Raw genomic sequence first — 57,161 nt, forward strand, 5'->3', positions numbered from 1 at the left:
GAAGTGGCCAGGTTCATCAGGCCGCCTCCGCCCAGACCCTGGAGCGCGCGCATGGCGATCAGCATCTCGATGCTGGTGGCGGCGCCCGCCAGTGCCGAGGCGACCACGAAGATGGTCACCGCGACGAGGAACGTCCGCCGCCGTCCGTACAGATCACCGAGCTTGCCGTGGATCGGGGCGGACGCCACCGTGGTGATCAGATAGGCCGTCACCACCCACGACAGCGACCCGGTGGCGTGGAACTCGCGGGCGATGGCGGGCAGCGCCGTCGCCACGATGGTCTGGTCGAGCACCGCGAGCAGCAGTGCCATCGCGAGCCCGCTCAACGCCACCTTGGTACGGCGGGGCAGTCGCCCGGGGCCTTCCTCCGTGCTGACAGCCGTGGCTGTCTCGCTCCTGGTCACGCGGAACCGGCCTTCCCTGGAAAGGACGCTGAGCGCCTCCATGCTAGGGAAATCGGCAGATGTGCTCATCGGCCCCCGGACGGAATCCCGTTCATTCTCCGGTCGGTTTCCGCACCGCCTCGGGAATGAGTGCGGGAGGCCGCCGGAATGCTCCCGTGCGAATTCAGGAATCGCCCGCCGGACGCACCCGCACCGTTCCGTCCCGGGTGGTGACCGAGACCGTACGGGGGGAGTCGGGGCGCGAGGCGAGCGCGATGTCCGCGGCGCCGCCGCGCTGTGCGACGTCCAGGGCGTAGCCCTCGGGCGGCTCGGGCAGTGCCAGGTCGACCGAGCCGTCCCGGGAGGAGATCCGCACCTCGGACGGCGCGGCGGCGAAGCTCAGCGACACGTCCCCGTTCCGGGTGGAGACCTGGGCCGGCCCGGCCAGGCCGGCGCCCGTCACCGCGCCCTCGCGGGTGTGCAGCACCACCGGGCCCGCGCTGTCGAAGACCTCCACGGCGCCCTCGCCGCCCGCCACCTCCACGCCGCCGGCCACTCCGCTCACCCGCACCGCGCCGCCGGCCGACACCTGTACGGCGGCCGTCTGCGGCACCGTCAGCGTCACCGAGGAGCCGCAGCCGCGCCCCGGCAGCCCGGCGCAGCGCACCGACAGCCGCAGCGTGTCGCCGTCCGCCTCCTCGATCACCCGAGGCTCCAGCAGCGACCAGCTCAGCTCCCACCGGGCCCGTACGGCGTCCGCCGCCGGATCGGCGCGCACCGTGACCGCGTTCACCGCGCTGATCTCGATCCGCTCGAACTCCCCGGTGTGGACGGTCTCCTGCTGCCCGCTGGTGCGGGTCAGGTGCGAGGCGATGAACACGCTCAGGAACAGCACCACGCACGCCGCCGCGAGCCCGCCGGTGATCAGCAGCCTGCGGTCCGGCGCCGGGCGCGCCGGCTGCTCCTCCCGCACGGTGCCGCCCGGCCCGGCCCGTCCCGCTTCCCGGCCCGCGCCCGCTTCCGGTCCGGCGCCGGTCTCCGTGCCCCTGTCCGTGCGCGTCATGACTTCAGATAGTGGACCACGGCCAGAATGCGCCGGTGCGAACCCTCCGCCATGTCCAGGCCCAATTTGCGGAAAATCGAATTGACGTGCTTCTCCACCGCGCTGCTGGAGACATACACCTGCCGCGCGATGGATTCATTGGTGTGCCCCTCGGCCATCAGCGAGAGCACCCGCGATTCGCGCTCGGTGAGCGTGCTGAGCGGATCGGTGCGCTTGCTGCGCGCGAACAACTGCCGGATGACCACCGGGTCCAGCGCCGTACCGCCCTGCGAGACCCGCTCCAGGGCGTCCATGAACTCCTCGACCCGGGCGACCCGGTCCTTCAGCAGATAGCCGATGCCTCCCGCGTCATGGGTGAGCAACTCGGTGGCGTACCGCTCCTCCACGTACTGCGACAGCACCAGTACCCCCATCGAGGGCCAGCGCTGACGCATCAGCAGCGCGGCCTTGAGCCCCTCGTCGGTGTGGGTCGGCGGCATCCGCACATCCACCACCGCCACGTCCGGGGTGTGCTTCTCCACCTCCGTGATCAGCTCGACCGCGTCGCCGGCCCGGCCCACCACCTCGTGCCCCTCGTCCTCCAGCAGCCGCGCCACCCCCTCGCGCAGCAGTACGGAATCCTCGGCGATCACGACGCGCACGGCAGCTCCACGGTCATCACGGTGGGCCCGCCCACCGGACTGGTCACGGACATCTCACCCTCGACGGCGGAGACCCTGCGCATCAGCCCCGAAAGACCCGCCCCCGAGGTGTCCGCGCCGCCCACTCCGTCGTCCTCGATCACTATGAGAGCACGCTCGCCCTCCGCGCGGATGGTCACCCGGATGAGATCGGCCGCCGCGTGCTTGGCCGCGTTGGTGACCGCCTCCGACACCGCGAAGTACGCCACTGGCTCGATGCCGGGCGGCAGCCGCCACGGAAGCCGGTAATCGATGCGCACCGGCACCGCCGACCGTTCGGCCAGCGCCGACAGCGCCGCGTCCAGTCCGCGGTCATCCAGAATGGCCGGATACACCCGCCAGGCCACGTCGCGCAGTTCGGTCAGCGCCTGGAGCGCGTTCTCGTGCGCCCGGTCCAGGGAGGGCAGCAGATCCACGCTCGGCCGCTTGCCGTCCGCCACCCGGCTCGCGGTGCGCCGCGCGCCGGCCAGCAGCAGGGCCAGCGCCACCAGTTGCTGCTGCACCCCGTCGTGCAGATCCCGCTCGATGCGCCGCCGCTCGGCGTCCACCGCCTCCACCACCGAGGCCCGCGAGCGGATCAGCGCCCGTACCCGGGCCGCCAGTCGGGCCGGTTCACCCGGCCCCAGCAGCCGGAGCGCGGTCCTGGCGTCCCACTCCGCCAGCGCGTGCGCGATCCACGGCGCCAGCGCCAGCGCGGCGGCCCCGGCCAGCACCCGGACCGCCTCGCCCAGGAACTGCGGATCGGCGCGGTACAGCGGCGCGGTCACCAGCGCCACCCCGAAGGACCAGCACAGCAGCACCGCGACGCCCACCGGCAGACCGACCGTCACCCGGGACACCAGCCAGGAGTGGGCGCGGCGCTCGGTGTCGGCCAGCACCTCGTGGTACGCCTCGGCGCCGGCGTCACCGGCGGGCCGCCCGGCGCGCGGCGGGGGTACGGCGGCGGACGGGTCCGGAACCTCGGCGATGCCGCACGAGCGCAGCCTGGCCCGTTCGGCCCGCCCGGCGCGCAGCAGGACGTCCTGGCGCAGCCGGAACCCGGCCCGGCGCCACCGCCGGTGCCCGGTCACCGGCAGCGCGATCAGGGTCACCAGTGCCACCACGCCCGCCACCACGTCCAGCAGGGCGTGCACCGTACGGGCCAGCGCCATGGCCGCGGCCGGCCGCCACCGCCCGCTCATCCCGCGCTCCTGACCGCGCCCGCCGACAGCGGCGCGACGGTGAGGGGGAGAGCGGCGACCGGCGGCCGGCCCGGGGCACGACGCCGCCGGGCGAGCAGCCACCACACCCCGCCGATCGCGCCCGCCCCCGCGCCCAGCACCCACACCGGGGCCGGCCCGGAGGCCGCACTGTGCCCGCCGTATCCCAGGGACACGTACAGGCCGGTCCAGGTCACCTCGGCCAGCACGGCGAACGCCGCGTAGCGGGCCGCCGGATAGCCGCTCAGCCCGGCCGCCGCCGCGCCGGTCGCCCGGCCGCAGGGCACGAAACGCAGCGGCACCAGAAAGGCACCGCCGTGCCGTAACCGGGCCGAGGCCGCGCCGATCAGCCCGGCCAGCCGTTCCCGGCGCGCCCCGGCGATCAGCGGCCGGGCGCGCTCCCGTGTCCGGCCGCGCAGCCGCCGTGCCGTGCCGTACAGCCCGAGATCGCCGGTGAGCGTGCCCGCCAGCACGGCGGTGGCCACCAGCAGCAGCGACAGGTCGCCGCGTGCCGCCAGTGCCCCGGCGACCACCACGAGGGTGCCGTTGGGCGCCAGCGGCGCGGCGGTGGCCAGAAACAGCACCGCGTACGCCCACGGTTCGGCGTGGCCGGCCGCCGTCGCCAGGGTGTCCGCGTCCACCGTCGGGTGCTCCTCTCCGGCCGTCCCGCCGGCGGCGGGTCCTTGCCGGGTGCCAGTCTGCCAGCGGGCGTCGGGCCCGGCCATGGGGCCGGGCGGCCGGTGCCGTGCGGTGCCGCGCACCCCCGTACTGCGGAGTACCACAGTGCCGCTCAGTGCGGGGTCAGGCCCTTGCGGTGGGCGAGGATCCCGGCCTGGAGCCGGTCGCGCAGCCCCAGTTTGGACAGCACATTCGAGACATGGGATTTCACGGTGGCGATGGTCAGGCTCATCTCCTGGGCGATCTCGTTGTTGGACATGCCCAGCGCGATCCCCTTGAGCACCTCCACCTCGCGTTCGCTCAGCTCGGAGAAGGCGCCGCCGTGCGGCCCGTTGGCGGGCGGCAGGATCTTGAAGCGGTCCAGCATGAGGGAGACCATCACCGGGCACAGATACGCGTTGCCGCGCGCCACCGCCCGTACCGCCTCGATGAGTTCGTGCCGGGTGGTGGACTTCAGCAGATAGCCGCGGGCGCCGAGCTTCAGGGCACGGAAGAGGGACTCCTCGGTGTCCCGGCTGGTGATGACGATGATCTTCGCGCGTAAACCCTGGGCCTGGGCGAGGATTTCCAGGGAGCGCTCCTGGCCGACCGTCAGATCTGTGAGGATCACGTCGGGATCCGTTCTCTCCGCGGTCATCACCGCGTCCCGGGGCGAATCCGTGACGGTCAGCAACTCCATTCCCTCCTCGTGGGTGAGGACGGCACTGAAGCTGTCCCGCGCCAGCCCCTCGTCGTCGACGAGGGCGATCCGAATGGTGCTGTGGTGCTCGTTACGCATGTGTTCTCCGTCGGGGAGTGGCACGAAAGGCGTGAAGCACGGCGCGCGATCCCGCATCCGGGCGCGCGCCCGAACTCCGCCCGCCTTGCCGGGAAAACGGCAGGTGCGAAGTCAACTCCTGGTCAGGGCCCCGTGATCGCATGACGCGATAACCGTGCGCGGAGAGCTGTGAGGCCAGTTCGGTTGGGACGGTGTGTGGTCGGGACACCGCGCGTGGCAGTGATACCGGCGGAACTCGTGAGCGCTCGCTCATGACAGCACGCCTGTGCGAACGCGGGCATCGCCGCTAAGGATGCATCCCCGCCCGCCCCATGCACTCTTGAGGATGATGCCGCCCCCGCCGGCGGTGGTCGCCCCTCCGCCGCGAGACGGAGCCCGCCTCCGCCACCCGGCGAGCCACCAGGCGTTTTCCACGGGCGCCTCGCCCGCCACCCGCTACGGGGCACTGCCACCGGTTGGCCCATTGGCGCCGGAGGTGCGGCCTTGAAGCGCCACGCGTCGTCCATAAGGATGACACCACCGCACACAGACCCGCCCGTGAAGGCAGCTGTTCTCGCGTCCTCCCCGACCAGGGGGACGCCTGCGGCATCTTCGCTCCCGCGGGGAACGGGTCACGTGCCACGCGACCTTGGGGAAAAGGTGACGATGGGAACGGAGCGCCATGTGTCCGTGGTGATCGCGGACGACGAACCGGTGGTACGGGAGGGACTGCGGCTCATCCTGGAGACGCAGCGCGACCTGTGCGTCGTCGGCAGCGCGGGCGACGGCCGGCAGACGGTGCGGCAGTGCGCCGAACGCAGCCCGGACGTCCTGCTGCTGGACGTCCGCATGCCGCAGGGCGACGGCCTGTGGGTGCTCGCCGAGCTGGCCCGCCGCGGGCTGCTGGGGCACGGCGGCTGCCGGGTCCTGATGCTCACCACCTTCAGCCTCGACGAGTACGTGGACGAGGCCCTGGCGGGCGGGGCGAGCGGCTTCCTGCTCAAGAGCAGCTCGTACGAGGAGGTGCTCGCCGGGGTCAGGGCCGCAGCCCAGGGAGAGGGCTTCCTGAGCCCCAGCGTGACCCGCCGCATCATCGACGGCTACGTCAGGGGCCGCTCCGACCGCACGGTGGACGCCTCCGACGCCGCCCGGCTCGCCGGACTGACCGCCCGGGAACGCGATGTGCTCCGGTTGCTGGGGGAGGGGCTGAGCAATCTGGAGATCGCCCAGCAGCTCTCGGTGTCGGAACACACCGTCAAGTCCCATGTCTCCCGGCTGCTCAGCAAGACCGACTGCCGCGATCGCGGCCAGGCCGCCGCCCTGGTGCGGCGGGCCGGACCGTGCTGACCTGCGCCGGCGTTCAGGGCCGGTGCCCGCCGGCGCCGGCCGCAGCCCGTACCGCCGCCACCAGTTCCTCCCACGGCAGGCTCTTGAGCAGTACCCCGCGCGCCCCGTGCGCGACCGCGTCCGCCAGGTACCGGCCGCTGTCGAAGGTGGTGAGCATGAGTACCTGGATGCCGCCGGCCCCCACCAGCCCCCGGCCGGCCAGCGTGGACAGCACCCACAGCCCGTCACCCCCCGGCATCCGCACATCGAGCAGCGCCACATCCGGCCGCAGCTCGGCGCAGACACGCAGCGCCGTCTCCCCGTCGGCCGCGGTGCCCACGACCTCAAGACCCGGCTGGGCGTGCAGGATCAGCTCCAGGCTCTCGCACATGGTGCGCTCGTCGTCGGCGATCACGACGGTGATCGGCCGCTGCTCCGCTCTCACCACGCCCGCGCCGCCCGCTCGGGAAGTGGCACGGACGCGGTGACCAGGAAACCGCCGTCCCCGGTGTCGCCGGAGGCGAACGCGCCGCCCAGCGCCGCCACCCGCTCCCGCATCCCCTGCAACCCGGTGCCGGCCCCCTGGACCGGCACCACCGGGTACGGGGAGGTCTCCGAGCGCACCGCCAGCCGCAGGGCGCTCGCCTCGACCGCCACCTCGATGGCCACCGCGCCGCCCGGCGCGTGCCTGCGCGCGTTGGCGAGGGTCTCCTGGATGATCCGATAGCACGTCAGCTGCACGGGTTTGGGCAGGCCGGCGGGATCGCCGCGGGTCTCCAGCCGGACCGGGTTGCCGGCCTGCCGGGCGGATTCCATCAGAGCGGGCAGCTCGGCGAGCGAGGGGGCGGGGGCCAGCGGCGCCTTCTCCGGCGTCCCGTTGCGCAGCACGCCGAGCAGCTCGCGCATCTCCACCGTCGCCTGCCGCCCGGCGGCGGCCAGCGCGTCCACCTGCCGGCTCGCCCACGGGGGCAGGTCGCCGGATCGGGCGCGCATCGTCTCGGCGTGCACCACCAGCAGGGTCAGCGAGTGCGCCACCACGTCGTGCATGTCACGGGCGATCCGCACCCGCTCGGCCGCCGCCGCGCGCTCGGCCAGCAGGGTGTGCTCGCGCTGGGCGTCGGCGACCCGCTGCCGTACCGCCTCCAGGGTCAGCCGGTGGCTCTGCACCACGATGCCCAGCGCCCAGGCCACCGGCACCGGGGCCACGGTCGCGAACACGTCCGAGCCGCCGCGCCAGTCGGTGGTGGCGGTGGCGTGGTTGATCATCACCCCCAGGCACACCGCGACGGTGCCGCCGCACAGCCCGGCCAGCGCGCGCGGCAGTGTGCAGTACGCGCCGACCGCGTACAGCGAGAACGCCAGCGGCAGCACCGCCAGATTGCCGAGCTGGACCTCCTGGGCCGCGCACCAGATCTCCATGGCGGCCAGCGTGAGCAGCATCCCCGCGAACCCGGTCAGCGGCCACCGGCGCCTGATGAGCAGCCCGCAGAAGGCGACCGCGGAGTGGATCAGCAGGGCTGTCCACGCGGCCCGGGAGTTGTCGGTGGTGCCCTGATCCAGCAGCGCCGGTGAGACGGCGGCGAGGGCGACCAGCGGATCGATGACGTGCGGCCTGTGCAGCGGGAACGGGGTCATCGCCCAGACAGTAGGGGCCGCGCCCTGAGGTGGCATCGCTCGAACGAATGAGTCTCCCGCCGTAAAAGGGGAGGCGTGCCCCGTCTCGCGGATGATCTCCCGGTCCAACCCCCGACTTTGCATGATCATGCGTATTTGTGCATACTCTTCCCATGTCCAAGGTCCTCACCTCCCTCCCCGCCGGCGAGCGCGTCGGCATCGCCTTCTCCGGTGGTCTCGACACCTCGGTCGCGGTCGCGTGGATGCGCGACAAGGGTGCCGTCCCGTGCACCTACACCGCCGACATCGGCCAGTACGACGAGCCCGACATCGCCTCGGTGCCCGGCCGCGCCAAGACCTACGGCGCCGAGATCGCCCGCCTGGTCGACTGCCGCGCCGCGCTGGTGGAGGAAGGGCTCGCCGCGCTGGCCTGCGGGGCGTTCCACATCCGCTCGGGCGGTCGCGCGTACTTCAACACCACGCCGCTGGGCCGCGCCGTCACCGGCACCCTGCTGGTGCGCGCGATGCTGGAGGACGACGTCCAGATCTGGGGCGACGGCTCCACGTTCAAGGGCAACGACATCGAGCGGTTCTACCGGTACGGCCTGCTGGCCAACCCGCAGCTGCGGATCTACAAGCCGTGGCTGGACGCCGACTTCGTGACCGAGCTCGGCGGTCGCAAGGAGATGTCCGAGTGGCTGCTCGCGCACGACCTGCCCTACCGCGACAGCACCGAGAAGGCGTACTCCACCGACGCCAACATCTGGGGCGCTACTCACGAGGCCAAGACCCTGGAGCACCTGGACACCGGGGTGGAGACCGTGGAGCCGATCATGGGCGTCCGGTTCTGGGACCCCTCGGTCGAGATCCCCACCGAGGACGTGACGATCGGCTTCGAGCAGGGCCGGCCGGTGACGATCAACGGCAAGGAGTTCGCCTCCCCCGTCGAACTGGTGATGGAGGCCAACGCCATCGGCGGCCGGCACGGCCTGGGCATGTCCGACCAGATCGAGAACCGGATCATCGAGGCCAAGAGCCGCGGCATCTACGAGGCGCCGGGCATGGCCCTGCTGCACGCCGCGTACGAGCGGCTGGTCAACGCGATCCACAACGAGGACACCCTCGCCCAGTACCACGCCGAGGGCCGCCGCCTGGGCCGGCTGATGTACGAGGGCCGCTGGCTGGACCCGCAGGCGCTCATGGTGCGCGAGTCCCTCCAGCGCTGGGTCGGCGCGGCCGTCACCGGTGAGGTGACGCTGCGGCTGCGGCGCGGCGAGGACTACTCGATCCTGGACACCACCGGCCCCGCCTTCAGCTACCACCCGGACAAGCTGTCCATGGAGCGCACCGAGGACTCGGCGTTCGGTCCCGTGGACCGCATCGGCCAGCTCACCATGCGCAACCTGGACATCGCGGATTCGCGCGCCAAGCTGGAGCAGTACGCCGGGATCGGCCTGATCGGCCCGGCGGGTCCGGCCACCGGCGCCGCCCAGGCCGCCGCCACCGGGCTGATCGGCGCCATGCCGGAGGGCGGGGCCGAGGCCATCGCCTCCCGCGGTGAGGTGTCGGGCGACGACGAGCTGCTGGACCGCGCCGCCATGGAGCTGGGCAACGACTGACCGGTGACGGGAAGGAGGGAGGGCCGGACGCCGCCGCGGCGTCCGGCCCTCCCTCCCGTCGTTCCGTTCCCGGCTCCCCGGCCCCCGGCTCAGCCCAGCGGGCTGTCGAAGGCCGGCTCGGTGTTCAGCAGCGCGCTCAGGTCGGCGCCGGGGCCGTACTCCACCGGCGCCAGCCCGCGCCCGAAGAGCACCGCGCCGGCCGCGACGCCCCCGAGCGTCAGCCGCCCGTGATCGGCGCGCACCCAGGTGCCCTCGCGCAGCCCCAGCACCGGCACATCGTTGTCCTCGTGGAACTCCGCGATCCGCTTCGCCCGGGTCTCGCCCATGTGGGTGCTGCCCGGCACCGGGTCCAGGTAGTGCGGATTGATCTGGAACGGCACCAGACCCAGCGCGTCGAAGGACGGCGGCTGGACGATCGGCATGTCATTGGTGGTGCGCAGGGTGGGGCACGCCATGTTGGTGCCGGCGCTCGATCCCATGTACAGCGCCCCCGCCGCCACCTTCGCCCGGATCGCCGGGATCAGGCCGTGCCGGTGCAGCGCGGTCAGCAGCCGGAAGCTGTTGCCGCCCCCGATGAACACCGCGTCCGCCTCCTCCAGCAGCGCGGCGGGCCGCTCGGCGGTGTGCGCGCCCCGCACCTCCACCCCCAGCGGGGCCAGCGCCCCGGCGATCGCCGCCGTGTACGCGTCGTGGTCGGCCTGCGCGTAGGGCACGAACAGCATCCGGCGGGCACTGCCGAGGGCGTCGGCGATCTCCTCACGGGCGTGTTCCAGGGGGCCGTGCCCGGGGGCGGTGGAGTTGGAGAGCAGCAGCAGGCGCACGGGGGTGCTTCCTTCCGTGGTGGTGAGGTGGGTCGGGTGGGGTCAGGTCGGTCCGGTGCCGAGCGAATGCCCGGCCGCCCGGTTCAGTGCGGGTCGGCGGGGGCCCGGCGCGGACGCAGCGGGGTGAGCAGCCGGCCCAGGTCGGTGGCGGCCTTCGTCAGCGGGGCGACCACGGCGGTGGGACGCTCCCCGAAGAAGCCGCTGGGCCCGGCGACCGACAGCGTGCCCACCGCCCGCCGCCCGACGAGCACGGGCACCGCGACCGCGGCGGTCTCGTTGTCGTACTCGCCCTCCGAGCAGGCGTAGCCGCTCTGCCGGGCCTCGGCGAAGCGTTCCTCCAGGAGGACCGGATCGGTGAGCGTCCGCTCGCCGAACCGGGCCATCGGGCGACCGTACAGCAGCGCCGCCCGGTCCCTGGCGGGCAGCATCGCGAAGTACGCCCGCGAGGTGGCCCCGGCGTGCGCCGGGTACAGCTCGCCGGTCAGATCGTGGGCCCGCAGCGGCCCGGAGGCGCCGTCCACGGCCGCGACGCAGCGCATGTGCACGCCGTCCGGCACCGCGAACAGCACCCCGTACCCGACGGTGTCGGACAGGGAGCGCAGCACCGGCCGTACCAGGCTCGCCATGCCCCCGTCGCGCTCCCACACCTTGGCCAGATGCCACACGGCGGGCCCCAGCCGGTAGCGGCGGGTGCGCGGGTCGGAGACCACGAAGCCGCGGTGGGCCAGGGCGGCGAGCAGCCGCTGGGCCACCGACTTGTCCAGACAGAACTCGGCCGCGACATCGCTCACCCCCCACTCGGGATGGTCCCGGTCGAAGGAGAGCAGCAGGCTCAGGACCCGGTCGGCGGTCTGCAGCGGGGGTTTGTCGGTTTTCTGGTCCCGGTCGGCCGGAGGGGAGACGCTCTCCGACACGGGATCTCCCAAGGGATGGGTCGCCGTCATGCCAGGAGTGTAAACCGTCCCGCATATAGAGAAACTATTGCGTTAGGGTGAACAGCGCGCGGATTCTGTACGCGCACCGGCCGCCCGTACGGCCGACCGGTACGGCGGCCCCGCCGGTATCCCGGCCCGTCCGCCCGGCCCGCCCGCCCACGCCATCCCCCGGGGCGACGACGGAGCCGGCGACATCTCCCACAGCACCGCGACGGCGCGGCCGGCGCGGCCCGGAAGACCCCTTCTGTCCTACGGGCGCGCCCCCAGTGAAAGGACCTCCCGTGCTCAAGCACGTCCTCGACATCATCGAACTGCTGGACCGCCCGCAGACCGGCGGGGAGCTGCTGGCCGAGCATCTGCGCACCGTGCACGCCACCGCTGCGGCCCAGACCGGTGACACCGCCGGCGCTCCCGCCGGCGTCCGCGTCGAGGTGACCACTCTCACCGGCGACAAGGGCAGCACCGACTTCGTCGCGGTCACCGTCCCCGGCCGCAACGGCCGCCTCGCCGGGGGCGACGCCCCGACCCTCGGCGTACTCGGCCGGCTCGGCGGGGTGGGCGCCCGCCCCGAGCGCGTCGGCATGGTCTCCGACGCCGACGGCGCCGTGGCCGCCCTGGCCGCCGCCGCCAAGCTGCTGGACATGCACGCCAGGGGCGACGTCCTCGACGGCGACGTGCTGCTGTCCACCCACGTCAGCGGCTGGGCCCCCACCCAGCCGCACGACCCGGTGCCGTTCATGGATTCCCCCGTGGACACCCTGACCTGCAACCACCAGGAGGTCTCGCCCGCGATGGAGGCGATCATCTCCATCGACACCACCAAGGGCAACCGCCTGCTCAGCCACCGGGGCATCGCCCTGTCGCCCACCATCCACCAGGGCTGGATCCTGCGGGTGAGCGAGGACCTGCTGTCCGTGCTGGAGAGCGTCACCGGCGAGCCCGCCCGGGTGCTGCCCGTCACCACGCAGGACATCACGCCCTACGGCAACGACGTGCACCACATCAACTCCATCCTCCAGCCCGCCGTCGCCACCACCGCTCCCGTGGTGGGCCTGGCCGTGACCGCCGCGACCCCCGTCGCCGGCTGCGCCACCGGCGCCAGCCACGAGAGCGACATCGCCGCCGCCGCCCGGTTCGCCATCGAGACGGCCAAGGAGTTCGGCCGCGGCGCCGCCCGCTTCCACGACCCGGCCGAGTTCGCCCGGCTCGTCGAGCTGTACGGCCCCATGACCCACCTGCAGTCGCTCCCGTCCTGACGTCCCGACCTCCCCGGTCCGACGCACGCACCACCAGGAGTCCCCCGTGGAACCGAGACTTTCCACTCCGCCGCCCGCTACGGCGGAACCCGGGCAGCGGCACCCGCGCGCCTTCGAACCCATCACGCTCGTCATCACGATCGCGATGTCCGTACTCGGCGCGCTGATCGGCATCGTGCTGATCACCTCGCTCGGCGTCTCGCCGAACACCTCGGTGATCGGCGCCCTGGTCGCCATGCTGGTCGGCCGCATCCCGCTGGGCATCCTGGTCCGGATGCGCTCCCCGCACCGGCAGAACCTCGTCCAGTCCGCCATCTCCGGGGCGACCTTCGCCGCCGCGAATTCGCTGCTCACCCCCATCGCGGTGCCCTTCGCACTGGGCCGCACCGACCTGGTGTGGCCGATGCTCGGCGGCGCCGCCATCGGTCTGGCCGTGGACAGCTGGGTCCTGTACCGGGTCTTCGACTCCAAGCTGCTGGCCGCCTCCAACGCCTGGCCGGCCGGCATCGCCTCCGCCGAGACCATCAAGGCGGGCGACACGGGCGGACGCAAGGCCGCGGTGCTCGGTGTCAGCGCCGTCGCCGGACTCCTGGGCGCGCTCGCCAAGCTCCCCACCGCCGCCGCGGGCGTCGGCTTCCTCGGCAACGTCTGGGCGCTGGCCATGTTCGGCATCGGACTGCTCATCGCCCAGTACGCGCCCGGGATCTTCGACGTCAACCTCTCGCAGGAGTTCATCCCGCACGGACTGATGGTCGGCGCGGGCGTCGTCGCCCTGATCCAGGCCGTCCTGCTGATGCGCAACCGCAAGAGCCGCCGCGCCGCCGCGGAGCCCGCGAAGGCCCCCGCCCACCCGGGCGACACCCCGCGGGACGCCGCGCAGCACCCGGCACCCGCCGGCCCGGAGGCCCGCACCAAGGACGCCGCCCAGCTGCGGCGCGGCCTGATCCAGGGCATGGTGCTCTTCCTCGGCGGCGCCGTCGTGGTGGCGGTCACCGGCGGGATAGCCGGCGGCATGTCACTGCCCGGCCTCATCGGCTGGGTGCTGCTGGCCGCCACCGCCGCCCTGGTCCACCAGCTCATCGTGGGGCTGGCCGCCATGCACTCGGGCTGGTTCCCGGCCTTCGCGGTCACCCTCATCGTGCTGATCGTCGGCCTCGTGCTCAAGATCGAGACCGTCCCGCTCGCGCTGCTCGTCGGCTACACCGCCTCCACCGGACCGGCCTTCGCCGACATCGGCTACGACTTCAAGGCCGGCTGGCTGCTGCGCAAGGACGCCACCCCCTGGCTGCCGTACGAGATGGACGGCCGCCGCCAGCAGTACCTCGCCCAGCTCGTCGGCTTCGCGGTGGCGCTGATCATCGTCGCCATCGCCTGGAAGGGCTTCTTCGAGGAGGGGCGCATCCCGCCGGTCTCCGAGGTCTACGTGGCCACCATCCTGGCCGGCCTGGACCCCGGCGTGATGGGCACGCTCCTGCTGTGGGCCATCCCCGGCGCCCTGATCCAGGCCATCGGCGGCTCCTCCCGGCAGATGGGCGTGCTGCTCGCCACCGGTCTGCTGGTGGCCACCCCCGCCGCCGGCTGGATGGTCCTGGGCGCCTTGGCCGTCCGCACCGGCTACACCGTGTGGCGCCGGCGCGGCATCACCGACCCGGCCGCCCGCCGTGCCTCCGACGAGGAAGCCGAGAACGACCTGTCCCTGGTCGGCGCCGGACTCATCGCCGGCAGCTCCGTCAACGACATCGGCCAGCTCACCAAGACCCTGTGAGGCCCCGCATGAGCGCGATCCTGGGCCTGGTCACCATCGGCCAGGCACCCCGTACCGATCTGCACGAGGACGCGGCCCCGCTGCTGGGCGGCGCGGCGTTCACCGAACACGGCGCCCTCGACGAGGACCGCTTCGACGGACCGGACGAGCGGGCCACCCGCGCGGCGCTCGCCCCCGCGCCGGGCGAGGCCCCCCTCGTCTCCCGGCTGCGCGACGGCCGCTCCGTGGAACTCGGCCACCACGCGCTGCTGCCCCGGATGGCCCGCGCGGTGGCCCGCGCCGAGGCCGACGGTGCCGGGGCGACCCTGGTGCTGTGCACCGGGAACTTCCCCCAGCTGCCCGCCACCCGCCCGCTGCTGTTCGCCGAACCGCTGGTGCAGCGCGCCGTCGCCGCCGTCACCGGCGGCGACCCGGTGGGCATCTGCTGCCCGCACCCGGATCAGGCGGACGACGTGGGGCGGCGCTGGAGCACCGTCCTGGACGGGCCGGTACGGGTGAGCGGGGCCGACCCGTACGCCCCCGGCGACGCCCCGCTCGACCAGGTCGCGCGCGCCGCGGCCGAACTGGCCGACCGGGGCAGCGCGTGGATCGTCCTGGACTGCATCGGCTACACCGAACGCATGCGCCGCGCCGCCGCCGCGGCCACCGGACTGCCGGTGCTGCTCGCCCGCTCCCTCGCCGTCCGGCTGGCCGCCGAGGTCGCCACCGCCCACCACCGCACCGGAGGCCCCGCATGACCGTCGGCATCATCCGCGTCCTGACCAGCGAGGACCCCGCACAGGTGGACGGCCACGGCCGGCTCCTGCGGGAGCGCTTCGGCCTGCGCACCGACTCGCGCTGCATCCCGGGCCAGCCGCGCGGCATCCACGACGACGAGAGCGAGCGCCGCGCCGCGCCGAAGATCGTCGACCTCGCCCGCGCCCTGGAGCGCGACGGCGCGGACACCGTCCTCATCAGCTGCGCGGCCGACCCCGCCCTCGCCGACACCCGGGCGGCCGTCTCCGTGCCGGTCATCGGCGCCGGCACGGCCGCGGCCGGGGTGGCGCTCGGCCTGGGCACCCGCATCGGGGTGATCGGCATCCGGGACGAGGTACCACCCGCCATCGCCGCGGTGCTCGGCCCGCACCACGCGGGCCACCGCCGCCCCGAAGGGGTGCACAACACCGTCGGCCTCACCACCTCCGAGGGCGCCGCGGCGGTGCTGGCGGCCGCCGCGGAACTCGTCGCGGACGGGGCGGACACCCTGCTGCTGGCCTGCACCGGGCTGACCACCATCGGCATCGCGCCCCGGCTGGAGCGCGAACTGGGTGTACCGGCGGTGGACGCGGTCCTGGCGGCGGGCCTGCTGGCCCTGCGCTCCTCGGCGTCGGCCACCCCGCCGCAGGTGCCCCGCCCCCGGTCCGGGGACGGCGCGGTACGGGAGTGACAGGCGTGGGCGGGTGACAGATGGCGACAGGGAGCACACCATGGGGAAACGGTTCAGCTCCCAGGGAGGCCGCCATGAGCACAGCCGACGACGCCCACGACGCCCACGACCGCCCCGCCCCGCTCAAGATCGACACCACCGTGCCACACTCCGCCCGGTTCTGGAACTACTGGCTCGGCGGTGACGACTGGTACCCCGTCGACAAGGAACTGGGGGACGCCCTGCGGGAGGAGTACCCGGCCATCGCCGGCATCGCGGTGGCGTCCCGCGAGTTCCTCGGCCGCGCCGTCCGCCACCTCGCCCGCGACGTCGGCGTCCGCCAGTTCCTCGACGTCGGCAGCGGTCTGCCCACCGCCGAGAACACCCACCAGGTCGCCCAGCGCTACGCACCGGATTCCCGGATCGTCTACGCCGACACCGACCCCACCGTCCTGCTGCACTCCCAGGCGCTGCTCACCTCCACCCCGGAGGGCGCGACCACCTACCTCGACGCCGACGTCATGGACGTGGACGTCATGCTCGAACGGGCCGGGGCCGACCTCGACCTGGAGCAGCCCGTCGCCCTCATGCTGCTGTCGATGCTCGGCCACATCGAGCCCGACCCGGCCGCCGAACTCGTCCAGGAGTACATGCGGCGGCTGCCCTCCGGCAGCTACCTGGTGACCTGCGACAGCATCGACGACCCCGTGGTCATCGCGGTCTGCGAGGACTACGCCGCTGCCGGCGCGGCCCCCTACTACCCCCGCTCGAAGGAGCAGCTGGCGGCCACCGCCGCGGGCCTGGACCTGCTGCCGCCCGGCCTGGGCCCGATCGCGCGGTGGCGTCCCGACCACCCGGAGATGGAGCCGCCGCAGGACCAGCTGTACCAGTGGGGTCTGGTGGCCAGGAAGCCCTGACGCCGGGCCGGCCGCGCACCGCGGACCGCCGTGCCCGTGGCGCGGCGGTCCCGCCCGGGGTCAGCTCCGGGTGAAGCGGTACGTCACACTGTCCGTCAGCACGCAGAAGCCGGGGGACATGACGATCACCCGCAGCGTGTCCGAGCGCCGGTCGTAGTCGATGCCCTGCACCTCGAAGGCGCCCGAGCAGCCGCTGCGCAGCGGGAGCTGACGCAGCGCCGTCACCCGCCCCGACACATCCGCCCCGCCGTTCGGCCGGTCGGAGAGGTCGACCTGGAGCAGCGGCTTGGTGATGCCGAACAGGGCGCCCTCCGGGTCGTCGGAGGAGCACAGCAACGTCGTCGGCCCGGAGAAGTCGCAGCCCTGGACATCGCGCACCGGGCGGTCCAGGTGCACGGTGGAGACCTGGGGGAGGTCGGCCGACGGCGAGGTGTCCGGGTTGACGCCCGGGGTGGGGAAGACCAGCAGCCGGCTCATCGTGCCGTACTCGCCGGACAGCATCCACTGTCCGTCGGGCGAGATGGCGACCCAGGAGTTGTTCAGCGCTTCCCCGGGGCCCAGGGTGTGCACGTACTCCGACCACTGTCCGTCCGGCGCCTGCACCCGGTACATCTTGGTGGTGCCCGCATCGCGCTGGTAGGGCTCGATGTAGTGGCCGTCGTAGGAGGCGTCGGGGTCCCCGACGTGGTTCCAGCCGCGCAGCCGCAGATCGGCGGGGATGGTGCCGATGCCGGTGTAGCGGAAGGGGCTGTTGGCCGGGATCTCCACCGAGGTCAGGCCCTGACTCTCGGTCAGTGGATCGGCCCGGTCGGAGCCCACCTCGGTCCAGGTGTCCGCGGCGGCGGCCGGCGGGGCGGTGAACAGCAGGGCGGTCAGCAGCAGGAGGCCGGCGGTGGCCACCTGAGAACGTCGCCTGGTACGCAGCGGCATGGGGGTCCGTTCCTCGAAAGGGGTGGGGCAAGGGGGACGCGCTCGCGGACAGTACGACGCGGGGGGCGGCCTGTACAGACCGCGCGGCGCGGGGCCGGGATCCCGCCCGAACCCTTGGCAGGCACCATTAATTCATATTTAATGGCGCCTGCTGGCCGTGCGGAACGGCCGGCGCCCACCCCTCTTGCCGCCGCACAGCCGCCCGGGAGCCGCGCGTGAACCCCTTCACCGGCCACTGCGCCGTCGTCACCGGAGCCGCCTCCGGCATCGGCGCCGCCACCGCCCACCGGCTGGCCGCCGACGGCGCCGGGGTCGTCCTGGTCGACGTGGCGGACGCCGCGGGCGAGGACACCGCCGCCGCCATCCGGGCCGCCGGCGGCCACGCTGTCTACCGGCACGGCGACGTCTCCGACGAAGCCCACTGGGACGGCGTCCTGCACACCGCGCACGAGCACTTCGGCCCCGTCTCCGCCCTCGTCAGCAACGCCTACACCGTGCGGATGGCCGCCGCCGACGCCTTGGACCGCGCCGCCTGGGAGCGGCAGCTGTCCGTCAACCTCACCGGATCCTTCCTCGGCTTCCGGGCCTGCCTCCCCGACCTGCGCGCCACCGGCGGCAGCGCCGTGCTCGTCTCCTCCGTGCACGCGCTAGTCGGCATGCCGGGCCGGCCCGCCTACGCCGCCTCCAAGGCCGCGCTGACCGGGCTCATGCGGCAGTTGGCGGTCGAGTACGGCACCGAGGTGCGGGTGAACGCCGTGCTCCCGGGCCCGATCCTCACCCGGGCCTGGGACGCCATCGGCGAGGAGGACCGGCGGGCCAGCGCCGGACAGACCGCGCTGGGCCGGCTGGGCCGGCCCGAGGAGGTGGCGGGCGCCATCGCCTTCCTGACCGGTCCGGACGCCTCCTTCGTCACCGGGGCGTCCCTCGTGGTTGACGGGGGATGGAGCGTGTTGAAGACCTCCTCCTGACCCGAGCCGCCGACCCTCGGCCGACCCCCGCCTGTCACCCCGTCACCCTCCCGCGCAGGAGCGCCCCGTGAAGATCACCCGTATCGAAACCTTCGCCGTTCCGCCCCGCTGGCTGCTGTGCCGGGTCGAGACCGACGACGGCATCGTCGGCTGGGGCGAACCCGTCGTCGAGGGCCGCGCCGCCACCGTACGCACCGCCGTCCACGAGCTGGCCGAACTCCTCCTCGGCAAGGACCCGCTGCGCATCGAGGACCACTGGCAGGTGATGACCAAGGGCTCCTTCTACCGCGGCGGCCCCGTGCTCTCCAGCGCCGTCGCCGGACTCGACCAGGCGCTGTGGGACATCGCGGGCAAGTCGTTCGGCGCACCCGTCCACGTGCTGCTCGGCGGCCCGGTGCGCGACCGGGTCCGCACCTACAGCTGGGTGGGCGGCGACGAGCCCGCCGAGATCTCCGACGCGGTCTCCGCGCTCGTCGAGGCCGGCTTCTCCGCCGTCAAGATGAACGCCTGCGGCCGGATGAACCGGCTGGCCACCACCCGCGACATCGACGATGTGATCGGGCGCGCCGCCGCCGCGCGCGAGGTGCTCGGCCCCGACCGGGACTTCGCCGTCGACTTCCACGGCCGCTTCACCGCCGGGAACGCCCGCAAGGTCCTGCCGCATCTGGCCCCCTTCAACCCGCTCTTCGCCGAGGAACCGGTCCTGCCCGAGTACACCCATCTGCTGGGGGACCTGGTGGCGGGCTCCCCGGTGCCGATCGCCACCGGGGAACGGCTGTACTCGCGCACCGATGTCCTGCCCGCCCTGCGCGCCGGGGTGGCCGTCCTCCAGCCGGACCTCTCGCACGCCGGAGGCATCTCCGAGGTCCGCCGCATCGGCGCGCTCGCCGAGACCTTCGACGTCCCTCTGGCGCCGCACTGCCCCCTGGGACCGGTCTCGCTCGCCGCCAGCCTCCAGATCGCCTTCAGCACCCCCAACTTCCTCATCCAGGAACAGAGCATCGGCATCCACTACAACCAGGGTGCCGAGGTCCTGGACTACCTCGCCGACCCCGAGGTGTTCCGCTTCCACGACGGCAGCTTCCTGCGCCCCACGGCGCCCGGGCTCGGCATCGAGGTCGACGAGCGGGCGGTACGCGCGGCCGACAACAGCGCCCCCGACTGGCGCGGGCCGGTCTGGCGGCATCAGGACGGCTCCTTCGCCGAATGGTGACCCCTCCCCGGCCCACGCTCCCGCCCCCGTCCCCGCCCGCCGACCCACCGGAGCCCCCCGTATGAGCCCCTCCCCGGACCCCGAGGCCGCCCCCGCCGACGTCCTCACCTTCGGCGAGACCATGCTGTCCTGGCAGACCGACGCCCCGCTCACCGGCGGAGCCCCGGCCCGCACCGCCGTGGCCGGCGCCGAGTCGAACGTCGCCATCGGCCTGGCCCGCCTGGGCCACCGGGTCGCGTGGGCCGGGCGGCTGGGCGCGGACGAGCCGGGACGGCTCATCCTGCGCACCCTGCGCGGCGAGGGCGTCGACGTACGCCACGTCACCACCGACCCCCGGGCGCCCACCGGCGCGCTGCTGCGCGAACGCCTGGTGGGCGGCGTCAACCGGGTGCACTACTGGCGCGCCGGATCGGCCGCCTCCCGGCAGCGGCCCGCTCACCTGGACGCGGCGCTGGCGAAGGGCGCCCGCGTCCTGCACCTCACCGGCATCACCTGCGCGCTGGGCCCCGGGCCCCTCGCCACCGTGACCGCCGCCGCCGACCACGCCCGCGAGCACGGCTGGACCGTGGTCCTCGACATCAACCACCGCACCCGGCTGTGGAGTACGGAGCAGGCCACCGACACGCTGCGGCGGCTGCGGGACCGGGTCGACATCCTCATCGCCTCCGACGACGAACTACCCCTGATCTGCGGAGACGTGAACGAACTGCTGGCGGCCGGGGCCCGCGAGGTGATCGTCAAACGCGGCGGCGAGGGCGCCGACCTGTACGGCGCGGACGGCCGCCATCTCCACCAGCCCGCCCACCGGGTCACCGTCGTGGACACCGTCGGCGCCGGCGACGCCTTCTGCGCCGGATATCTGTCGGGCCTGCTGGACGGTCTGGAGGCGGGGGAGCGGCTGGGCCGGGCGGGCACCGTCGCCGCGTTCACCGTCGCCGCGCACGGCGACTGGGAGGGGCTGCCGCACCGCGACGAACTCGCCCTCCTGCAGGCCCCGCCCGGCAGCGCCATCCGCTGATCGCGCGGACGGCGCCGCCGCGCCGGTTCAGCCGCGCAGCAGTGCGTTGCACTCCTGCTGGAGCGCGACGTCCTCCCACATCGTGTGCTGCGGGGCCGCGTTGGAGCACACCACCGCGCCCCAGGCTCCGGCCGCCGCCGACTCGGTCACCGCCAGCCGGCACAGCCCCGCCCCCACCGGGCCCTCCTCGAAGGTGCCCAGCCGCGGGGTGTAGCCGACCCAGCCCTCGCCGAAGACGAAGGGCACCCCGGTGTCGGCGGACCAGTCCGCGGCGGCGGCGATCCAGGTCGTCAGCCGCTGTTCCATCGCGGCGCGGTGGACGGCGTACCGGTCGTACAGCCAGGCGTCGAAACGCACCGGGTCGCACCAGTCGTGCACGTACACCTCACGCAGGCCCACCACGGTGGCGTCCAGCCGCCAGCGCTCCTGCGCCGGCGGCGCCCAGTCGGCCAGGTCCGGCGCGCCGGGACGCAGCAGTTCGCGCCGTGCCCGGTCCTGCGGGAAGGGCCGGGAGGTGTCGCGCAGGGCGAAGGCGTCCAGCAGTTCGTCCAGCACGCCGTACACATAGGGGTGGAAGACGGCGACATCGATGTCCCGGGGCACTCCGCGCAGCGATCCGACCGGCACCTGCGCGTAGTTGACGGTCACCATCCGGTCCGGGTGCCGGGCGCGGAAGCGCTCCAGCCCGCGTTCCAGGCGCGGGCGCAGCGCGACGACATGGTCGCCTTCCAGGCCCTCGGTGAGGAAGCCGGCCTGCACCTCGTTGTGGAGTTCGGTGAACGCGACACGGTCGTCCAGGCCGTCGTGCGCGGCGAGGAAGGACAGCAGGTCGGCGAGCGCGTCGGCCAGCGCGGCGGGGCGCTCCTCGGGGTCGACGGCCATCAGGGCGTCGTACCAGGCGCGGTCGGCGGCGAAGGAGGCCGACTGCTGGTACTCCCAGGAGGAGAGGATGACGAAGCAGTCGTGCCGTCTGGCCGCCCGGAACAGTTCCAGCAGCTGGGCGCGGCCGTCGATCTCGGTCTCGGCACGCACGTCGTACCAGCGCACCCGCTGGCCGTACTCGCCGCCCAGGGGCCCCAGGCGCAGCCTGCTGGTGTCGAGCCCCGAGCCGAACAGCAGATAGGGCATGGCGCAGATCCGGACGGTGTTGTAGCCGCGCTCGACGGCCTCGGCGAAGGCGCGGTCCAGATCGGCGAAGGGCTCGCCGGGCCCGGTGCGGGTGTACCAGCTGAAGTCCCACAGACTGATCGTCAGCTTCTCGGGGAGATGCGGCGGCCGGGGGAGGGGCATGGCAGGGGTCCTTTCATGGCGCGGGTGCGGTGGTGCGGGGCTCAGCCGGCGGCCGTGCCGTCCGCCGCGAGGCCGGCGGGCAGCGTGACGCGGTGGACGGGGACGAGTTCGGCGTGCTCCACGGTGGCGCGGGAGCGGGCGGCGGCCAGACCGGCGCGCGCGGAGGGATCGACGTACACCGCGCTGTCCGGGGCGAGCGGCAGGACGCGGATCTCGATCCCGTGCTCGGTCACCGCCTCGGCGAACCGGCGCAGTCCGATCTCCCAGGCGGGTCCGTACCAGAAGTGGTCCGCCACCAGCCGGCCGCCGACGTAGGCGCGTGCCGCGTCACCGGTGTACGACAGCCGCAGCAGTACCTCGCCCTCGCCGTCGAGGGCGCCGGCCGGGATCTCGATCCGGTGCACGGACGCCGCCTCGAAGTCTTCCTCGCGCGGCGCGGAGGCCCGGCCGCGGGGGCCGCCGGTGCGGGCGGGCGGCGCGAGGGCCCCGGACCGTACGGTGTGCACCGGGAGCGGGCGCGCGGGCGGGGCGCCCTCCCCGGGGGTGAGCGTCCGCCGGGTGAACCCGTCGGCCGTCAGCACCCGCACGGTGACCTCGGAGCGGCTGGTGTGCAGGCGCAGTTCCGCCCCGTCGGCCAGTACCGGCTCCTCGCACAGCACCAGCCGGTCGATGCCGCCGACGCTCACCCGCTGGGCCAGCAGGGCCTGTTCGCCGGAGAGCACCAGCAGATGGACCCGGCCGTGCGGCCCGCTCACCGTCACCGCGGCCCGCGTCCCGGGCTCGGGCACGCCCACCACCGTGCCGTCGGGGGTGCGTTCCACGGTCACCGGGCCCGACACCTCGCAGCCGTCGGGCAGCGCGAACCGCGCGGTGATGCCGGCGGTGGCCGCGAAGACCGCGACCGGAGCGCCGTCCAGGTCCAGCCGGGCCACCGGCTGGGCGGTGGCCCACGTGATCCGCAGGCCGCCCCCCGCGTCGTACCCCAGCGGCCACGCGAAGTGCGCTCCGGAGGGAACGGTCACCTCCCGGTCGGGCAGCGTGAGCGGCTCCCCGTCTAGGTGCACCCGGAACCGCACCCCGGGCCGGTCGGGCAGCGTCTCGTGCGGCTGGTGGTTGTTGACGAACAGAAAGCCGCTGCCGCCCGCCGCGCGCACCGCCCAGCGCAGCGAGGAACGGTCATCCAGCCCGTCGGGGCCGCCCTCGGGCAGGTACAGCGGCATGTCCGCCAGCGCGGCGCCGCTGTCCCGGATCAGCAGATGCTGCAGCCGCAGCGCGGCGAACGACGGCCGGACCTGCCCGTACTCCCCGAGCGGCGCCTGGAAGTCGTAGTTCACGGCCGGCAGGTCGTTGGGGTAACCGGTGTCCTGCGACTCCTGGTTGGGCAGCGCCTGACCCAGCCGCTGGGAGCAGCCGTGGTAGAGGTAGTAGCCCTGCCACACCGAGCCGCTGCCGAGCTTGGTCAGGGCGAGCGCGGAGACGTCGGCGGCGGGCACCAGGGGGCGCCGGTGGTAGGCGATCGCCATGCCGCCGCCCAGCTCACAGGTCGCGTACGGATAGCGGCGGTCATCGGGTCCGGTGCCGGCCGGGGCGCGGGAGCGCAGGTCGGCGCCGATGGCGTGGTCGTCACGGATCGCGCTGAAGAAGTAGTGCCGCCGCATGTCGCGGGCCCAGCCCTCGTGCGCGTCCTCCCAGAACGCCTCGGGGTAGCCGCCGTACAGCGGGAGCAGCACATCGGCCGGAAGGTCGGCGGCCCCCCAGGCGGTCGCCGTCCACAGCGGGGCGTGGATGCCCACCCGCTCGGCCAGGGCGCGCAGCGTCCGCAGGTGCCCCGGCTGGTCGTACAGCTCGTTCTCCACCTGGACGGCCACCACCGGACCGCCGTCGTCGTACGACAGGCCGCGCAGCTCGTGTGCGATGCGCCGGTAGTACCGCTCCACGAGCGCGAGATAGCGCGGGTCGTCGGTGCGCGGGGAGCACGGGGTGTCCGCCAGCCAGTCGGGGAAGCCTCCGTTGCGGCATTCGCCGTGCGACCAGGGGCCGATGCGGACCACCGCGTGCAGCCCCAGCGCGGCGCACTCGGTCAGGAAGCGCCGCAGGTCCAGATCGCCGTCGAAGCGCAGGGCGCCGCGCTGCTCCTCGTGCTGGTTCCAGAAGAGGTAGGTGGCGACGACGTCGATGCCGCCGGCCCGGATCTTCAGCAGCTCCTCGCGCCAGTCGGCGGCCGGGTAGCGGCTGAAGTGGAACTCTCCCATGACCGGCAGCCAGGGCTCGGCACCGCGCAGCAGCTTGCGGCCGTCGGCGGTCAGCGGCGCGGGAGTGCCCGCGCGGCTGCCCATCGGCAGGTGGCCGCCCGGCGGGGCGGGGAGGTCCTGGGTGTGCAGCGTCAGCATGACGGGCGGCTCCGTTGGCGCGCGGGAGAGGGTCGGTTCATCGTCGGGGCGGCCCGGATCCCTGTCAAGATGTATTCATAAATAATGTTCACGGTAGACTCGGCCGCCCCGCGGCGGGAGAGGCCCGCCCCAACACGTCGGCGGGGCCGCCCGGTTCCCCCGGCGGACCCGGCCACCCGAGGAGAACCGCATGGCGTCCTACTCCGGCCGCGGCGTGCACGGACAGGTCGTGCACACCCTGGGCGCCCGCATCGTCGGCGGTGAGATCGCCGAGGGCGAGACCCTGGACATCGGCGCCCTGGGCGCAGAACTCGACGTGAGCCTGACCGTCATGCGCGAGGCGCTCAAGGTCCTGGCGGGCAAGGGCCTGACCGACGCGCGGCAGAAGCGCGGCACCTACGTCAGGGAACGGACGCACTGGAACCTGCTCGACGCCGATGTGATCGGCTGGCGCATGGAGACGGGAGACGGCACCCAGCTGCTGCGCGACCTCGCCGATGTGCGCGCCATCGTCGAACCGGCGGCGGCGCACCGGGCCGCCCTGCACCGCACCGACGCCGATCTCGCCGCGCTGGAGAGCGCCCTGGACGCCATGGGGAAGGCACGGCAGGACTCCGCCGCCGCCGAGGCGGACGCCGCGTTCCACCGGGCGCTGCTCGCCGCCACCGGCAACGAACTGCTGCGGCGGATGGACATGCTGCTGGAGCCGGGGCTGCGCGAACGCGACCGGATGGTCCACGCGCACGCCGACGCCGACGACCCCGTCCCCAGCCACCGCGCGGTGCTCGACGCCGTACGCGAGCGCGATCCCGCCCGCGCCGAGGCCGCCATGCTGGACCTGCTCGCCAAGGCCGCCCAGGACAGCGACCACCTCGCCCGCACCCGGACGCGCGCCCGTGCCCGTGCCCGTTCCCGGACCGGGGGCTGAGCCGCGCCCGGGGGCGCGGGGTCACTCCCGCAGACCGTAGAAGCCCATCGGCGAGTGCGGGACGAAGCCGATGCGCGGGTACACCGGCGCGCCGGCGGCAGTCGCGTGCAGCGTGGCGCGGGTGAGCCCGGTGGCCCGCGCTCCCTCGTACAGCGCCTTACGGGTCACCGCCTCGCCGTACCCCCGGCGCTGCCACCGCGGATCCGTGGCCACCAGCAGGACGAACAGCCGGCCCGCCGCCTCGACGGTGGCCGCGCACGCCACCGGGACGTCACCGCGCAGCGCCAGATACGCGTGCACCCCGCTCGTCCACAGCGCGGAGCCGGCCAGGCCGTCCCGGCCGTCCTCCAGCGGGAAGCCGTACCCCCGGGAGTTGAGGTCCGCGTAGGACTCCAGCTGCGCGGCGGTGGTCACCCGGGCGAACGTCAGCTCGGGGTGGGAGGGCTCGGGGATCGGCAGCAGATCCCCGGCCATCGCCGTACCCGGGAAGGCGTACCGCAGGCCCGCGCGCTCGGCCGCCACGGCCAGCGCGCCGCGCGCCTCCTCCGCCAGCAGATCCTCGAACAGCCACAGGAATCCGGGCCGCCGCTTGGCGCGCATGATCTCCGCGGCCTCCGCCAGCCGCCGGGCCAGCAGCTCGGCACCCGTGCCCGCCTCGGTGAGGGTGACGCAGTTCCAGAACGCGAACCGGCTGTCGGCCCAGCGCACGGCCAGGCCGGGCAGGTCCCGCACATCGGCGTCCGGGTCCCGGTCCAGCGCCATGGCCCGCCAGACCACGGCGAGCTGTTCCATCGATTCGATCGCTTCCGGAGGAGCGGTCACCGTCACCCCACAGCGGTAGGTTCCGACGTCCACGCGGCCGCGGCGGCGCGTGGCCCTGACCCACCGATGGTGTCACGCGGGGCCGCTCCCCGTCGGGAGTTGACCCGCCCAACCACGAACCCCTCGACGCATCCCGCACCGCGGCCCGGCACCTGACCACCGCGCCGGACCGGAAAGGAACCCCGCATGACCTCTGACCCCAGCGCGGCCTTCTTCGCCCGCCACCTGTCCACCGACCCCGTCCTGGGCATCTTCCGCGGCCAGGACCCCCGCACCACCGTCGACCTGTGCCTGCGCGCCTGGGAGGCCGGCGTCGAACTGGTCGAGATACCCGTGCAGTCCGACGCCGCCCTGCCCTCCCTGGAAGCCGCCGTCAACGCGGCCGGCGCGCACGGCAAGCACGTCGGAGCCGGCACCGTCACCACCGTGGAGCGGCTGCGCGCCGCCCGGGACCTGGGAGCCTCCTTCACCGTGGCACCGGGACTGCACCCGCCGGTGGTCGAGGCGTCCCAGGAGGCCGGGCTGCCCCATCTGCCGGGGGCCGCCACCGCCACCGACATCGCGGGCGCCCTAGCCGCGGGGTTCACCTGGGTCAAGGCGTTCCCCGCACAGCAGTTGGGACCCGGCTGGATCACCGCTCACCTCGCGCCGTTCCCCCAGGTCCGCTTCGTCGCCACCGGGGGAGTGGGACCCGACAACGCCGCCGACTTCCTCGCCGCGGGCTGCGCCGCCGTCGCCATCGGCTCCGCCCTGTCCGATCCCGGCGCCCTGAGGCGGCTGCGGGAGGCACTGAACGCCCGTACCTGAACTGTCCAGGCCCCCCGCACCCGGCCGGTCACGCCCTGCGGTGGGCGATCTGGATCAGGTTGCCGCAGGTGTCGTCCAGCACGGCGGTGGTGACCGGTCCCATCTCCAGCGGATCCTGGGTGAACCGCACGCCCAGCGCGCGCAGCCGCTCGTACTCGGCCCCCACGTCCCGGACGGCGAAGGAGGCCGCCGGGATGCCGTCGTGGACCAGGGCCTCCTTGTACGGCCCGACGGCCGGATGACCGCTGGGCTCCAGCAGCAGCTCCGGGCCGTCCGGGTCCTCGGGCGAGACCACGGTCAGCCACCGGTCCGCGCCGGCCGGCACGTCCTCCTTCTTCAGGAAGCCGAGCACCTCGGTGTAGAAGCGCAGGGCCTTCGCCTGGTCGTCGACGAAGACATTGGTCAGATGGATCCTCATGGGGTGTCCTCCGGGGGATCGGGCCTGAGCCACCGCGTGACGATGTGCTCGAGTGGCTGGGTGTGCAGATCGTGGAACTTGTAGCGGCCCTCGCGCCGGGTCCTGATCAGACCGGCGGATTCCAGCACGCCCAGGTGCTGGCTTATCGCCTGTCGGGTCAGCCCCAGACCGTGCTTGGTCATCAGTCGTGAGCAGATCTCGAACAGGGTCTGACCGTCGCGTTCCACCAGCTCGTCGAGGATGCGCCGCCGGGTGGGATCGGCCAGTGCCCTGAACACGTCGTCCGTCACACGTCCACCATAGGCAAGTGTTCACTTGCCTATCAAGGCAGGCCGGCCGGCGGCGCGCCCGTACCTCCCTTCGGGCGGCATCCCGGGACACGGGCACCGCCGGTGCCGCCGGTGCCCCGGCCCGCCGAAGCGGCGGCCTACCGTCTCAGCTATGACAGCGACGATCGACCTGAACGACGGCACGTCCATCCCGCAGCTCGGCTTCGGCACCTATCTGGTGCCGCCGCAGGACACGGCGGCCACGGTCGGATCGGCTCTGGAGGCGGGCTACCGGCACATCGACACCGCCCAGATGTACGGCAACGAGGCGGAGGTCGGCCAAGCCGTCGCCGACAGCGGCCTGCCGCGCCAGGAGCTGTATCTCACCAGCAAGCTCGACAACGGCAACCACCGCCCGGACGACGTACGGCGCACGTTCGAGGAATCCCTCACCCGGCTCGGTCTGGACCGGCTCGACCTGTTCCTGATCCACTGGCCGTTGCCCACCCGGTACGACGGCGACTACGTCTCCACCTGGAAGGCCGTCACCGACCTCATCGGCGAGGGCGTGCTGCGGTCGGCCGGTGTCTCCAACTTCGAGCCGGACCACCTGGAGCGGATCATCGGCGAGACCGGGATCGTCCCCGCCGTCAACCAGATCGAGGTCCACCCGTACTTCCCCAACGAGCGGGCCCGCGAGGCGTCCCTGCGGCACGGCATCGCCGTCGAGGCGTGGGGGCCGCTCGGCCAGGGCGCCGTCCTGGGCGACGAGGTCGTCGCCTCCATCGCGGAGCGCACCGGCCGGCCCCCCGCCCAGGTGATCCTGCGCTGGCACATCCAGCGCGGGGACATCGTCTTCCCGAAGTCCATGAGCCGCGCGCGCATGGAGGAGAACGCCCGCATCTTCGACTTCGAGCTCTCCCCGGAGGACGTCCGGGCCATCGACGGCCTGGACCGCGGCCCGGCGGGACGCGGCGGCCCGGACCCCAACACCTTCGACTACGTGGGCTGACCGGGCGGGCGACGTCGCCCGCCGCAGGTCACGGGACACGCGGGCGGTCGCTGATGAACCATCAGCAACCTCCCGCCTCCGTACGATCACCACATGATTCCGGGTACGGCCGGTTCCCGGCACCTCCGGCCATGGCACTACATCGCCGCCGCGTACACCTTCACCGTCGGCATGGCCGGTACCACCCTGCCGACCCCCCTGTACGGCCTCTACCAGCGCGAGATCGGCTTCTCCTCCTTTCTCGTGACGGTCATCTTCGCGACGTACGCGGTCGGCGTCATCGCCGTCCTCGTGCTCGCCGGAGACCTGTCCGACCTGCGCGGACGGCGCCCGGTCCTGCTCATCGCGCTGCTCCTGTCCATGGCCAGCGCCGGCTGCTTCCTCGCCGAGGGCGGACTGCCCTGGCTGCTGGCCGGCCGCCTCCTGTCCGGCTTCTCCGCCGGCCTGCTGACCGGCACCGCCACCGTCGCCGTCATGGAGCTGGCCCCGCCCGGCGGTCGCGAGCGCGCCGCGTTCGCGGCCACCGCCGCCAACATGGGCGGCCTCGGGTGCGGGCCCCTGCTGGCCGGGGTACTCGCCGAGTACGCCCCGGCGCCCCTGCGGCTGCCCTACCTCGCCCATCTGGGTCTTCTCGTGGTGGCCTGCGCCCTCACCGCGGCGCTGCCGGAGACCGCCCGCCCGGACCATCCGCTGCCCCGGCTGCGGATCCGCCCGCCCGGAGTGCCGCACCAGGTCCGCGCGGTGTTCGTCCCGGCGGCGCTGGCCGGATTCGCGGGCTTCGCCATGTTCGGCCTGTTCACCTCGGTCGCGCCCACCTTCATGGCCACCCACCTCGGGGTGCACAACCTGGCCGTCTCCGGCGCCGTGGTCTTCGCCGCGTTCGCCTCCTCCACCGCCGGCCAGCTGACGGCGGGCCGGCTGCCCAGCTCCCGGGCGCTGCCCGCCGGCTGCTTCCTCCTGGTGGCCGGCATGCTGCTCATCGGCGCCTCGCTGCTCACGGGTGAACTGGCGCTGCTCCTGGCCGGAGCGATCGTGGGCGGCACCGGACAGGGGCTCGCCTTCCGCGCCGGGGTGACCGCGGTGACCACGCGCGCCCCCCGGGACCGCCGGGGCGAGACCACCTCGGCGTTCTTCGTGGTCGCCTACCTCGGCATCTCCCTGCCCGTCCTGGGCGTGGGCGCCCTCACCCTGGCCCTCGGACTGCGCGACGCCGGGCTCGTCTTCACCGGCTGCGTGACACTGCTGGCCGCGGCCATCGGCCTCCACCTGCTGAGACCCCCGGCCGCCCGCCCCGGCGCGCCTGGCCGCCCCTGACCTGGGGCGCGTTCAGCGGTGCGGGGAACGGCGGACACTCAGGACGGCGACGTCGTCCTGCTGCTCGGCCTTCCCCGCGAAGGACCGGGCGTCGTCGTACAGCGCCTTCGGCAGCTCGGTGGGGGAGCGGCCGGCGAGCTTCCGCAGCCGCTCGTCGACCGGGTAGAACGTTCCGTCCCCGGCGCGGGTCTCGGTGAGCCCGTCGGTGGTCAGCAGCAGCGTCGAGCCGGCGGGGAAGTCGAACCAGCCCACGGTCGCCGGCTCCGCCGCCAGCGCGGCGAGGCCCAGCGGCACGCCGGAATCGAGGTCCAAGGCGGTGACGGCACCGTCGTGCACCAGCCGGGGCGGGATGTGACCACAGTTGACGAGCTGCGTCTCGGTGCCGGCGTCCACGCTGATGACGAGCGCCGTGACGAAGCGTTCGTCGTCGCCGGACTGCTCGGCGTACGAATTGTGCCGGACGACCGAGGCGTCCAGGGCGTCCACGAGCGCGGTGAGGGTCGGCTCGCGGTGGGCCGCCTCGCGGAAGGCCCCGATGACGGCGAACGCGGCGCCCACGGCTGCCAGCCCCTTGCCCTGCACGTCGCCGATCAGGATGCGGGTGCCCCACGGTGAGGCGACGACGTCGTAGATGTCCCCGCCCACCAGCCGCTCCTCCTGAACGGGCTCGTAGACGCCGGTGACCAGCACGTGGTCGGTGAGCAGCGGCAGCGGGCGCAGGATGTGCCGCTGCATCGCGGCGGCGGTGGAGCGCAGCCGCAGCATCTCGTGCTCGCGCTTGATGCGCCGGTGGCAGGCGTACACGGAGAGCGCGCCCAGGGCGAGGGTGAGCAGCACCAGCAGCGCCCGGTCCAGCCAGTGGCCGTTCTCCCGGTCACGCACCAGCAGGGTGAGCATGACGACGACGGTGGTCCAGGCGGCCACGAACCGGGTCTGGGCGACGGTGCACAGCGCCGACGCCGTGCCCGGCAGGAAGATCAGCAGTCCCAGGAGCCAGACCGTGGACCCGGAGAGCACCCCGAGGACCTCGACCAGCACCGTCACCAGCAGCACGCCGGCGACCAGCTCCGTGGTGGTCGGTGGATCGATGGCCTGGAGGGCGTCGGGCGACGTCCTCCGGCGGATGCGGGTCATGGAGGCTCCCGGGCGGCCGGCGGTCTCTCTGTACCGTACGAGGGAGACCCGCCCATCCGCCCTTCGGGTGGTCACTCCGGGGGAACGGCGGCCGGCCAGGGCTCGCCCGTCCGTACCGGGGTCCCGTCCATCGGGGAACGGGCCCGCGCGCCGGGGGAGCTCCCGCTCACTCCGCACGGCCACCGCTGGGCGGACGCGGGGCGTCAGTCCGCCTCCGGCGGCCGGGCGCCGGCGTCCTGATGGATGTGCAGCTCGCCCTTCATCACGGTGTAGGCGGTGCCGTGGTCGCGGACCGTGGTCGTCTGGGCCGGCCCCGCCCCGGCCTCCGGCTCGGCGGCCCGGTGGACCTCGACCGTGTTGTCGTGCCCGGCCACGACGGGACCCGAGGCGTCACCGCCGACGCTGATCGAGAAGTGGTCGCCCGTGGAGTCGGCCATGCTGTTTCCTCCTTCGGTGGGGCCGAGGCCCCCTCGGATGTCAGGACCGCCTCAGGAAAGGCGGGTCCAGTTCTGCGCGCCGCAGGTGTAGCACTCCCAGGTGCCGTCCGATCGCTCGGTGACCTGGACGGCGGCGCTGGAACGGTCGGAGGCGACCTCGATCGTCAGGTCCGCCTCGCCGACCGCGGTTCCGCAGGCCGTCTCGTCCCACACCGGCATCGTGGCGCGGTAGCTGCCGGAGCCGCCGGTGATCTCCATGGTCGTGCTGTCCCCGCAGGTCGCCTGTACGTCGACCTCGTACGCGCCGTCGCCCGTCCCGACGATCCGGAAGACGTTCCCCGCCTCGTCACGCCAGACCCCCGCCAGTTCGTCCTCGGGACCCGAGGACGATTCCGTTGCGCCCCCGTCGTCCGAGGCCGCCACCTGATAGATGCCCACGCCGAGGGCGACAGCGACGACGACACCGATGATGGTCGGCAGCAGGCTCGCCCACAGGGCGCCCGGCACGACCGCGCCGGCGCCGGCGCCCGCCGCGGCACCGGTCGATGCGGCCCCGGAGGAGTGGGCGGCGAAGGCCGTCGCGGCGTCCACCGGCGCGTTCGGCATGGCTCCCGTGCCCGCCCCCGCCCCTGAGCCCGTGCCCGCTCCGTGAGCCGCGCCGGCGTCCCCCACGGGGAACGAGCCCAGGTCCCCCCAGGGCTGCCCGCCGCCGTCCCCCGCCGGTACCGAGCCGGCATCACCGCCGGACGGGCCGTGCCCCGCGGGCTCGGAGGCCGTTCCCGGACCCGGTCCGGGAGCCGTACCCGCCCCGGAACCCGCCGCCGGATCCGGTCCTCCGGCCGTTCCCGCGTCCGTCCCGGCCGCCGCGCCCGGATCGCCTCCCGCCGCCGTGCCCGGGTCCGGCTCGTCGCCGGGCAGCATCTCCCCGCCGCCTCCCGGCGCTGTCGCCTCCGGCGTCGGCGCGGACGGCGGAGGGGTGTACTGCTGGGCGTTGAGCGCGGCGTCGACGCCCTCGGTGTCGCCCAGTTGCCGCCACAGCACCACGGCCTCGGCCAGCAGCACCGCGGCCACCACCCGCCGGCCGGTCATCAGGCACCGGATCGCCTTCTCATGGGTGAAGTAGGCCCTGGCCGTCGCGTCCCCCGCCTGCTGCGCGGCGCTCTCGCCCCGGTCGAGCAGCCGCCCCCACACCCCGAACCTCAGGGACTGGGCGAGGAAGGGCGACACGGCGCGGGCGAGGCGTACGGCGAGGTCGGGTCGGCCCTGCTCCTCCGCCAGTTCGGCCACCAGCTCCAGCGCGCGCCCGTGGTCGGCGACCTGGGCCGCGGTGGTGGTCGGCAGCGCCGCCCAGCGGGTGAAGTGGTCGCACAGCCGGTCGGCCGGGAACAGCGCGGGGAAGGCGGCTGGAGCCCAGCGTCGTATCTCCGGCACCACGTCGGCGACACCCCGGAACCCCCGCTCGGTGGCCTCCACGAGACCGAGCCGGGCCAACCGGGCGCAGACGGCGGCGGGTTCGGCCACCCCGCACAGCGTCCCCACGTGCACCGGGTCGAGTTCCGCGTCCCCGAGCGTCGCCAGCAGGCGCAGCGCGCCGACGGCGGCCGGGTCGAGCCCTTCGAACAGCAGGGGCAGCAGGCCCTCGATCTCGGCCGCACGCGGCAGCCTGACTTCGCCCGCCGCCCCCGTGCGGGCCAGCCCGGCCGCCCGTAACAGCAGCAGGGGCCGCCCGAGGGACAGCCCGCACAACTCGTGGGCCGCCGCGCGTTCGTGAGGGGGAAGCGGAAGCCCCAACTCCTCGCTCAGCAGCTGGAGTCCGGCCGCGCGGGACAGCCCCCGAAGCTCCAGCTGTCCGCTCTCGCCGAGCAGCGAGCGTTCCCTGGAGGCGAGGACGAACGTCGCGTCCGGCGCGGCGTCCGTGAGCAGCCGCAGCTGATCGGGGGTCAGCTCCGCGTCGTCGATGTACACCGCGATCCGGATCCCGGCCATCAGCCGCCGCAGCTCGGGGCCCGTCGGCGCGTAACCGGGTGCCTCGTAGCAGGCCTCGAAGATCTCCTGCGCGAGATCCTCGCTCTCCCGGTGCGCCCCGCTCAGGAACAGCACCCCGTCCGGGCCGGCCTCCAGGCTGCGGGCGGCGTGCCGGAGCAGGGTGCTCTTGCCGACCCCGGGCGGCCCCCACAGCTGCACCACCCCGTGACGGCGCAGCGTCGCTCCCAGTTCTTCCAGATCCGCCGCGCGGCCCACCGGGTCCCGCTGCCGCCGGGGCAGGAGCGCGACCGACTCCCTGCGCACCGGCTCGGGCCGCTCCTGCGGCTGGAGCAGGTTCACCGTCGAACCGTGGGCGTCGATCACCACGTTGTGGTGGCCCGCGATCACCGTCCCCGACGCGTTCCCGCCGATATTGACGCGGTGGTCGCCGCGTGCCGGGGTGTCGTCCCCCCGATGCTCGGGGCCGGCCGGTCGCCGCCCGCCCCCGTCCTTCTCTGCCATGGCCCATCCCCTTCCCGTTGACGGAACGCGCGACCGACCCCGGCGAACCCGCACGGCGGTCGCGGACCGTTCCCACATCCTGTGGCGCGGCGGCCGGTTGGGCACCTCGTCCACCAACCGGCCGCCCCCCTCGCCCTTGTCACGCTAGCGAGCACCGGGGGACGCAATCCCGTCGTACGACTGTTTCCGCCCATCCGCTCCGCGGTCGTGGGCGAAGTCCCCCCGGTGCCGGGCGGGCTCTCAGGGCTGCGGGTCGAAGGCGATGCTGCTCAGCCGTGCCAGGTCCTCCACCCGCACGCTGCGGTAACCCGTGGAGATCACGCCCGCCTCACGAAGCCGGCGCAGGACCTTCTGCACGGTGGGTTCCGCGGCCCCCGACAGGGTCGCCAGCTCCGGCTGGGTGATCGGCCAGCGGATCAGCGCACCGGCGCCGGACCGCTCGCCGTGGGTCAGCACGATCTGGTGCAGCACCCGGGCCAGCCGGGTGGCGGCGTCGCAGCCGGTGAAGTCCACGCGATGGGTGTTGGCGACGCGGAGTTTCGCGACCACGGACGCGTTGACGGCGTGGGCGATCCCGGGGTTGCGGCCCGTGCAGCCGAGGAACTCCTCCCGGCTGACGACCCTCGCGATCACCGCCCCGCAGGTCGTGACCGTGGCCGAGCGGGGCCCGCCGTCCGCCGCGGCGAGTTCGCCGACCAGGTCCCCGCCCATCCGCACGGCCAGCAGGGCGTCCCGGCCGTCCGGTGCGAGCCCGGTCGCCTTGACCACGCCGTGCAGCAGGATGAGGACGAACGTGGTCCGTTCCCCCTCCCGCATCAGCACCCGGTCGGCCTCGTAGCGCCGGCCCGCGCCCAGTGCCAGGAGCCGTTGCCGCTCTGAGTGCGGGAGCGATCCGAGCAGACTCGAGGGCGGCCAGGTCCACGCTCCCGCAGGCCCGCGTCCGGCCGCGTCCGGGCCCGGTGTGGTGCCGTCCATGCGCCGCCGCCTCCCGCCCGGGGTCCCCGTCGCCGAGTGTGGGGGTGCCCCGTCACCCGTGCTGTCCGGGCGAGTGGGGCGGATCGGCTCCGCGACGTCGGGCCGAACCAGTATTGCGAGGGGATGCGTTCCGTTCAATCGGGGCACAGTGGAAGCACGCATCCGGGCGGAATGTGCCACGACGTGGCCGGCCGCCGGTGCGACCGGGGGATCGCGGGACCAGGAGGGCGTATGGAGAACGTGCCGGAATACCGGGCCTTGCTCGCGGTGGACATCGCGCGTTCGGCGGGGCGCGGAGACGTGGCGCTGCGGCGGATCCGTGCCGCGCTGTGGGCGGCGCTGCGCGAGGCGTTCGCGCGCGGTGGGATCGATCGCGAGGCGTGCCTGTACCAGGATCTCGGCGACGGCGTACGGGTCACGCTGCCGGCCGGAACGCCCAAGGCGAGCCTGATCCACCCGCTGGCCCACGAACTGTCGGTCCGACTCGCGGCGCACAACCGGCTCGCCGCGCCGCCCGCACAGGTCCGGGTACGGATGGCGCTGCACGCGGGCGACGTGCACATCGGTCCGGACGGCACCGTGACCGGCCGGCCGCTGGAAGTCCTGGCCCGGCTGCTGGACGCGTCGCCGGTCCGGGACGCCCTGGCGGTGCGTCCGGAGGCGACGGCGGCGCTCATCATCTCCCAGCACTTCCACGAGGAGGCGGTGTGCCAGGGCCGGCCCGGCATCGACCCGGAGAGCTTCCGGCAGGTCGGCGTCCGGGAGAAGGAGTTCACCGCGTCCGCCTGGCTGCACGTGCCCGGCGCCGTCACCCCGCGGGCCGCGCCCGGCGAGGAGGACGCCGGGCCCGCCGCCCCGGACCGTACGGCCGGCCCGGAGAGCCGCGAGGCCCCGAAGATGATCAGCGAGGCATCGGGACACGGCGTCATCTACGCGGTCCAGAACGGCACCATGCACATCACCGGCACGACGTGAGGGAGCCCACGTGACCGACGAACTGACGCTGCTCGCCGAGGCCGGCGCGACGGCCGTGGTGGCGACGATGGCCACGGACCTGTGGCGGAGCACCAAGGACACCGTCCTCGGGCTTTTCCGCCGCGGGGCACCGGACCGCAGCGACGCGCTCGCGGCCCGGCTCGAGGAGAACGCGGCACTGGTCCGGGCGGCGGCGGACTCCGAGGAGGTGCGGCGGGTGCTGTGCGGGGTGTGGGCCCGGGAACTCGCCGAACTGCTGCGCCGGCAGCCGGCCTGCCGCACGCCGCTGGCCCGGCTGACGGCCGACATCGACCGGGCCTTCGCCACCGGCCGGGGAACGTTCACCCTGGAGCAGAACAACACCGCCCGCGAATCCGGCACGGTGTTCGCCGTACAGCAAGGGGACATCCACACCACGCATACCACGCACGCGCCGGATCGGCCCGACCGTGCCGACGGTGGAACCCGGGCCGTCTGACGGGCCGCTTCCGTCCGTGCTCCGCCGGGAGCCGCGCGCCGTGAGCACAGCGCCGGCCGCCCCCGTGACGGGGACGGCCGGCGGCGGGAAGGGTGTCCGTCAGCCCTGCGAGGTGGCGGACGAGCGGGCCGGGACCGTGAGCGTGGTCCCGTCGGAGAACGTCACCGTCTGCTCGGTGTCGGCGTAGTTGTGCGCGGTGTAGGTACGCGCGCCGTCCTTCTCGAACACCGCGGCGGTCGGGCTGTCGGCCGTCACGTCGAGGTTGGGCGCACCGACCGTGGCGAGGGTGTTGATCCAGTGGTACGTGTGGGCGCGGGTCGCCCCGGCCTCCGGCTCGTACGCGTCACCGTCCGCGTCGTAGGACGCCTTGGCGGTCGCCGGGTCGGCGAGTGCCTGGAACTGCCACAGCAGGTCGCGCCACTCCTCGAAGGGCCCGCCGTTCTGCTCGACGAGGTGGTCCAGATTGCGGGCCACGGCCTCCGGGTTGGCGGCCAGGTGCAGCGAACCACCGGTCACGGGCAGCACGTTGATGCCGTGGATCTCCTCGGGGTTGGCGGTCCACCAGGTGGAGTAGGCGGCGCCGGAGCCCCAGACCATGCCGACGATCGGGTGCGCGTAGTCCTCGGGGTAGACCTCCTGGTCGGCGTCGAACCAGTACTGCCGGATCGACTCGGCCTCGGTGGCCAGCAGATAGACGCCCAGGTCCCGCAGCTCCTCGTCGCCGGTGGCCGAGCCCCACATGATGAGGCCGACGCTCAGGTTGACGGACTCCGAGGAGGACTCCTGGTTGTTGCCGGCGGCGAAGCCCTGGTGGCCGGCGGCCCAACTGTGGCCCGCGTACGGGTCGAAGCCCCGCAGGAACGGGTAACGGTCGTCGTCACGCGCCGGGTTGGCCGTGTCCCGGATCAGCTCGCCGACCATGCCGCCCCAGGCCGACTGCTCGGCCCACGCGGGGTCGAACTGCGCGACGATCGCGGCGGCCATCACGAAGTAGCTGTAGTGGAAGTGGTGATCGTTCAGCTCGGCGTCGCTGCCGTAGGACGCCGGGTACCCGGTGAGGGTCGACCAGTCGGAGTCGTAGGAGAACTCCGCCGGTCCGCCGACCGTGAACCACTCCTCCAGCCGGTCCTTGATCAGCGTCAGCAACTGATCGCGGGAGGCGTCGTCACCGGCCTGGTCGGCGATGGTGGTGAGCTGGGCGAGCTTACCCAGCTGCTTGCCGGTCCAGTAGGTGTCGGTGGCGCCCTCGAAGGGGTCCTGCGAGCCGAGCACGTCGGCGATGTAGCCGCTCAGCCGGGCCTCGTCGACGCCGTCGCTCTCGGGCAGCACGGGCAGCACACCGGGCACGGACTGCGTGGTGGTGAAGGAGTTGCCCTCGCGGACCTTCATCGCGCCGCGCGGTGAGACGTACTCGTACGGCAGCAGCGTGTCGTCGGTGTGCAGCCACTGGTGGCGGTAGAGCGCCTGGATGGTGCCCGTCTCCGAGCCCTCGCGCGCCTCGGTCTGCAGGGTGTAGGTGGCGTTGATCTCGCCCGCCTCGGTGTCGTAGTCCCACGACACCTCGGAGCCGGTGACGAAGCTGAAGGCGTACTGGGCGTAGGTGTCCAGCGCCTCCCGCTCGGGGAGCAGCGCGACGGAGTAGTAGTCCTGGCCGCCGAGCGCCGCCGTCACGGAGGTGCCGGAGACGTTCCAGTCGCTGCCGGTGGGGGCGAACAGCGCGTAGTGGTTGCCGGCGACGGTCACACCGAGGACGTTGCCGTCGTCGGCGAAGACCTCAGGCGTGCCGTTGGTGATGATCTCGGCGTCCCCGCCGGCGGCCTCCGCGTACACGTACGGCAGGCCGTGGCCGATGGTGGCGCGCAGTTCGCGGTCGCCGTCGCCCCAGTAGGGGTTCACGGTCCAGTCGGACCAGCCGTCCGCCTTGACGTCGGGCGAGTCGAGCCCGGCGACGCTCAGGGTGAGGTCGGCGGTGTGGACGTACTCGTACTGCCGCCCGTCGCCGACGATGGCGTGGTCGGTGGGGTGGCCGACCTGGAGGCCCTCGGCGACGGCCTGGTAGGTGAGGGGGTGACCGTACATCGGCTGGGAGTACGGGTTGTCCGGGTAGCGCTTGAAGACCAGCGAGGACCACCACTTGTTGGTGGGCACCGGCTCCCCGGCGACCGTGTCGGTGACCTGCGGCAGGACCGGGGTGCCCATGTTGTCGGTGGGGCCCTGGGCGCCGGCCGGGCGGGTGTCGGAGTAGCTGCCGCTGCCGACGGGGACCTCCGCGGCCCCCGCGGAGGGGATCACCACGACGCCGACCACGGCCGCCGCCGTCGCCGCCGCGGCGGTTGTCAGTGCGATCCGGCGTCGTCGCCGGGGCACGCGATGCTGGCTCATCTGCTACCTCAAGGTGTGGGGGAAGGCGGGCACCACCGGAAAGCATTCCGGCGTTCGCGAAGGTAGGAGGGGTGAGGACGCTCTGTCAACGGAGCCTGCGGAACGCAAAAGTCCGGTCCTGAAAGGAACTCAGGTATGGACCGCAGGTGAGAGACGGGACAACCGCTTGCTGTGCGGCATCCTGTCCCGGTCCGGCGATGCCGAAGATCAGCGTCGGCTCATCCCCGCTTAAGCGGCGGTTAAGACGCCGGACCCCCGGCGCGGGGAGGTCGCCGGGGGCCGGTACGTCACGAGGACCGCTGTCAGCCCTCGCGCCGCTCGATGGCCGCCGGCCGCAGCTGGGCCGCCCGGATCCGGGAGACGTCCAGCTTGTCGCTCCGGTCGAAGCGGTAGACGCCGTTCTGCTCCTGGAACACGTCGGTCAGCTGCGTGTAGCAGTAGCCGAACATGCCCGGATCGGCCAGCAGCACGCCCGTCAACCCGGCGAACCGGGCATGGAACTCCTCCTCGTCGCGCGGCCGGTCACCGTAGCCCCAGGACTCCTCACGGTCATCACCCCGGGCCTGGGCCGCGGTCTCCGGATGCCACCAGATGCCGCCGAACTCGCTGATGAAATAGGGCTGACCGCGGTACGGCAGCGACCACGGCCGGCCGTCGGGCGCGGTGTTGACATACGGATCGTCCCGGTCGAGCCCGGCGACCTGCGCGCCGAAGGCGGCGGGGTCCTGCTCGTAGGTGTGCGCGTCGTAGATGTCGGTTTCCGCGACCCGGTGGGCGTACCCGGAGGTGTCCAGGACCGGCCGCGTGGTGTCCAGGGCCTTGGTGGCCAGGAACATCGCCCGGGTCACCGCGTCCAGTTGTGTGGTGCGGTCGTGCAGCCGCTGGTACGTCTCGTTCAGCGGGCACCAGCCGATGATCGAGGGGTGGGAGTAGTCGCGCTCCACCGCCTCCAGCCACTGCCCGGTGTACGACGCGTCGGGCTGCTGGTTGTCACCCGAACTGCCGCCCACCTCGCAGCCCCAGTCGCCGAACTCGCCCCACACCAGGTACCCGAGCCGGTCGGCGTGGTACAGGAACCGCTCCTCGAACACCTTCTGGTGCAGCCGGGCGCCGTTGAAGCCGGCCGCCTGGGCGAGTTCGATGTCCCGCACCAGCGCCGCGTCGGTGGGAGCGGTCATCAGCCCGTCCGGGTACCAGCCCTGGTCCAGCACCAGCCGCTGGAAGACCGGTTCCCCGTTGAGGAGGACCGCCTTGTCCCGGATCGCCACCGAGCGCAGCCCCGCGTAGCTGGCGACCGAGTCGACCACCTGGCCGTCGCCGTCCAGCAGTTCCAGCCGCAGGTCGTACAGGTGGGGATCCTGAGGGCTCCACACCCGGTGGCGGTCCCGCGGCACGGGCAGATACAGCCGGGGCGCCAGATCCAGATCGGCGCGCGCCTCGGCGGTGGCGACCTCACCGTCCGCGTCGCTCAGCCGGGCCCGTACGCGGTGCCCCGGCGCGTTGCCGGACAGCGGCAGCTCCAGATGGAAGGCGGAGCCGGCCAGATCCGGGGTGATCCGGGGCCGGTGCAGCCGGACGTGCGGCACCGGCTCGGCCCACACGGTCTGCCAGATGCCCGTGACCCGGGTGTAGTTGCAGTCGTGGTTGGCGTAGCGCAGGGCCTGCTTGCCCCGGGCCTGAGGGCCGGATTTGGGGTCGCGGGCGCGCACCGTGACGGTGATCTCCTCACCCGGCCCCGCCACCTCGTGCAGGTCGGCGGTGAAGGGGGTGAACCCGCCCCGGTGCCGGGCCACCTCGGTGCCGTTCACCCACACGGTGGCGTCGTAGTCCACGGCGCCGAAGTGCAGCAGGACCCGCCGGCCGGCCCACTCGGCGGGCAGGGTGAGGGTGCGCCGGTACCAGACGGCCTCCAGGAAGTCGGTCTCCCCGATGCCGGAGAGCACGGACTCCGGCGGGAACGGCACGGTGATCTCCCGGTCCAGGCCGCCGGTCAGCAGGCCGCGTTCCAGGCCGCTGTCCCCGGGGTCGAAGGCGAACTGCCAGGTGCCGTTGAGGTTCAGCCAGTCCTCGCGGACGAACTGCGGTCGCGGGTACTCGGGACGGGGTGCGGCGGTGCGGGTGGGCACGACAACTCCTGTACGGGGAACGGGGTGCGGCGGTGGAACGGGGCGCTCAGGTGCCGCCGAGACCGGTGGTGGCTACGGACTTCACGATGCGGCGCTGGAAGAACAGGAAGACGATGATCAGGGGAGCGGCGGCCAGCAGCGCCGACGCCATCGACTGCGCGTACTGGATGCCGTAGGACTCGCGCACCGTCGCCAGACCCACCGGGAGGGTCATCAGGGACGAGTCGTTGATGATGATGAACGGCCACAGGAAGTTGTTCCAGGCGCCGATGAACACGAACACGGAGACGGCCGCGACGATGGGGCGCGACAGCGGCAGCACCACCGAGCGGAAGACCCGCAGTTCGGAGGCGCCGTCGATCCGGGCGGCCTCCTCCAGCTCCCGGGGCACGGCGTCGAAGAACCGTTTGAGGATGAAGACCATCATCGGCGCCACCACCTGCGGCAGGATCACCGCCCAGTAGGTGTCGACCAGGTTGAACGTGAGCATCTGCTGGAAGAGCGGAACGATGAGCAGTTGCGGCGGCACCATGATGGACGCGACCGTGACGGCCAGCAGCACCCGCCGGCCGCGGAAGGTGCCCCGGGAGAACGCGTAGGCGGCCAGCGTGGAGATCACCACGGTGATGACGGTGACCAGCGTGGCGATCAGCAGGCTGTTGACCGCCCACACCGGTACGTTGCCGCGTTCGATGATCTGGCGGTAGGACTCCAGGGTCAGCGCGCCCTTGAGCGGGTTGAGCCCGGAGGAGGCGACATCCCGCTCGCTCTGCAGGGAGGTCACCAGCGCCAGCGCGAAGGGCGTCAGCCACAGCAGCGCGAACACCGCGAGCGCCGTGCCGGCCAGCGCCCTGGGCAGCCGGCCGTGGCCCAGGAACAGCGGGGAGCCGGCGGATTCGGCCGCCGCCCGGCGGCGCGGCGGACGCGGCCGGGTGCGGCCGGTGGTGGTGGCGGGCACGGTCAGCCCTCCTGACGCGGGAAGAACCGCAGCTGGGCGATGGAGATGACGATGATCAGGGCGAAGAAGAGATAGGAGATGGCGGAGGCGTAACCCAGCCGGTAGCCGGTGAACCCGACGTCGTAGATGTACTCCAGGATGGGGCGGGTGCTGTCGCTGGGCCCGCCCTTGGTGAGGATGTAGATCTGGTCGAACACCTTGAGCGAGGCGAGCACCTGGAGCATGCCGACCAGCACCGTGGTGCGCCGCAGCTGGGGCAGGGTGATGGACCACAGCCGCCGCCACGCTCCGGCGCCGTCCAGGGCCGCCGCCTCGAAGAGCGTGTCCGGCAGCGACTGGAGCGCCGCGAGATAGAGCAGGAAGTTGAAGCCGACGGTCCACCAGACGGTGAGCAGCGCGATCGCCCACATGGCGACCGCCTCGTCGGAGAGCCAGCCCACCGGGCCGAAGCCCAGGGCTTGCAGCAGCTGGTTGGCCAGGCCCAGATCGGGCTGGTACACCCACTGCCAGATCAGCGTCACCACGGCGACCGGCAGCAGGTACGGGGCGAAGAACGCCAGCCGCCACAGCCACTGGCCCGCCAGACCGGTGTGCACCAGCAGGGCCATCGCCAGCGCGATCAGCACCAGGGGCACGGTGGTGATCAGCGTGAAGAACAGCGTGTTGCCCAGGGCGTTCCACACCGCCGCGTCGCCGAAGGCCTCCGCGTAGTTGTCGAAACCGACGAACGAGGTCCCGGCGAGGGTGAGCGACTCGTCGGTGAAGCTCATCGCGATGCCGTGCACGATCGGCCACAGCATGAACAGCCCGAAGCACAGGGCGAACGGCAGGACGAACCACCCGCCTCCGTTCCGGCGCCGCCGCACTCCGGAACGGCCCGCGTCGGGCGCCGGCCCCGGAACGCCGCCGTCACCGCCGTCGCGCGCGGCGACGGTCTCCGGGGAAGCCTTGATGCTCATCGGGCGCGCTCCCTCTCTCCCCGTGGGCCGGGTCACCGGACGGGGTTCGGCTGGTCGAGGAGGTCCGCGCACTCGCGGACCATCCGCTCCACCGCCGCCTCAGCCGACGCGTTGCCCAGCAGCGCGGGCTGAATGGCCTGCGACATCCGGTCCTGGAACAGCGACCCGGAGCCGGCGAACCAGGCGGGCGGGTCCAGCACGGCCAGGTCGCCCGCCTCGGTGTAGGAGGACTGCGGATCCAGGTCGGCGTACCCGGGTTCCGCCAGGACCGGCTGATAGGCGGGTATGTGGCCGGCCCCGGCCCAGGTGAGGCTCTGCCGGAGCATGGCCGCCACATAGCGGTGCGCCTCGCGGCGCCGCGCCGGGTCGGGGTTCTCCTGCCGGGGGAGTACGTAGCTGTGCGAGTCGGTGGCGACGGCGGGTTCGCCGAAGACGTTGACGAACGGCGCGGCGCCCAGCCGGATGCCGGTGCTGCGCAGGGTGGGCAGCTCCCACTCGCCGACGGCGATCATGGCGCCGCGGCCCTCGATGAAGGACGCGAGGGCACCGAAGTAGTCCAGATGGTTGGGGTTGGTGCGGCCGTCGAAGAGTTCCTGGAGGAAGGAGACGACGCGCACCGCCGCGTCGGTGTCGATGGCGGGCCCCGACTCGGGCAGGCCGAAGGTCGCGCCGGTCTGCGCGTACAGGGCGTTGAAGATCCGCCAGTTCTGGGCGGGGTCGGTCACATGGCCGAACAGCAGCCCGGCCCCGCCCTGCGCCTCGGCGAGAGCCGCGCTGGTCTCCAGCATCGCCCCGGGCGAACCGGGCTGGATCAGCTGGCCCGCACCGTCCAGCACGCCCGCCCGTTCGGCCACGTCCAGGTCGTAGAAGACGATGAACGGGTGGGTGTCCAGGGGGACGGCGTACAGCGTGCCCTCCCACTGGGCCCGTTCCCACAGGGCCGGCGGGAAGTCCTCACGGCTGACGCCGAACTCGGCCAGCAGCTCCATGTCGAAGGGGTCGAGCAGTCCGCCGGGCGCGTACCCCGGCATCCGCGACAGATGGAGCACCGCGACATCCGGCGCCCGGCCGCCCGCGGCGGCCATGGCCAGCTTGGTGTAGTACGACGGTCCCCACTCCAGGATGGTGCGGTCCAGGCTGAAGCCCTGGGGCCCGCCGCGCACGGTGTCCATCATCTCGTCCATCAGCAGGCCGTCGCCGCCGGAGAACAGGTCCCAGATCTTCAGGCCCACGCCGTCGCCGCCGGGGGCACGGGCGCCGCAGCCGGCGAGCAGACCGGGGTCGAGCGCCGCTCCGGAGGCGGTCAGGGAGAGCCGCAGAAACCGCCGCCGGTCCACCGTGAACCGGTCGCGGCGCCTGGGATGTGCACCGGTCATCTCACACCTCTCGGACCCGACGCTGGGTTGTTCCGGAGTTTTTACATCGATGTACAACGGCTGTAAAGAGAAGTGACAGGATGGCTTTCCGTCGCCGGGCCGCCCACGGATGGTGATAACCGGTGGTCGGGCCCGCCGTACGGCCCGTACGATCGGTGACCGGCTCAGGAGGTACGGGGTGGCGCGACCCAGGATCAAGGACGTGGCGCGACGCGCGGGCGTCTCGGAGAAGACCGTCTCCAATGTGATCAACGACTACGCGCATGTCTCGGAACGGACCCGCACCGCGGTGCGGGAGGCCATCGACGAGCTGGGCTACCGCGTGAACCTCGCCGGCCGGCATCTGCGCCGGGGCAGGACGGGCATCATCGCGCTGGTCGTCCCCGAACTCGACATCCCCTACTTCGCGGACCTCGCCACGCTGATCATCACCGAGGCCGAACGGAACGCGATGACGGTCCTGGTGCACCAGACCCGCGAGGACCGGCGCCGGGAGCTGGCCGCCCTGGAGGGGTTCGGATCCGACTTCGCCGACGGCCTGATCCTCAGCCCGCTGACCCTCACCGGCACGGATCTGCGCGACCGCCCCGGCGCCCCGCCGACCGTACTGCTCGGCGAGCGGGTACGGCCCGGGCAGGCCGATCACGTCGCCATCGACAACGAACGGGCCGCCCGCGAGGCGACCGCTCACCTGCTGGAACTCGGCCGGCGCCGCCTCTGGGTGATCGGCGGCCGGGAGGGCACGGAACCGGGCACCGCCGAGGTGCGCAGCGCCGGCCACCGGGCGGCGCTGGAGGCCGCGGGCCTGCCCTGGGACCCGGCGGTGCTGCTGCGGGTCGAGAACTTCCGGGCCCTGGACGGCGCGCTGGCGGTACGCCGGCTGCTGGACGCCGGGGAGACGCCGGACGGGCTGCTGTGCCTCAACGACCAACTGGCGCTCGGCGCCGTGCGGGAGCTCCACGACCGGGGGCTGCGGGTGCCCGAGGACGTCGCGGTGGTGGGCTTCGACGACGTGGAGGCGGGGCGGTTCAGTGTGCCGTCCCTGACCACCGTGGCGCCCGACAAACACGCCGTGGCGCGCGTCGCCCTGGAACTGCTCATGGTCCGGATCGCCGAACGGGACAACACCCACAGCGCCACCACGCCGCCCCGGGAGCGGGTGGTGCCACACCGCCTGCTGGTGCGCGAGAGCAGCATGGGCGCCGGATCCCGCGCCTGACCCGGCCACCCCGCTGACCCGCTGGCCGGCCGGGCGCCCCCGCGGGGCCGTGGGCGAGACGGTCGCACCGGGGCCACGCCCGCCCGCCCCGCCCGGTGCGCGCACCCTCCCCGCGCCGGGCCGGATCACACGGCGCGCTCCGGTGCCGGGCCCGTCGAAGCGCGCAGCACCAGGCGGTTCAGCGCACCGGCCTCCGGCGGGGCGGCCGGCTCCTCCCCGTTCAGCAGCGCCAGCAGCCGCCGCACCGCATCGCCTCCCTGCCGCTCCCGGTCGACGCTGACCGTCGACAGCGCGGGGACGAGGCAGCGGCCGATCTCGTCGTCGTCCCACCCGAAGACGCTGACCTGCCCCGGCACATCGATGCCCAGCTCGCGCAGCCCCTGGACCACCCCGAAGGCGGTCCGGTCGTTCGCCGCGAACACCGCCGTCACCCCGGACCCCGGCAGCCACCCGGCCGCCCGCCGGCCCGCCTCCGCCCCCCAGTCGCCCGGGGCCACCCCGTAGGACTCCAGGCCCAGTTCGGCGACGGTGGCCTCGTACACCGCCCGCCGGTTGCGCGCCGACGCCCAGGCCTGGGGTCCGGCGACGTGGAGGAAGCGACGGTGCCCGAGACCGGCCAGGTGGCGGACGATGCCGGCCGCCGGTGTGGCGTCCGCGAGCACCCCCTGCGCGCGCATGTTGTCGTCGTACTCCCCGTCGACCACCACCGGCACGGCGACCTCGGTCGGCGCGCGGTCCCCCGTCCACGCGTGCAGGGGGGTGAAGGCCACGATCCCCGCGACGTACTCGGGCCGCAGGAGCGTGTGGATGCGCTCCGCCCGGGCCGCGGCATCCCCCTCCAGGGCGACCAGGTCGAGCAGGTACCCCGCCTCGTGCGCGGCACGGGCGGCTCCGGTGAGCAGCCGGGTCGGCATCATCCCGGTCGCGTCGGGCAGGATCACGGCGATCCGGTCCGACCTGCGGGTACGCATGATCCGCGCCATCCGGTTGGGCCGGTAGTCCAGCAGCGCCACCGCCCGCGCGACCTTGCGGCCCGATTCCGCCCCGACCCCGGCCGTTCCGCGCAGATAGCGCGACACCGTCATGTGGGAGACCCCGGCCAGTCGCGCGACGTCGTAGATCGTCGCCGGCCGTCTCCCGCGCTCCCCGGCGCCCGCGTTCAGCTCCCCGGGCATTGCGCCCCCACTTCTCCCGAACCGTTCCCGGACGCCCCGAGTCTGCCCCCAGGTGGGGCGGGTGGGAACACGGTGTGTCCACCCGGCAGCGGCGCGGCCTTTTCGCGAAAGAGATGCCCCAACAGTCTTGTGTTACCGATATCCGCGCTCCTAACATCTCGCGGCAAGCGCTTACACGCCGGCCGGATCGCGCTGCCCCTCCCCAGGCGACCCCTGGGAGGGCACACGCCCGGTGCGGCCCACAGCGACCTGTCAGGCCGTGAGAAACGGGACGGCACACGGGCGGTGGACACCGCCGCGAAGCCGGTCGGAGCCCTGGGACGGCCCGCCGGAACACACGCCGCACGGCAGCACCTCCCGGCACGGGACGCGGGGAGGACCAGCCCCCGAGGGACGGCGCGCGAGGGACACCCGCGCCGTCTTCCGGTGCCACGGCCCCGACCCACGCACGCGAGGAGGAGCAGGTGGATCCGACACCACAACGCGAGGGACGCTCCGGATGAGCGCGCTGGGCGAGTTCCGTACGCTCAGCAAGTCACGCGGCAAACGGGCGGGCGACGGGGAACGAAGAGAGCAGAACCGCGACAACAAGGCGGCAGCGCTCTTCCTGGCGCCGTGGGTGCTGGGGCTGCTCGGCATCACCATCGGCCCGATGATCGCCTCGCTGTATCTGGCGTTCACCGACTACAACCTGCTGCAGGACCCGCAGTTCACCGGCCTGGACAACATCCGCCGGATGCTGTCCGACGAACGTCTCGCGCAGTCCTTGCAGGTCACGTTCGTGTACGTGCTGGTCTCGGTGCCGCTGCAACTGATGGTGGCGCTCGCCCTGGCGCTGCTGCTGGACCGTGGTGTACGCGGCCTGCCGCTCTACCGCTCCGTCCTCTACCTGCCCTCGCTGCTGGGTGCCAGCGTCGCCATCGCCGTGCTGTGGCGGCTGGTGTTCGGGGCGCAGGGCCTGGTGAACGCCTTCCTGGCGCTGTTCGGTATCGAGGGTCCGGGCTGGGTGTCCGATCCGGACACCGCGCTGGGCACGCTGATCATTCTGCATGTGTGGACGTTCGGCGCGCCGATGGTGATTTTCCTGGCGGGGCTGCGGCAGATTCCGCGTGAGCTGTACGAGGCGGCGGCCACCGACGGGGCGTCCAGGCGGCGGCAGTTGTTCTCGATCACGCTGCCGCTGCTCAGCCCGATCATTTTCTTCAACCTGGTGCTCGGGCTGATCGGGAGTTTCCAGTCCTTCACCCAGGCGTTCATCGTCTCGGGCGGGACGGGCGGGCCCAGTGACTCGACGCTGTTCTTCTCGCTCTACCTCTACCAGGAGGGTTTCACCAGTTTCCGGATGGGATATGCCTCGGCGCTGGCGTGGCTGCTTCTGCTGATCATCGGAGCGTTCACCGCGGTGAACTTCTGGGCGTCCAAGTATTGGGTTTTCTACAATGACTGATACCTCACAGAAGCCCGCCACCCGCCCGCGCCCCGCGCCCGAAGCCCTGCCCGCCCCGCACCGGGGACGCCGGATCCGCCGTCGTGTCGGGAGTGTTCTCAAGCACACCGGGCTGATCATTGTCGCGCTGCTGATGCTGTATCCGCTGCTGTGGATGGTGGCCAGTTCGCTGCGTCCGAACGCCGACATCTTCACCAGCTCCGGGCTGTTCGTCGACACCTTCGACCTGGACCACTATCCGAACGGGTGGAACGCCCTGGCATATCCGTTCAGCACCTATCTGCTGAACTCGTTTCTCGTGGTGCTCGGTTCGGTCATCGGGAACCTGGTGTCCTGTTCCATGGCCGCCTACGCGTTCGCCCGCCTCCAGTTCCGGTGGCGGCGATGGGCGTTCATGGCCATGCTGGTGACGATCATGCTGCCGATCCACGTGCTGATCATCCCGCAGTACGTGGTGTACGCGCAGTTGGGCTGGATCAATACGTATCTGCCGCTGATCGTGCCGAAACTCCTGGCCACCGACGCGTTCTTCATTTTCCTGATGGTGCAGTTCATCCGTGGTATTCCCCGGGAGCTGGATGAGGCGGCCCGTATCGACGGTGCCGGTCACGCACGGATCTACGGGCAGATCATGCTGCCGCTGATGGTCCCGGCGCTGGCCACCACGGCGATCTTCACCTTCATCTGGACGTGGAACGACTTCTTCACCCAGTTGATCTTCGTCACCAAACCCGACCTCTACACCGTTCCCGTGGCTCTGCGGTCGTTCATCGACGCCCAGACCCAGTCCGATTTCGGCGCCATGTTCGCGATGAGCGTCGTCTCCCTCATACCGGTGTTCCTGGTGTTCCTGTTCGGCCAGCGATTCCTGCTGCGCGGCATCGCCACCACCGGCGGGAAATAGCGATGAGGAGACCGATCACGATGCCCCACCGCACCCCGCACCGCACCCGCCGGGCCAAGGCCGCTCTGGCGGCCGGCACCGCGCTGCTCGCCGTCGCCGCCTGCGGGGTGGGAGCCGATCCGGTGCTGCACCCCGAGCTGAGCGAGAAGGACGTCACCATCAGCTTCGCCTGGTGGGGAGCCGGTGCCCGCACCCAGGCGACCATGGAAGCCATCGAACTCTTCGAGGCGGACCACCCCAACATCACCGTCGACGCCGTCTACTCCGACTGGAACGGCTACTGGGACCGGATGGCGACCGCGACCGCCGCCGGGGACATGGCCGACGTCGTCCAGTTCGACCAGCTCTACCTCTCCTCCTACGCCGAACGCGGCGCCCTGCTCGACCTGTCGACCGTCGACAACATCCTCGACCCGTCCGCCCTGCCCGCCGCCGTCCTGGACTCCGGCCGGGTCGGCGACACCCTGTACGCCGTCCCCACCGGCGCCACCACCAACGGTGTCGCCATCAACACCACCCTCTTCGAGCGGTACGGCGTCGACCTGCCGGACACCGACACCTGGACGTGGGAGGACCTCGAAGAGGCTTCCGTCGCACTCGGCCGGGCATCCGGGGGAGAGGTGAACGGCGTCAGCCCCTTCGGCGTCGACGCCTTCACCCTCACCGTCTGGGCCCGCCAGCACGGCGCGCAGCTGTTCGACTCCGACGGTCAACTCGCCCTGCCCACGGACGTACTGGCCGGGTACTGGCAACGGGTCCTGGACCTCATCGACAGCGGGGCCGCTCCCAGCGTCGCCCGGATCAGCGAGAAGGTCGGCCTGCCCCTCGACCAGACGTCCCTGGTCACGGGAGAGACCGCCATGGCCTTCATCCCGGCCGGTCAGTTCTCCTCGTACCGGGCGGCGGCCCCGGACTTCGACTTCACCCTGGTGAACTGGCCCGCGGACCCGCAGACCCCCGAGGGCTTCCAGTACCTCAAGCCCTCCATGTACTGGGCCGGCGCGTCCACCTCCTCCCACCCCGCCGAAGCCGCCCTGCTGATCGACTTCCTGACCAACGACGTCCGCGTCGCCGAACTCTTCGGCCTCGACCGCGGCGAGCCGGGGAACCCGGCCTTCCGTGAAGCCGTGCAGCCCACACTGGACGCCGGCGGACAGGAAGCGCTCGCCTTCACCGAGGCCATGTCCGGCGAAGTCGGCGACACACCGCCCATCACCCCCAACGGAGCCAGCGACATCGAGGTGATCCTCACGCGCTACTACCAGCAGGTCATCTTCGGCGAGACCTCACCGAGGGAGGCCGCCGAATCCTTCCTCGGCGAACTCGGCGACTCGATCCGCGCCGCGGGCTGAACCCCCGCGGCCGTACGGCACCGCACCGCACAACCCCGGCGGCGCGGTGCCGTGTTCGCTCCCGGAGGGCGAACGCTCTCAGGAGGCGCAGGGCGGGTCGTAGGGCAGGTCGGGGGACACATAGGTGTCCCAGCGCTCGGGTGTCATGGCGGAACCGGTCACGGAGCACAGCACCGCACGGGCCTCGGCCGGATCGGTCTGCCACACGCGCACCGTGCCGTCCCGGCCGCCGGTGAACAGCGTCCCCTCCACCGGAGCGAACCGCAGTGCCACCACATCGTTCCCGTGGCCGCCCACCGGCAGACCCCAGGGCACCGGACGGGAGGGGTCGGAGGTGTCCCACAGCCGGATCTGCCCGACACTGTTCCCGGCCGCGAGCAGCCCGCCGTCCGGCGAGAAGCCCACACTGGACGCGATCCCCCCGGCGTTCAGCGGACCGCTGGGGGACCCGGGGGAGGAGGGCCGGGACACGTCCCACAGCCACACCTCGCTCTCGCCGGTGCCGGTGGCGACGAGGTCGCCCCGCGGGTCGGCCGCCAGCGACACGATGATCTGTCCGGTGTTCGTGCGGCCCGTGGGGGAGGGGACCTCGCCCTGTCCGGTCCGCCACACACCGAGCGACCCCGGGGCGTAGTACTCGCCGGTGTAGACATGGCCACCGTCGGGGGCGGCGGCCAGCCCCTTGACGGGCAGCGCCCGCTGGTCGGACGGGTCGATGTCCAGTACCCCGGGCCGGTCCGGATCGCTGACGTCCCACGCGTACACCCCGCCCCGGTACCCGCCCTGCAGCATCATCGTGGTGGCGACCAGGGTGTGCCCCGACGCGTCGAAGACCAGACCGTGCACCGCCTCGTACGTGACCTGAGCCGGCCGTGCCCGCTCGCGCGGCCGGCCCGGCTCGGAAACGTCCCACAGCTGGACCTCACCGGAGTCACCGCCGGTGGCCAGCAGCTCCGGGCCGTCGCCCGCCTCCCGGAAGGCCAGGGCGTTCACGGCGGAGGGCAGGAGCGGCAGGGCGCCGATTCGGGCCAGCCGGGCGGGGTCCGAGACGTCCCACAGCGAGACCAGCGAACCCGAGGCCACCGCCAGGAGTTCCCCGTCCCCGCTGACGGACAGGGCCGAGACCGCGGCCCCGGACTCCACGACGGCCATCGACGGCGGAAGCCGCCACACCAGGGCGGCGCCGTCCCCGCTGCCACTGGCCAGCATCCGGCCGCCGGGCGCGAAGGCCAGGCCGGTGACGGTGGTGGTGTGGCCGCGCAGCGGCGGGCCGATGACGCGGGCCGACGCGGGGGCTCCGACGTTCCACAGATGGACGCTGCCCGAGTTCTCCCCGGTGGCCAGCAGCCGCGCGTCCGGGCTGAACGCGACGGACGAGGCCACGCTGTTGAGGAAGAGCTGCTGGACGAGTTGTGGTGCGCGCGGCTGCGACACGTCCCACAGCAGCACTCTGTTGTCACTGCCCGCGCTGGCCAGCAGATCGGTCAGCGGGCTGAAGACCACCTGGTTGACGACCGCCGAGTGGCCGCCGAGATCGCCGCCCAGACCGACGGGGTCCGACGGGTCGGTCACGTCCCACAGCCGCAGCAGGTGTGCCTGGTCGCTTCCGGGCGCCGTTCCGCCGCCCACGGCCAGCACCGTACCCGCCGGATTGAAGGCCACGGACGCGACGCTCTGCCCCGGGGAGGACAGCGCGGTGCTCAGCGGGCGTGGCCGGCCGGGGTCGGTCACGTCCCACAACCGCACGACCGCCGTGGTGGCCCCGTCGGTGTAGGTGGTACTGGCGAAGGCGAGGGTCCGGCCGTCCGGACTGAACCGGGGATTGGACACGGGGCCCTCCGCCACCGCGACCCACTCCGACAGCGGCACGGGGTGACCGGCGTCCGACGCGTCCAGGATCCGCAACTGGCCGTCGCCCGTTCCCACGGCCAGCAGCTCGCCCTCGACGTCGTAGGACGCCGAGACCCGGGCCCCCCTCCCGGAGCCCTCCACGGAGGCCAGCTCGGACAGGTCCGGCGGCCGTGCGGTGTCCCACAGCCGCACGGTGTCGGAGCCGGTGGCCAGGGTGCCGTCGGCGCCGAACGCCACGGAGTGCACGATGCCGTTCTGCTCCGGCACCGATGCCGGAAGCACGGCACCCGCCGATTCCATGAGCCGGGTCCTGGTCTGCGCCGTGGAGCGCATCGTGTCCGCGACCAGGTCGAGCTGCGCCGCCAGGGCCGGATCGCCGTCACGGCGGCGGTCCGCCTCGGCACTGACCCGGTTGAAGATCGCCTCATCGCGCTGCCGCAGGCTCTCACCGCGCTGGTCGAAGGCGAACACGGCCAGCCCCGTCGCGATCAGGGCCAGCACCGTGGTCACGGACACCGCCCCGTCGCGCAGCCTTCGGTTCCGGCGCGCCTGCCGCCGTGAGACACCGAGGAACTCCAGGACCACGGGACTGCTGTGCTCGGGGCCGGCCTGCCGCGCCCAGGACTCCGCCGCCTCCAGGCGGGCGCCGCGGAACAGAACGCCCGCGTCCCGGCGCCCGCCGCGTTCCCAGCCGAGCGCGGCGTCCTCCAGCTCCTGCCGCATCAGCGCGCCGCTGCCGGCCTCCGCGATCCAGCCGCGCAGCCTGGGCCACGCCCACAGCAGCGCCTCGTGCGTGACCTCCACGGTGCCCTCGCCGCGCAGCACACCCTGGGTGAACAGGCGGGCGCCGGTGAATCTGTCGACAATGGCGGGAACGGAGCCCGGCGCCGAGGTCGCCAGCAGCAGATCGGTCCGGGTGCGGCGGCGACGGGACACCTCGCCGTTCTCACCGATCCGCACCAGGCCGAGCAAGAGCTGACGCGCCGTCCGGCGCGCGCCGGGGTCCAGTCGGGCGAACTCCGCCTCGGCGGTGGCCTGGACCGCCCCGCCGATGCCGCCCGTGTCGCGGTAGCTGCCCACCGTCAGGGTGTCGTCCCGGCGCTGCTGCCAGGTGGCGCGCAGGGCGTGGGCGAGCAGCGGCAGCCGCCCCGTCTCGTAGGCGCCGTCGTCCCGGGGGGCGCTGCCGCGCAGGTCGCGCAGGATGACATCGACCAGGCCGGGCGCCAGCACCAGACCGCCGCGCTCGGCGGGCCTGGTCATGGCGCGGCGCACCTCGTCCTCCGACATCGGACCGACGATGACCTGGCGGTGGGTCAGGGCCTCCCGCAGGTGGGGAAAGGCCGCACAGGGCCCGTAGGCGTCCGCCCGCAGGCCGTACACGGCCACGGCCACCGGATCCTCGCCGCCGGTCAGCCCGGCGATGGCGTCGATGAACCGGCGCCGGGCGTCCTCGCCCCGGCCGAGGGTGAACAGCTCCTCCAACTGGTCGACGACCAGCACCAGCCGGCCGCCCGCGGGGAGGGCCAGCCGTTCCCGCAGGAGTTCCCGGAGAGCGCCGGGGCCGGCGTCCAGGGCCGCCCGCAGCTGAGCCTCCCCGGTCCCGGTGAGCCGGGAGAAACCCGAGGTGAGCGCGGCGAGCGGGTCGTCGGTGGGGGTCAGCAGCAGATGCGGCCAGGAACGCGATCCGGGAAGCTGACCGCGCCTCAGGGCGTCCAGCAGACCGGCGCGCAGGAGCGAGGACTTTCCGGCGCCGGACGGTGCGACGACCGCCAGCGGGCGCCCGTCGGCGAGGGAGAGCTCCAGATCGCCGATCAGCCGGCTGACCAGTGTCTCGCGGCCGAAGAACCATCCGGCGTCGCCCACGTCGAAGGGACGCAGCCCGGGATAGGGGCAGGTGTCGACGGACGACGGGGTCAGGGTCCGTTCGTCCGCCTCCGCGCCCGCGTGGAAATGCTCGTGAACGTGCCGGGTCATCCCTCCGTACACGATGACGAGATCGCGGCCCGCCTGGTTGACGGCGCCGTGGCCGCTCGCCCAGGCACGCAACTCGACGTGCGGTTCCGGTGGTTCCGCGCCGGGGGCCACCCGGGCCTACCGCTGGGTCGTGATGTTGTTCCCGGCCTGGTAGATCTGGGCTCTGCCGCTCGCCTCGGCGCGCATCTCGGTACGGGTCACCGTGGTCTCCCGCGCCGCTGCGGGGGCGTCGCCCCCGGCCCCGGCCCCGGCGACGATCTCGGAGACCAGACGGGACAGGGCCTCGGCCGCGGCGGGTTCGGCCCGCAGCAGGCCCCGGAACCGTTCCTCCCAGTCGGCCACGAGCTGTGGCCGCGCCTCCCGCCGGCCCGTGTTCAGCAGCAGCGCGCGTGCCGCGTCCAGTTCGGACCCGGGTGTGCCGGCCGCCGCCGGGTCGTGCCGGGTCCACAGCCGCACCACGTCGTCGCGCACTCCTTCCCAGGCGTCCGTGGCCAGTGAATCGACGACCGAGGTGGCCGCCGACGCGGCGAGCGAGGCGAGTTCTTCGTCCATCGGATCCCCCGTACTGTCGCGCGGTGGTGTACCAGGCGTATGGATTGACAGTGTGCGGGCGGAATGGCCCGGCCGCCAGAGGGCCGATGGGGTCCGCTGACCGCCGGACGGCCCGTGGCACGGAGGCGGGGGCGCGGGGGCACGGGGGCGTGCCACCCCGTGCCGGACCACCCGGGGGCGACGCATGAACAGGGGGCGCCGGTGGACAGGCTTCCCCCGGTCCGCGCAACCGGGGTCACCCCGTGGCGCGGACCCGACAGCGCAGGAACAACCCACCAGGAAGGTGATCAGCGTGCTGGTACCGGTGACCTCGGGCGGTGTCGCCCGGTGAGTTCGGCGCATCCGCACCCACAGACCGCGATCGGGGCGGCACACGTCCAGGAGGTGAGCGAGAACATCTACGCCTATGTCCAGCCGGACGGTTCCTGGTGGATCAACAACACCGGTTTCCTGGTGGGCCGCAGGGGCGTGGTCAGTGTCGACGCCTGTTCCACGGAGTCCCGCACCCGCGCCTACCTCGCGGCGATCGGCGCGATCACCGACCGGCCCGTCCGCACGCTGATCAACACCCACCACCACGGCGACCACACCTTCGGCAACTACCTGTTCGGGGGCTCCACCATCGTCGCCCACGACGGGGTCCGGCGGTCCCTGCTGGAGTGGGGGAAACCGCGATCGGCTCCGTACTGGACGGAGGTCGACTGGGGGGACATCGAACTCGAACCGCCGTTCCTCACCTTCCGCGACGAGGTCACCGTCTACGTCGACGATCTCCCCTGCCAGGTCCGCTACATCGGCACCCCGGCCCACACGACCAACGACTCCGTGCTGTGGATCCCCGAGCGCCGACTGCTGTTCAGCGGTGATCTGCTGTTCAACGGCGGCACCCCCTTCCTCCTCCAGGGATCGATCAGCGGCGCCCTGCGCGCGGTGGAGACCCTGCGGGCTCTGAATCCGGAGACGATCGTGCCCGGGCACGGCCCGGTCTGCGGTCCGGAGGTCATCGAGCGGGTCGGCGCCTACCTGCACTTCGTCCAGGACCTCGCCCGCCGCGGCCACGAGGCGGGCCTCACCCCGCTGGACGCCGCACGGGAGACCGACCTCGGGGCGTTCCGGGAACTCCTCGACCCCGAACGCCTCGTCGGAAACCTGCACCGCGCCTACGCGGAAGTGAACGGCGCCGCCCCGGGCGCCCGGATCGACCAGGCCGCCGCCCTCAACGACATGATCACCTACAACGGCGGCAAGCCCCTGAGCTGCTACGCCTGAGCCGCCGCACGGCGTTCCGCGCGGACGGCCACGGCCACGGCCACGTCCTCCGGCCGCAGGGCGGCCGGCCCCTGCCTCGCCGGTGAGCGGTGCATGGCATGTGTCACCGCTCCTCATGACGTCCGTCACCCGGACCGATGACGGAGCGCACTCACCGCGACCCCCGTACCCGCGGATCATGGAGATCACCGACACCGAACGCGCCCCGGCGGCACCGGACATGAGCGGGGCCGGCGGACGAGCGGGGGATCCGCCTCCGGGCGCCGGCCGTACCCCGACCCGTCCGGTCACGCCGCCGAGGGCGAGGAGCCCACTGTCCGGCCGCCACACCGTGGCGTCCGCGAGGAGGAACATGCGTACCCGTCCCCCCATCCACCGAACGGCGGCGCTCGGCGCGTCACTGCTGTTGGTGGGAGTGCTCGGAGCCTGTACGTCGGCGAGCCCGGACGATCCCCCGCAGGGGTCCCCGACCGGGTCCTCGGACCCGCTGGGGCACTTCTACGAGCAGGATCTGGCCTTCGAACCGTGCGAACCGTACGCGACCAAGCCCAGCGACGAGGAACTGTTCGCGGACGAGCAGTTCGAGTGCGCCCGGATGGAGGCACCGCTGGACTACGACGACCCGGACGGCGAGACCGTGTCGATCGCGCTGCTGCGGTCGCCGGCGAAGGGGGAGCCGGTCGGATCCCTGCTGACCAACCCGGGCGGCCCCGGATTCCCGGGAATGAACTTTGCCGCGCTGATCGCCCTGCTGAACCCCGAGAGCCCCGTGGCGGAGCGGTTCGACCTGATCGGTTTCGACCCGCGCGGCGTCGGCGCGTCGCAGCCCGCCCTGGACTGCTACACCGACGCCGAACGTGATGACCTCGCGATGTCGGAGAAGCTCCTTCTGGGCGGCTGGACGGCCCAGGACGTGCGGCAGTGGATGGAGCAGTGCGCCGAACGCTCCGGGGGAGAACAGGTCCTCGCCCACGTGGGCACCCGGGACGCCGCGCGCGACATGGACGTCCTGCGCGCGGTGCTGGGGGACGACCAGCTGAGCTTCCTCGGCACGAGCTACGGCTCGCGGCTGGGGGCCGTCTACGCCGAGATGTTCCCCGAGAACGTCAGGGCGCTGGTCCTCGACGGGGCGATGGACCCCTACGCGAACACCGCGGAACGGCGTGCATCGCAGTTCGCCGGCCTGCAGCGCTCGTTCGAGATGATGGGTGCCTCCTGCACGGAAGAGGCGGACTGCCCGCTGGGTTCCGACCCCGAGACGGTGACCGAACGGTTCCAGGACATCGTCCGCCCGCTGATCGAGAACCCGGTCCCGGCCGGCGACGGACGCGAAC

At 73.1% G+C, this 57,161-nt stretch carries 50 protein-coding genes (2 of these 50 only partly in view); 22 read left to right on the forward strand and 28 right to left on the reverse strand.

All coding sequences use genetic code 11. The annotated features are described in order from the left end of the window. The 6 genes from ACTFAP_RS28260 to ACTFAP_RS28285 all read right to left on the reverse strand — a co-directional run. On the reverse strand, positions 1-404 hold the start of the coding sequence (locus ACTFAP_RS28260; protein ID WP_390124766.1) for an MDR family MFS transporter. The gene continues 1,138 nt to the left of window position 1, outside the view; only the first 404 of its 1,542 coding nucleotides appear in the window; its start codon is at positions 402-404; its stop codon lies off the left edge, out of view. Positions 405-567: 163 nt separating this feature from the next. After that, positions 568-1,446: a DUF4097 family beta strand repeat-containing protein gene (locus ACTFAP_RS28265; RefSeq protein ID WP_500467786.1), complete on the reverse strand. Its 879-nt coding sequence runs from the start codon at positions 1,444-1,446 to the stop codon at positions 568-570. Beyond that, the gene (locus tag ACTFAP_RS28270) at positions 1,443-2,087 is read right to left on the reverse strand and encodes a response regulator transcription factor (protein WP_390124770.1); all 645 of its coding nucleotides are present in this window, start codon (positions 2,085-2,087) and stop codon (positions 1,443-1,445) included. Before ACTFAP_RS28270 ends, ACTFAP_RS28265 begins: the two co-directional genes overlap by 4 nt. Beyond that, positions 2,075-3,307, reverse strand: a complete 1,233-nt coding sequence (locus ACTFAP_RS28275; RefSeq protein WP_390124772.1) for a sensor histidine kinase — start codon at positions 3,305-3,307, stop codon at positions 2,075-2,077. Before ACTFAP_RS28275 ends, ACTFAP_RS28270 begins: the two co-directional genes overlap by 13 nt. Further along, the gene (locus ACTFAP_RS28280; RefSeq protein WP_495682936.1) at positions 3,304-4,107 is read right to left on the reverse strand and encodes a VTT domain-containing protein; all 804 of its coding nucleotides are present in this window, start codon (positions 4,105-4,107) and stop codon (positions 3,304-3,306) included. The genes ACTFAP_RS28275 and ACTFAP_RS28280 overlap by 4 nt, the downstream gene beginning before the upstream one ends. Positions 4,108-4,115: 8 nt before the next feature. After that, the gene (locus tag ACTFAP_RS28285) at positions 4,116-4,781 is read right to left on the reverse strand and encodes a LuxR C-terminal-related transcriptional regulator (protein ID WP_390124776.1); all 666 of its coding nucleotides are present in this window, start codon (positions 4,779-4,781) and stop codon (positions 4,116-4,118) included. A gap of 645 nt (positions 4,782-5,426) precedes the next feature. On the opposite strand from ACTFAP_RS28285, the gene ACTFAP_RS28290 reads away from it, so the two are divergent. Then, a complete protein-coding gene (locus tag ACTFAP_RS28290; protein ID WP_390124778.1) occupies positions 5,427-6,107 on the forward strand; it encodes a response regulator in 681 nt (226 codons plus the stop codon). Between the two features lie 13 nt (positions 6,108-6,120). On the opposite strand, the gene ACTFAP_RS28295 is transcribed toward ACTFAP_RS28290, so the two are convergent. Both ACTFAP_RS28295 and ACTFAP_RS28300 read right to left on the reverse strand, forming a co-directional pair. Beyond that, entirely contained in the window at positions 6,121-6,534 is a 414-nt protein-coding gene (locus tag ACTFAP_RS28295) for a response regulator (RefSeq protein ID WP_500467787.1), read from the reverse strand. Then, the gene (locus ACTFAP_RS28300) at positions 6,528-7,721 is read right to left on the reverse strand and encodes a sensor histidine kinase (protein ID WP_500467788.1); all 1,194 of its coding nucleotides are present in this window, start codon (positions 7,719-7,721) and stop codon (positions 6,528-6,530) included. The genes ACTFAP_RS28295 and ACTFAP_RS28300 overlap by 7 nt, the downstream gene beginning before the upstream one ends. A 152-nt stretch (positions 7,722-7,873) precedes the next feature. Between ACTFAP_RS28300 and argG the strand changes: the two genes are divergently transcribed. Beyond that, the gene (gene argG, locus ACTFAP_RS28305) at positions 7,874-9,319 is read left to right on the forward strand and encodes an argininosuccinate synthase (RefSeq protein ID WP_390124784.1); all 1,446 of its coding nucleotides are present in this window, start codon (positions 7,874-7,876) and stop codon (positions 9,317-9,319) included. Positions 9,320-9,408: 89 nt separating this feature from the next. Here argG and pepE read toward each other — a convergent pair whose 3' ends face one another. Both pepE and ACTFAP_RS28315 read right to left on the reverse strand, forming a co-directional pair. Beyond that, positions 9,409-10,140: a dipeptidase PepE gene (gene pepE / locus ACTFAP_RS28310; protein ID WP_500467789.1), complete on the reverse strand. Its 732-nt coding sequence runs from the start codon at positions 10,138-10,140 to the stop codon at positions 9,409-9,411. Positions 10,141-10,223: 83 nt separating this feature from the next. Continuing rightward, positions 10,224-11,084 carry an IclR family transcriptional regulator gene (locus tag ACTFAP_RS28315; protein WP_500467790.1) on the reverse strand — a complete coding sequence of 287 codons (861 nt, stop codon included), beginning with the start codon at positions 11,082-11,084 and terminating at the stop codon, positions 10,224-10,226. A gap of 272 nt (positions 11,085-11,356) precedes the next feature. Between ACTFAP_RS28315 and ACTFAP_RS28320 the strand changes: the two genes are divergently transcribed. From ACTFAP_RS28320 to ACTFAP_RS28340, 5 genes are all read left to right on the forward strand, one after another. Further along, on the forward strand, positions 11,357-12,331 hold the full coding sequence (locus tag ACTFAP_RS28320; RefSeq protein WP_500467791.1) for a DUF1177 domain-containing protein: 975 nt from the start codon (positions 11,357-11,359) through the stop codon (positions 12,329-12,331). A gap of 46 nt (positions 12,332-12,377) precedes the next feature. After that, positions 12,378-14,096, forward strand: a complete 1,719-nt coding sequence (locus ACTFAP_RS28325) for an OPT family oligopeptide transporter (protein WP_495682941.1) — start codon at positions 12,378-12,380, stop codon at positions 14,094-14,096. Between the two features lie 8 nt (positions 14,097-14,104). Beyond that, positions 14,105-14,833, forward strand: coding sequence for an AroM family protein (locus ACTFAP_RS28330; protein ID WP_500467792.1), 729 nt, complete (start codon positions 14,105-14,107; stop codon positions 14,831-14,833). Then, positions 14,830-15,522: an aspartate/glutamate racemase family protein gene (locus ACTFAP_RS28335; RefSeq protein ID WP_500467793.1), complete on the forward strand. Its 693-nt coding sequence runs from the start codon at positions 14,830-14,832 to the stop codon at positions 15,520-15,522. Before ACTFAP_RS28330 ends, ACTFAP_RS28335 begins: the two co-directional genes overlap by 4 nt. A gap of 74 nt (positions 15,523-15,596) precedes the next feature. After that, entirely contained in the window at positions 15,597-16,418 is an 822-nt protein-coding gene (locus ACTFAP_RS28340) for an SAM-dependent methyltransferase (RefSeq protein WP_495682944.1), read from the forward strand. Between the two features lie 60 nt (positions 16,419-16,478). Here the strand turns inward: ACTFAP_RS28340 and ACTFAP_RS28345 are convergent, their stop codons facing one another. Then, positions 16,479-17,348: a hypothetical protein gene (locus ACTFAP_RS28345; protein WP_500467794.1), complete on the reverse strand. Its 870-nt coding sequence runs from the start codon at positions 17,346-17,348 to the stop codon at positions 16,479-16,481. Positions 17,349-17,563: 215 nt separating this feature from the next. On the opposite strand from ACTFAP_RS28345, the gene ACTFAP_RS28350 reads away from it, so the two are divergent. The 3 genes from ACTFAP_RS28350 (at position 17,564) to ACTFAP_RS28360 (ending at position 20,547) form a co-directional block, all read left to right on the forward strand. Then, on the forward strand, positions 17,564-18,316 hold the full coding sequence (locus tag ACTFAP_RS28350) for an SDR family NAD(P)-dependent oxidoreductase (protein WP_500467795.1): 753 nt from the start codon (positions 17,564-17,566) through the stop codon (positions 18,314-18,316). A 67-nt stretch (positions 18,317-18,383) separates the two neighbouring features. Next, positions 18,384-19,529: a galactonate dehydratase gene (dgoD, locus tag ACTFAP_RS28355; RefSeq protein WP_400009064.1), complete on the forward strand. Its 1,146-nt coding sequence runs from the start codon at positions 18,384-18,386 to the stop codon at positions 19,527-19,529. A 61-nt stretch (positions 19,530-19,590) separates the two neighbouring features. Beyond that, a complete protein-coding gene (locus tag ACTFAP_RS28360; RefSeq protein WP_500467796.1) occupies positions 19,591-20,547 on the forward strand; it encodes a sugar kinase in 957 nt (318 codons plus the stop codon). Positions 20,548-20,574: 27 nt separating this feature from the next. Here the strand turns inward: ACTFAP_RS28360 and ACTFAP_RS28365 are convergent, their stop codons facing one another. Together ACTFAP_RS28365 and ACTFAP_RS28370 are read right to left on the reverse strand one after the other, a co-directional pair. Next, entirely contained in the window at positions 20,575-21,837 is a 1,263-nt protein-coding gene (locus tag ACTFAP_RS28365) for a cellulase-like family protein (protein WP_495682947.1), read from the reverse strand. Between the two features lie 41 nt (positions 21,838-21,878). Next, positions 21,879-24,227: a beta-galactosidase gene (locus ACTFAP_RS28370; RefSeq protein WP_500467797.1), complete on the reverse strand. Its 2,349-nt coding sequence runs from the start codon at positions 24,225-24,227 to the stop codon at positions 21,879-21,881. A 190-nt stretch (positions 24,228-24,417) separates the two neighbouring features. On the opposite strand from ACTFAP_RS28370, the gene ACTFAP_RS28375 reads away from it, so the two are divergent. Continuing rightward, complete coding sequence (locus ACTFAP_RS28375; RefSeq protein WP_500467798.1) at positions 24,418-25,155, forward strand: FadR/GntR family transcriptional regulator; 738 nt, start codon at positions 24,418-24,420, stop codon at positions 25,153-25,155. 21 nt (positions 25,156-25,176) lie between these two features. Here ACTFAP_RS28375 and ACTFAP_RS28380 read toward each other — a convergent pair whose 3' ends face one another. Next, positions 25,177-25,947 (reverse strand): GNAT family N-acetyltransferase, encoded by a 771-nt coding sequence (locus ACTFAP_RS28380; RefSeq protein WP_500469585.1) that lies wholly within the window; start codon positions 25,945-25,947, stop codon positions 25,177-25,179. Between the two features lie 216 nt (positions 25,948-26,163). Between ACTFAP_RS28380 and ACTFAP_RS28385 the strand changes: the two genes are divergently transcribed. Then, a complete protein-coding gene (locus ACTFAP_RS28385) occupies positions 26,164-26,784 on the forward strand; it encodes a bifunctional 4-hydroxy-2-oxoglutarate aldolase/2-dehydro-3-deoxy-phosphogluconate aldolase (RefSeq protein ID WP_500467799.1) in 621 nt (206 codons plus the stop codon). Positions 26,785-26,812: 28 nt separating this feature from the next. On the opposite strand, the gene ACTFAP_RS28390 is transcribed toward ACTFAP_RS28385, so the two are convergent. After that, positions 26,813-27,202, reverse strand: a complete 390-nt coding sequence (locus tag ACTFAP_RS28390; protein WP_500467800.1) for a VOC family protein — start codon at positions 27,200-27,202, stop codon at positions 26,813-26,815. Beyond that, positions 27,199-27,492, reverse strand: coding sequence for an ArsR/SmtB family transcription factor (locus tag ACTFAP_RS28395; protein ID WP_500467801.1), 294 nt, complete (start codon positions 27,490-27,492; stop codon positions 27,199-27,201). Before ACTFAP_RS28395 ends, ACTFAP_RS28390 begins: the two co-directional genes overlap by 4 nt. A gap of 151 nt (positions 27,493-27,643) precedes the next feature. Between ACTFAP_RS28395 and ACTFAP_RS28400 the strand changes: the two genes are divergently transcribed. Then, complete coding sequence (locus tag ACTFAP_RS28400) at positions 27,644-28,483, forward strand: aldo/keto reductase (RefSeq protein WP_500467802.1); 840 nt, start codon at positions 27,644-27,646, stop codon at positions 28,481-28,483. 93 nt (positions 28,484-28,576) lie between these two features. Further along, on the forward strand, positions 28,577-29,797 hold the full coding sequence (locus ACTFAP_RS28405) for an MFS transporter (RefSeq protein ID WP_500467803.1): 1,221 nt from the start codon (positions 28,577-28,579) through the stop codon (positions 29,795-29,797). Positions 29,798-29,809: 12 nt separating this feature from the next. Here the strand turns inward: ACTFAP_RS28405 and ACTFAP_RS28410 are convergent, their stop codons facing one another. From ACTFAP_RS28410 to ACTFAP_RS28425, 4 genes are all read right to left on the reverse strand, one after another. After that, on the reverse strand, positions 29,810-30,931 hold the full coding sequence (locus ACTFAP_RS28410) for a PP2C family protein-serine/threonine phosphatase (protein WP_500467804.1): 1,122 nt from the start codon (positions 30,929-30,931) through the stop codon (positions 29,810-29,812). Positions 30,932-31,134: 203 nt separating this feature from the next. Next, on the reverse strand, positions 31,135-31,368 hold the full coding sequence (locus ACTFAP_RS28415; RefSeq protein ID WP_436977416.1) for a hypothetical protein: 234 nt from the start codon (positions 31,366-31,368) through the stop codon (positions 31,135-31,137). Positions 31,369-31,419: 51 nt separating this feature from the next. Next, complete coding sequence (locus tag ACTFAP_RS28420; protein ID WP_500467805.1) at positions 31,420-33,855, reverse strand: ATP-binding protein; 2,436 nt, start codon at positions 33,853-33,855, stop codon at positions 31,420-31,422. A 240-nt stretch (positions 33,856-34,095) separates the two neighbouring features. After that, the gene (locus ACTFAP_RS28425; RefSeq protein ID WP_500467806.1) at positions 34,096-34,830 is read right to left on the reverse strand and encodes a Crp/Fnr family transcriptional regulator; all 735 of its coding nucleotides are present in this window, start codon (positions 34,828-34,830) and stop codon (positions 34,096-34,098) included. A gap of 231 nt (positions 34,831-35,061) precedes the next feature. On the opposite strand from ACTFAP_RS28425, the gene ACTFAP_RS28430 reads away from it, so the two are divergent. Together ACTFAP_RS28430 and ACTFAP_RS28435 are read left to right on the forward strand one after the other, a co-directional pair. Continuing rightward, positions 35,062-35,805, forward strand: coding sequence for a nucleotidyl cyclase domain-containing protein (locus ACTFAP_RS28430; protein ID WP_500467807.1), 744 nt, complete (start codon positions 35,062-35,064; stop codon positions 35,803-35,805). 10 nt (positions 35,806-35,815) lie between these two features. After that, a complete protein-coding gene (locus tag ACTFAP_RS28435; RefSeq protein WP_500467808.1) occupies positions 35,816-36,283 on the forward strand; it encodes a hypothetical protein in 468 nt (155 codons plus the stop codon). Positions 36,284-36,382: 99 nt separating this feature from the next. On the opposite strand, the gene ACTFAP_RS28440 is transcribed toward ACTFAP_RS28435, so the two are convergent. From ACTFAP_RS28440 to ACTFAP_RS28460, 5 genes are all read right to left on the reverse strand, one after another. Beyond that, the gene (locus tag ACTFAP_RS28440) at positions 36,383-38,665 is read right to left on the reverse strand and encodes a glycosyl hydrolase (protein WP_500467809.1); all 2,283 of its coding nucleotides are present in this window, start codon (positions 38,663-38,665) and stop codon (positions 36,383-36,385) included. Positions 38,666-38,967: 302 nt separating this feature from the next. Further along, entirely contained in the window at positions 38,968-40,791 is a 1,824-nt protein-coding gene (locus tag ACTFAP_RS28445) for a glycoside hydrolase family 2 protein (RefSeq protein WP_500467810.1), read from the reverse strand. 46 nt (positions 40,792-40,837) lie between these two features. Continuing rightward, the gene (locus tag ACTFAP_RS28450; RefSeq protein ID WP_495682960.1) at positions 40,838-41,749 is read right to left on the reverse strand and encodes an ABC transporter permease subunit; all 912 of its coding nucleotides are present in this window, start codon (positions 41,747-41,749) and stop codon (positions 40,838-40,840) included. 2 nt (positions 41,750-41,751) lie between these two features. Continuing rightward, the gene (locus ACTFAP_RS28455; protein ID WP_500467811.1) at positions 41,752-42,708 is read right to left on the reverse strand and encodes a carbohydrate ABC transporter permease; all 957 of its coding nucleotides are present in this window, start codon (positions 42,706-42,708) and stop codon (positions 41,752-41,754) included. Positions 42,709-42,740: 32 nt separating this feature from the next. Further along, positions 42,741-44,084, reverse strand: a complete 1,344-nt coding sequence (locus tag ACTFAP_RS28460; RefSeq protein WP_500467812.1) for an extracellular solute-binding protein — start codon at positions 44,082-44,084, stop codon at positions 42,741-42,743. A 178-nt stretch (positions 44,085-44,262) separates the two neighbouring features. On the opposite strand from ACTFAP_RS28460, the gene ACTFAP_RS28465 reads away from it, so the two are divergent. After that, positions 44,263-45,303: a LacI family DNA-binding transcriptional regulator gene (locus tag ACTFAP_RS28465; RefSeq protein WP_500467813.1), complete on the forward strand. Its 1,041-nt coding sequence runs from the start codon at positions 44,263-44,265 to the stop codon at positions 45,301-45,303. A 125-nt stretch (positions 45,304-45,428) separates the two neighbouring features. On the opposite strand, the gene ACTFAP_RS28470 is transcribed toward ACTFAP_RS28465, so the two are convergent. Beyond that, positions 45,429-46,478: a LacI family DNA-binding transcriptional regulator gene (locus tag ACTFAP_RS28470; RefSeq protein WP_500467814.1), complete on the reverse strand. Its 1,050-nt coding sequence runs from the start codon at positions 46,476-46,478 to the stop codon at positions 45,429-45,431. Between the two features lie 499 nt (positions 46,479-46,977). On the opposite strand from ACTFAP_RS28470, the gene ACTFAP_RS28475 reads away from it, so the two are divergent. Genes ACTFAP_RS28475 through ACTFAP_RS28485 form a run of 3 tightly spaced genes read left to right on the forward strand, consistent with a single transcriptional unit; the run spans position 46,978 to position 50,181 of the window. After that, positions 46,978-47,925: an ABC transporter permease subunit gene (locus ACTFAP_RS28475; RefSeq protein WP_495682965.1), complete on the forward strand. Its 948-nt coding sequence runs from the start codon at positions 46,978-46,980 to the stop codon at positions 47,923-47,925. Further along, on the forward strand, positions 47,918-48,829 hold the full coding sequence (locus ACTFAP_RS28480) for an ABC transporter permease subunit (protein ID WP_495682966.1): 912 nt from the start codon (positions 47,918-47,920) through the stop codon (positions 48,827-48,829). Before ACTFAP_RS28475 ends, ACTFAP_RS28480 begins: the two co-directional genes overlap by 8 nt. A gap of 20 nt (positions 48,830-48,849) precedes the next feature. After that, positions 48,850-50,181, forward strand: coding sequence for an extracellular solute-binding protein (locus ACTFAP_RS28485; protein ID WP_495682967.1), 1,332 nt, complete (start codon positions 48,850-48,852; stop codon positions 50,179-50,181). Positions 50,182-50,259: 78 nt separating this feature from the next. Here the strand turns inward: ACTFAP_RS28485 and ACTFAP_RS28490 are convergent, their stop codons facing one another. Continuing rightward, positions 50,260-54,117, reverse strand: a complete 3,858-nt coding sequence (locus ACTFAP_RS28490; RefSeq protein WP_500467815.1) for an nSTAND1 domain-containing NTPase — start codon at positions 54,115-54,117, stop codon at positions 50,260-50,262. A 6-nt stretch (positions 54,118-54,123) separates the two neighbouring features. Next, positions 54,124-54,558 (reverse strand): hypothetical protein, encoded by a 435-nt coding sequence (locus ACTFAP_RS28495; RefSeq protein WP_390124457.1) that lies wholly within the window; start codon positions 54,556-54,558, stop codon positions 54,124-54,126. A 327-nt stretch (positions 54,559-54,885) separates the two neighbouring features. On the opposite strand from ACTFAP_RS28495, the gene ACTFAP_RS28500 reads away from it, so the two are divergent. Together ACTFAP_RS28500 and ACTFAP_RS28505 are read left to right on the forward strand one after the other, a co-directional pair. Continuing rightward, positions 54,886-55,827, forward strand: a complete 942-nt coding sequence (locus ACTFAP_RS28500; RefSeq protein ID WP_390124459.1) for an MBL fold metallo-hydrolase — start codon at positions 54,886-54,888, stop codon at positions 55,825-55,827. A gap of 352 nt (positions 55,828-56,179) precedes the next feature. Then, positions 56,180-57,161, forward strand: the 5' portion of a protein-coding gene (locus ACTFAP_RS28505) for an alpha/beta hydrolase (protein WP_500467816.1). It continues 590 nt past the right edge of the window; only the first 982 of its 1,572 coding nucleotides appear in the window; the start codon lies at positions 56,180-56,182; its stop codon lies beyond the right edge, outside the window.

The sequence above is a fragment of the Streptomyces sp. PH9007 genome, assembly GCF_059813725.1.

Bases quoted from the DNA above. Each gene is read 5' to 3' on its own strand.
- ACTFAP_RS28415 (WP_436977416.1), bottom strand. From the start codon at position 31,368: ATGGCCGACTCCACGGGCGACCACTTCTCGATCAGCGTCGGCGGTGAC.
- ACTFAP_RS28485 (WP_495682967.1), top strand. From the start codon at position 48,850: ATGCCCCACCGCACCCCGCACCGCACCCGCCGGGCCAAGGCCGCTCTG.
- ACTFAP_RS28440 (WP_500467809.1), bottom strand. From the start codon at position 38,665: ATGAGCCAGCATCGCGTGCCCCGGCGACGACGCCGGATCGCACTGACA.
- ACTFAP_RS28495 (WP_390124457.1), bottom strand. From the start codon at position 54,558: ATGGACGAAGAACTCGCCTCGCTCGCCGCGTCGGCGGCCACCTCGGTC.
- ACTFAP_RS28335 (WP_500467793.1), top strand. From the start codon at position 14,830: ATGACCGTCGGCATCATCCGCGTCCTGACCAGCGAGGACCCCGCACAG.
- ACTFAP_RS28360 (WP_500467796.1), top strand. From the start codon at position 19,591: ATGAGCCCCTCCCCGGACCCCGAGGCCGCCCCCGCCGACGTCCTCACC.
- argG (WP_390124784.1), top strand. From the start codon at position 7,874: ATGTCCAAGGTCCTCACCTCCCTCCCCGCCGGCGAGCGCGTCGGCATC.
- ACTFAP_RS28430 (WP_500467807.1), top strand. From the start codon at position 35,062: ATGGAGAACGTGCCGGAATACCGGGCCTTGCTCGCGGTGGACATCGCG.
- ACTFAP_RS28460 (WP_500467812.1), bottom strand. From the start codon at position 44,084: ATGACCGGTGCACATCCCAGGCGCCGCGACCGGTTCACGGTGGACCGG.
- ACTFAP_RS28300 (WP_500467788.1), bottom strand. From the start codon at position 7,721: ATGACCCCGTTCCCGCTGCACAGGCCGCACGTCATCGATCCGCTGGTC.
- ACTFAP_RS28265 (WP_500467786.1), bottom strand. From the start codon at position 1,446: ATGACGCGCACGGACAGGGGCACGGAGACCGGCGCCGGACCGGAAGCG.
- ACTFAP_RS28370 (WP_500467797.1), bottom strand. From the start codon at position 24,227: ATGCTGACGCTGCACACCCAGGACCTCCCCGCCCCGCCGGGCGGCCAC.
- ACTFAP_RS28365 (WP_495682947.1), bottom strand. From the start codon at position 21,837: ATGCCCCTCCCCCGGCCGCCGCATCTCCCCGAGAAGCTGACGATCAGT.
- ACTFAP_RS28475 (WP_495682965.1), top strand. From the start codon at position 46,978: ATGAGCGCGCTGGGCGAGTTCCGTACGCTCAGCAAGTCACGCGGCAAA.
- ACTFAP_RS28455 (WP_500467811.1), bottom strand. From the start codon at position 42,708: ATGAGCATCAAGGCTTCCCCGGAGACCGTCGCCGCGCGCGACGGCGGT.
- ACTFAP_RS28390 (WP_500467800.1), bottom strand. From the start codon at position 27,202: ATGAGGATCCATCTGACCAATGTCTTCGTCGACGACCAGGCGAAGGCC.
- ACTFAP_RS28315 (WP_500467790.1), bottom strand. From the start codon at position 11,084: ATGACGGCGACCCATCCCTTGGGAGATCCCGTGTCGGAGAGCGTCTCC.
- ACTFAP_RS28400 (WP_500467802.1), top strand. From the start codon at position 27,644: ATGACAGCGACGATCGACCTGAACGACGGCACGTCCATCCCGCAGCTC.
- ACTFAP_RS28410 (WP_500467804.1), bottom strand. From the start codon at position 30,931: ATGACCCGCATCCGCCGGAGGACGTCGCCCGACGCCCTCCAGGCCATC.
- ACTFAP_RS28405 (WP_500467803.1), top strand. From the start codon at position 28,577: ATGATTCCGGGTACGGCCGGTTCCCGGCACCTCCGGCCATGGCACTAC.
- ACTFAP_RS28285 (WP_390124776.1), bottom strand. From the start codon at position 4,781: ATGCGTAACGAGCACCACAGCACCATTCGGATCGCCCTCGTCGACGAC.
- ACTFAP_RS28385 (WP_500467799.1), top strand. From the start codon at position 26,164: ATGACCTCTGACCCCAGCGCGGCCTTCTTCGCCCGCCACCTGTCCACC.
- ACTFAP_RS28420 (WP_500467805.1), bottom strand. From the start codon at position 33,855: ATGGCAGAGAAGGACGGGGGCGGGCGGCGACCGGCCGGCCCCGAGCAT.
- ACTFAP_RS28480 (WP_495682966.1), top strand. From the start codon at position 47,918: ATGACTGATACCTCACAGAAGCCCGCCACCCGCCCGCGCCCCGCGCCC.
- ACTFAP_RS28290 (WP_390124778.1), top strand. From the start codon at position 5,427: ATGGGAACGGAGCGCCATGTGTCCGTGGTGATCGCGGACGACGAACCG.
- ACTFAP_RS28380 (WP_500469585.1), bottom strand. From the start codon at position 25,947: ATGGAACAGCTCGCCGTGGTCTGGCGGGCCATGGCGCTGGACCGGGAC.
- ACTFAP_RS28275 (WP_390124772.1), bottom strand. From the start codon at position 3,307: ATGAGCGGGCGGTGGCGGCCGGCCGCGGCCATGGCGCTGGCCCGTACG.
- ACTFAP_RS28425 (WP_500467806.1), bottom strand. From the start codon at position 34,830: ATGGACGGCACCACACCGGGCCCGGACGCGGCCGGACGCGGGCCTGCG.
- ACTFAP_RS28330 (WP_500467792.1), top strand. From the start codon at position 14,105: ATGAGCGCGATCCTGGGCCTGGTCACCATCGGCCAGGCACCCCGTACC.
- ACTFAP_RS28375 (WP_500467798.1), top strand. From the start codon at position 24,418: ATGGCGTCCTACTCCGGCCGCGGCGTGCACGGACAGGTCGTGCACACC.
- ACTFAP_RS28340 (WP_495682944.1), top strand. From the start codon at position 15,597: ATGAGCACAGCCGACGACGCCCACGACGCCCACGACCGCCCCGCCCCG.
- ACTFAP_RS28470 (WP_500467814.1), bottom strand. From the start codon at position 46,478: ATGCCCGGGGAGCTGAACGCGGGCGCCGGGGAGCGCGGGAGACGGCCG.
- ACTFAP_RS28345 (WP_500467794.1), bottom strand. From the start codon at position 17,348: ATGCCGCTGCGTACCAGGCGACGTTCTCAGGTGGCCACCGCCGGCCTC.